We start from the raw sequence: 56,906 nt of genomic DNA on the forward strand, positions 1-56,906 counted from the left end.
TTGCGCGACTGGTCGACCACCGGCTGAACGAGCCGGACAACCGCTTCGCCCTCCCCGCCGCCATCCGGCGTGATGTTCAGGCGGTATGCACCGTAGCCGAAATGGATGCAGAGAAGGAGGAGGCCCGCGGCGATGCCCGTCTTCAGCCCCCGTTGCGTACCGAAAAGCGCTGGCACGGAGAAGACAAGGACGGCAAGCGTCGACACTCCGAAGAGACCAATGACGCCGGCAGACTGCATCATGACCGGCATGGGCATCGCGCCATAGCCGATGGCACTCCATGGAAAGCCGGTCGCGACGAAGCTCCTCAGCCACTCGGCAATGCCGAAGCCGAGAGCAAGCGCGGCCAGACGACCAAATCCATCCGACCAGAGTGTGCTCGCCAACGCCGTCGCCAGGCCGTAGAAAAGCCCCAGGACCGCAGGCAGGCCGAGCACGGCCAACGGCAGAGCCCAGGCAAACTCGTCAGCCTCGACAAGAAGTGCATTGCCGAGCCACCAGAGGCCGGCCACGAAGTATCCCAGTCCGAACAACCAGCCCAGCAGGAAAGCGGAGCGCAAGCGCGCAAGCCAGCCGCCATCAGGATGAGATGCGAGACCATCCATCAACCAGACGAGAAGAGTAAAGGAAACGAAGAAGGCGCCGAAAAACCCGAATGGCGGCAAGGCCAAGGCCCCGATCGCCCCGGCAGCGATTGCCAGCATTATCCGGCGCACGCCCCAAAGAAGCATGACCTTTCCCGCCAGCCGCTCCATCAGCACCCTTTCCCCATTCGCCCGAATCAGGACTGCAGTGTTTCAAAAATCACAGCTTCTGTCCTGATACAGGCGATGCAGGGATTACGGTTTTCAGGGCCTTTGCTCGTTCGCGCCGACAGAATCCGGCACGGGAGGTGCTATTTGTTCCAGGACGGCAGCATCCCCGTCCCCCTTGAGATGACGGCGACGCGCCAGCGCCCGCTTGCGCACGACACGAACACGCTTGATGCGGCGGGGATCGGCATCGAGGATATGAAACTCGAAGCCCGGCACCGCCTGAACGACCTCACCGCGCACCGGAATCCGTCCCAGGGCGGAGAAGATCAGTCCGCCAAGAGTATCGACATCTTCCATGCGGTCGCGAATATCGAAATCCGGGCCGATGGCTTCGGCGATTTCCTCAAGCTCGATCCGGGCATCGGCGACGAAGATGTCTTCGCCGGTGCTGGAGAGCATGACCTCTTCATCGTCGTGCTCGTCTTCGACATCACCGATGACCATCTCGACGATGTCTTCGTGGGAAACGACACCGTCCGTCCCACCGTATTCATCGATCACCAAAGCCATCTGTGTCCGCGCCGCCTGCATGCTCTGCATCAGATCGGAAGCCAGCATGGAGGGCGGGACGAAAAGGATCTTGCGGATAAGGCCTGCCTCGGCAACCGTCTTGCTCAGATCGACACGACCGAGATCGAAGGCGGCCTTCGGTGCACGCGCCGTCTTCTCCGTCTTCTCCGCCTTTTCGTTGACCAGCGGCATGGGTTGGGAGGGGGCTGCGCGGGGGCTGGACCGCCCCTTGTTCTGCGCCTGCTTCGCAAGATACGACAGCAGGTCTCGGATATGGACGAAACCGCGCGGATCATCGAGCGTGTCGCAATAAACCGGCATCCGCGACCGACCGGTCTCCTCGAAATGGATCATCAGGTCGCCGAGGGTCATGGTCATATCCACCGCCTCGATATCGACACGCGGCACCATGATGTCCTCGACGCGAACCTCGCGGAACCGCAGGATATTGTGGAGCATCGCGCGTTCTTCGGGCGAAAACGCGCTGCTGACGTTAGCGTCCGTCATCAATGCGTCGGCCAGATCTTCGCGAAGGCGTTCGCCTTGCGAAGGCCTCAGAAGCCGTACCGCGCGGGCCCAGAACGAGCCGTGGCTTCGTGAGTGATTGTCCTGTCGTTGCGGACTACTGCCTTCTTCCGAAGAGTTGTCCGAACCGTCCTTGCCCTCATGGGCAGAAAGTGTCGAAATTTCGTTCATTGTTCCAAGCTAGGTAATCGGGTCTTGTCCCGCATAGGGATCAGATAGGCCAAGAGTGGCCAAAATGCGAGTCTCCAGCATTTCCATCCGTTCGGCCTCATCATTTTCAATATGATCATAGCCGAACAGGTGCAGAAAACCATGGACGAGGAGATGCGTCAAATGCTCCTCGGTAGTTTTGTCGAGATCCGCCGCCTCACGCTCCACTGTTTCGCGCGCGATGACAATGTCTCCCAGCATGGGCCCCGGCATTTTTCCGGGTTTTACAGGGAAAGCCGGGAACGAGAGCACGTTGGTGGGCTTGTCCATGCCTCGCCACTCGGCATTGATCTCGCGGATCGCTTCATCGTCGGTGAAGACGATTGATAGTTCAACCGGCTGGTTCGGGAACGGCTGGCGCTCCGCCTCAGCCAGATGTCCGGCCGCGACCGACAAAACCTTCTCGGCGTGCGTCTGCAGGACGTTCTCTTCGGGCCAGCCTTCGTTTTCGACGCTGATCTGTATATCGAGTTGGGCCATGCGTATCCGACCAAGCTCTAGCGGTCGGTTTCCTCGCTTTCCTCATGAACGGCGTATTGCGCGTCATAGGCGCGAACGATCCGTCCGACCAGGGGATGGCGAACCACATCGACATCCTTGAAGCGGACGACGGAGATGCCCTCGACGCCCTTCAGGATGTGGAGAGACTCCACCAGACCGGACTTCACGCCGCGCGGCAAGTCTATCTGGCTCGGATCACCCGTGATGATCATGCGCGCATTTTCACCCAGGCGCGTCAGGAACATCTTCATCTGCATGGATGTCGTATTCTGGGCTTCGTCCAGAATAACAACCGCATTCGACAGCGTGCGGCCACGCATAAACGCCAGCGGAGCGATTTCGATAACACCGGCGGTCAGCGCCCGCTCGACCTTGTCGCCGGGGATCATATCATAAAGGGCGTCGTAGAGCGGACGCAGATAGGGATCGACCTTTTCCTTCATGTCGCCGGGCAGGAAGCCGAGGCGCTCGCCTGCCTCCACGGCAGGACGGGACAGAATGATGCGGTCGATCACGCCCCGCTCCAGCAGCTGGGCCGCATGAGCCACGGCGAGATAGGTCTTGCCGGTGCCGGCCGGACCCACGCCGAATACGAGTTCAGCCCGCTCCAGCGCCCGCATATAGGCATCCTGGGTCGGGGTTCGTGCGACGATCGTCTTCTTTCTCGTCGAAATCTGCGCCATTGACAGCTTGGCCTTGCGTTCCATCGTGGGCAACAGCAGCTGGTCGTCAGCTGCCACCGCCATACGGATAGCGCCTTCCACGTCGGAGGTATCCACGCTGCCGCCTTTCTGAAGCCGTTCGTAGAGATAGTCCAGAGCCCGGCGCGCCTGGTTGGTCGCAGTCAGGTCTCCCGAAATCGTCACGGAATTACCGCGGGCCCGCGCATCTATGCTGAGCCGCTCTTCAAGCAGCTTCAGGTTCTGATCAAACTGACCGAAAAGCTCACTAGCGAACCTGTTGTTCTCAAACGTCAGGACGAAGTGGTTGGCATCGGTCGCAGCGGATCGGGGTTGACGCGCGGGTGAAGAAACCAGTTCGTGTCCGTTCAAGTAGGCAAGCTCCTCGCCAGGAAATCAGGTACCAACTAGATCCTGTGCCGGTTCGGCAAACAAGCTGTTTGGCCCTGTTCCAATGATTCGTACCGGGATAATGTCGCCTATCTGCGAAGTTTTTGCATCAACATTTACAGATTGAAGCCAAGGAGATCTTCCAATCACCTGTCCTTCGTTCCTGCCGGGCTTTTCCAGCAGCAGATCGATGACTTTCCCAACGCAGGATTTGGCGAATTCGGCCTGCTGTTTCAAGAGCAATGCCTGTAATCTTTCCAGCCGCTGCGCTTTTACGTCTTCTGGAACCTGATCGGCCATGTCCGCGCCGGGCGTACCCGGACGGATGGAATATTTGAACGAGAAGGCCTGCGCATAGTTGACCTGCTCGACAATCCGCAGCGTATCCTCGAAGTCACGGTCGGTCTCGCCTGGAAATCCGACAATGAAATCACCCGACAACGCGATGTCCGGCCGGACCTGCCTTATTCTGTCGATCAGAAGCAGGTAATCGGCTGCGGTGTGGCGGCGGTTCATCGACTTCAGGATACGGTCTGAGCCCGACTGCACCGGAAGATGCAAATATGGCATCAGGGAGCGCAGATCCCGGTGAGCCTCGATGAGCCGGTCGTCCATGTCCCGTGGATGGCTGGTCGTATAGCGAAGCCGCGCAAGCCCCGGGATCTCCGCCAATTGGTAAAGCAGGTCGCCGAGGCTCCACTCCCGTCCGTCGGGACCTTCCGCACGCCAGGCATTGACGTTCTGTCCGAGAAGCGTGATCTCCCTAACCCCACCCTCGACGAGCTGCCGTGCCTCGTTCAGGATCTGGTGAACGGGGCGGGACACTTCCGAGCCACGCGTATAGGGCACCACGCAGAAGGTGCAGAACTTGTCGCAACCTTCCTGAACAGTCAGAAAAGACGTCACGCCGCGAGAGCGAATGCGTGCCTTGTCGGTCACAGGAAGATATTCGAACTTGTCTTCGACCGCATAATCCGTGTCGATGACGCGCTGTCCGTCGCGGGCACGCCGCAGGGCGTCAGGAAGGCGGTGGTAGGTTTGCGGCCCGATCACGACGTCGACAACCGGGGCACGGCGGAGGATTTCCTCACCCTCGGCCTGCGCCACGCAACCGGTCACGCCAACCATCAGTTCCCGCCCCACGGCATGGCGGGCCTGCTTCATATCCCGCAGGCGCCCGAGTGCGGAATAGACCTTCTCGGCAGCCTTCTCGCGAATGTGGCAGGTGTTCAGGAGGATCAGGTCCGCCTCTTCCATCTCTTCGGTCGGCACATAGCCTTCGTTCGCCAGGGCGTCGCCCATGCGGACGGAATCGTAGACGTTCATCTGGCAGCCATAGGTCTTGATGAAGACCTTGCGCGTGTTGGCTGCAGCCTGGCCCTCAGCCGGCGAAGTGGGGGTCGATGTATCCGTGCTCATGGGCGCTTCTTTACGCCAAGAATGCCTCGAATAGAAGGCTCGTCCTAACGGTAGTCGCGGCCACGCAGCCGTGCCAGCAACATGCGACGGATGCGGGCGGCCACTTCCGCGCTGAGGAGCTTGCGGTTGTCCCCGGCCCGGAACTCGATGGTCTCGCCGAACGAGACTTCCACATCGATCGCCGCTGCCTTCACCACACCCATCAGATGTGGAACGAGTTCTATGTCGCCGGGCCATGCGGCGATCGGCCGGTGGTACCGCCCCATCGCCATTCCATGGACCCGCGTGTAGGCGATCGCCACCGGCTGGACATGCACCACATTCCCGGGGACATGCGGAACTGCGGCTGCCGCCGCACCGAAGAGAGACGACTTGATCTCCAGTAACCGGTTTCCGTCCGAGGTCGTACCTTCCGGAAACAGGACGACGACCTCCCCAGCCTTCATCCGTTCGGCAATCTCGTTGACCTTGTCGCCCGTCTTCCGCTTCTGCTCCCGCTCTACGAAAATGGTCTTCTGAAGCTTCGCGAGAACCCCGAACACGGGCCACTTGGCGACTTCCGACTTGGCGATAAACGCGACATCGGCCACCGCGCCCAGCACGAGGATGTCTTTCCAGGACGCATGATTGGCAGCCAGCATCAACGGACGGCGCCGGTCAAGCGTCCCATGGACGTGGATACGAATGCCGAACAAGCGACAGGCCGCGCGGTGCCAGAGCCTTGGAATATAACGACGGATCTTCCACTCGAAGGCGAGCGCGACGAGCTGGAGCGGCAAAAGGACCAGCGTGACCGCACATAAAGCGACGACAATGAAGCCAATCCGCAACCAGGTGATCAAACGTCATCCTTGTCCAGCGGAACGCCATACAGTTCCAGCCGGTGACCAACGAGCCGGAAACCATGCTCGCGGGCAATCCGCTCCTGGAGAGCCTCGATCTCGGCGGAATGGAATTCGATCACGGTTCCCGACTTCACATCGATCATATGATCATGATGCTCCTCGGGGACGGTTTCATAGCGAGAGCGCCCGTCCCGGAAGTCATGCTTCTCGATGATCCCCTCATCCTCGAACAACTTGACCGTCCGATAGACGGTTGAGAGCGAGATCCGGGGATCGATCTTGGCGGAACGGCGATAGAGTTCCTCCACGTCGGGATGGTCGTCCGATTCCTGAAGAATACGGGCAATGACGCGACGTTGATCCGTCATGCGCATGCCCTTTTCGGCGCACAGTTCCTCCAGCGTCTTGGAAAGATCTGTCATGACGTTGCCGCCTTCATTTCATTCACAGTCTTTTTGGACCTACCGAAGATCGCGCTTCATGACAAGCGCCGTCGAACGCTCTCCATCGGGCCCCGCATAATACGCGGGCCGTTCGGCGACCGTTGTAAAACCCAGCTTCCGATACAGGCGGATGGCGGCCTGGTTGGCAGCCTCAACCTCGAGAAAGATCACCTCGCCGCCGCGCTGGCTGGTTTCCCGCAGTGCGGCTTGCATCAGCCGCCACCCAAGTCCCAGATTGCCGAACTTGTTTCCGACCGCCACAGTCAGTATCTCGGCCTCACCGGCCACTTCCCTCGCCAGCACGAATCCCGCCGCGGGGCGGGAGAAGAAGGCATTGGTCTGCCGCGCAACGAAGCCAAAGACATTCGGCTGCAGCAGCAGGCTCAGGAATTCGCCATCACTCCACTGGCGCGGAAAGCGTTGACCGTGGAGCTCGGAAATCTCCCGGCAATCGTCCGCTTCCATCGGGACGATCTCGAAATAGGGCTTCCATTGCAAATATTCGTCGAACATCGAAGCAATCAGGATCGAGCGAGGGCATAACCGGTCTGCGGCTTCGCATCCGGTCCACGAAGATAGAGCGGCTTGGGTCGGGACGCTTCCTCCGTCTTCAAAGCGCCCAGCCGTGCGACCGTGGCTATATCGAATCGGTCAGCGACCGCGGCATTTTCTTCGCCCATGACAAGCGCCCGCCCCGAGCCCGCTACATCGGCAGAAAGGGAACTCGCCAAGCTTGCTGTATCTTCCGGCGACATGGCAACCGGTTCGCTCAGATGGCGACCGTCGGCGGCAAAGGTCTGGACGTAGAGTTCATTGCGCTTGGCATCCATCGCCACCAGCAGGGGCCGGCCAGACGGCTCGCCGAGATGCATCGCGGCAAGCGTTTCGAGCGTGGTTATCCCGACTGAACTGATGTCGAGCGCGAGAGCCAAGCCGCGCGCCGCAGCTACTCCGACGCGAATGCCGGTAAAGGAACCGGGGCCTATCACGACGGCAATGCGATCGACGTCCTTCAGCTCAAGCGCCGCCTGAGCCAGAACTTCGTCGATCACCGCCATCAGCCTTTCGGCGTGGCCCTTGCCGATCATATCGGTCACAGCCGCAAGCATACGGCCGGTTTCGCTGTCATAGAGCGCGGCGGAACAATCCACCCCGGCCGTATCTATTGCCAAGACGATCATCGGAGGTCGTACTACAGGGCTTCGACGGCCTGGACTTCCGGCACGAAGTGACGAAGCAGGTTCTGCACGCCGTGCTTCAGCGTTGCCGTCGACGACGGGCAACCGGAACAAGCGCCCTTCATGTTCAGGTAGACGGTCCCGTCTTTGAAGCCCCTGAAGGTAATGTCGCCGCCATCCTGGGCCACGGCCGGACGCACGCGCGTTTCGAGAAGCTCCTTGATGGTTGCGACAATCGTCTCGTCGCCATCATCATAAAATTCATCTTCTTCGTCGGACACTTCCGCCGTGCTGGTGCCACCGCCCATGACGGGCTGACCCGACATGAAATGTTCCATGATCGACCCGAGGATTGCCGGCTTCAGGTGCTGCCATTCGGCGCTGTCCTTGGTGACTGTAATGAAGTCGTAGCCGAAATAGACGCCGGTGACGCCGGGAATGGTGAACAAGCGGGAAGCAAGCGGCGACGCGTCCGCCTCGCCGGCCTGACGGAAATCCGCCGTGCCCTTTTCCATGACAATCTTGCCCGGCAGGAACTTCAGGGTCGCCGGATTCGGCGTTGCCTCTGTCTGGATGAACATGTCGCTTCTCCTGAGTGCCGACCGGCACCTAGTTTAGAATTCTTCCAAAGAAGATAGTCCTAATCATCTTTGGGTTCAAGTGCGCCTTTCGCCTGCGTCCGTCAAGGCAGCTCAGCAGAGCGCGTCGATTTCCTCGTCCGTCAGGTTATCGGGCAGCACCGTCACGGGGATCGGGAAGACAGCGCCCCGTCCCGCCACTGCGGAAACCAGCGGCCCCGGCCCTTCTTTGGCAGAGGCAGCCGCCAGTACAAGGATCGCGATATCCCGGTCTTCTTCCACCAAAGCGTTGATCTGCTCGGTGGCACTGCCTTCCCTGATAACAATCTCGGGATCGATCCCGATGCTTTCGCGCACCTTCTGCGCCGTCTTCGCCATAATGGCTTCGGCCTCCTCGCGGGCCTCCGCCCGCATGATGGCCTCGACGCCCAGCCATTGCTGGAAGTCACCCTCGGGAATGACGAAGAGCAACACCATTCCACCATTGGAATTCTTCGCACGGCGCCCGGCGTAGTGGACGGCCCGCTCGCATTCCGGCGTGTTGTCGATCACCGCCATGAACTTGCGTCGGTGTCCTTCAAGTCGTGAAAGGCGTTTGGAAACCATGGCAGCCCTCTCCATCCCGAAACCCGGCCTGTCAGGCCGGGCCGGGGAAATCTATACGAAAGACGGAAAATGAAAACCTGAACGTTGTGCGACCAACCCGCGCAATCAGCGAAGGAAGCCGATGATGTCGGAGACTTCCGCCATCACCTTCTCGGCACGACCACGCGCTCTTTCGCCGCCATCGCGCAGGATGGCATCGATGTGGCTCGTGTCGTCCATCAGACGGCGCATTTCGCCGGTGATCGGCGACAGCACCGTGACGGCAAGCTCCGCCAGTGCCGGCTTGAACACCGAGAACTGCTGGCCGCCGAACTCGGCAAGCACGTCGGCCTTGCTGCGGTCGGAGAGCGCCGCATAGATTCCGACGAGGTTGGCGGCTTCCGGGCGGCCTTCCAGACCCTGGACCTCGCTCGGCAACGCGTCCGGATCAGTCTTCGCTTTGCGGATCTTCTTCAGGATCGTGTCGGCATCGTCCATCAGGTTGATGCGAGACAGATCCGAAGGATCGGACTTAGACATCTTCTTGGTGCCGTCCTTCAGAGACATGACGCGCGGCGCGGGGCCTTCGATAAGCGGCTCGACCAGCGGGAAATAGCCGTGGATCGGCTCTTCGCCGACAACCATATCGACACCACTACCGGCTGCGCGGATCTTGTCCTGAAAATCTATGTTGAACTTCTGGGCGATATCACGCGCCAGTTCCAGGTGCTGTTTCTGGTCGTCACCAACCGGAACATGGGTAGCGCGATAAACCAGAATATCGGCGGCCATCAGGCTCGGATAGGCAAGCAGGCCAAGCGATGCATTCTCGCGGTCCTTGCCGGCCTTGTCCTTGAACTGCGTCATCCGGTTCATCCAGCCGATGCGAGCCACGCAATTGAATACCCAGGCCAGCTCCGCATGCTGCGGGACAGCCGACTGGTTGAAGACGATATGCTTGACCGGGTCGATACCGGAAGCAATGAACGCGGCAGCAATCGAACGGATCTGGTTGCGCAGATCATCATGAACGAGTTGCGCCGTGATGGAGTGCAGGTCGACGACGCAATAAATGCAGTCGTTGTTTTCCTGCAGCGCGACGAATTTGCGGATAGCGCCGAGATAATTGCCGAGATGCAGGTTGCCGGTCGGCTGAACGCCCGAAAAGACGAGCGGCTGGAAGGTATTCATCGTGTGTCCTCAGTAGGCTGGTGGAGGGCCCCAGGCCCGAGCGGGCCATGTTGCTAACGTTTCGGCTTATGCACGCCGGCCTGTTGGTTATCAAGAGGTCCCCTTCACGCGCTCGCCAAGTGTGGCATCGCGGCGTCTTTCCGCCACAATTGGTCCCCGCAGACGCTTTTGCAGTGCCGTTTGCCGCGCTTTTCTCGCCAAATGCGAAGCCTATTTCTTAGGCAGTCAAAATGGGAGGATTTCGCATGGTGCAATGCTCATCAGCTTCCCAATGCCCTGATTTACAAGGCAGTTTGGAACGTTGTTCTCAGAGGAGGCACGAATTTTCGGACGCTTCCGCAGCGCAACATACCGGCTTACCGCATTGCGAGCAAAAGTCGTCCATATTTGCGCCATTTTCTGGAACGATTTTCTGTCTCATCAAGACCAGCCCGAAATGATCAAGGGCCCTCCGGGGGACACCATGTGCATTGTATTTCGCGTCGCGCTTGCCTCTCTTCTCGCGCTCAGCATGAGCGGGATTGCGGTAGCCGACAGTAGCCAGAAGCGTCGCGGCAACATTTTCAAGCACGACTATTCCGCGGCCTACACGGTTCAGCGCGTCAGCGTGAGAACGAGCTGTTTCCCTACCAAGCTGAAGGCGATCCTCGCGCACATCGCTGTCCAGACGGGCAAGAAGCCGATGGTGACCTCCGGCCACCGCCCACGCTCGGGACGTTCCCAGCACAGCCACTGCTACGCAGCCGACATACGGGTGCCCGGCATATCGGAAAAACGCATACTCGCCGCCGCAAGAAGCGCCCCCGGGATCGGCGGCGTCGGGCGGTACTGCAACGGCATCGTCCATGTTGATATCGGCCCCAAGCGGATGTGGGCCCACTGTGGCAAGCGGTCGAAGCGGTCCTAGCTGCCTAGCTGCCTCGCGGCCCGCGCTTCAGGTTGCGCCTGATCATCCCGGTGTCCGCACCGCCGACCAGGAATGCGACAGGAAAATAAACCGCCATTGCCAGCGCCACCAGACAAGCCAGGGCCAGCACTTGCTCAATCAAGGAAGCCTCGGGCGAAAGCCAGGGTGCAGCGTGCGGCAGGAGATAGACAAGCGACGCTGCCATGGCTCCTGCGGAAACGAACAGCATCAGCGTCCTCCTGAACAGCGCCCATTCCCACATCAGGTCACCGCGCCATAGCAGTGTCGAGAACAGAAGCACCGCATTGATCCACCCCGCTGCAGCTTCGGCGGTGGCGATACCCCGCTCGGCCAGCAACGGAAAGAGCGTGATCGCAAGCCCGGAGTTCACGACGACCGAGATAATCGTGAAGCGCATCGGCGTCTTGGTATCTTCGCGTGCGTAGAAACCGGGCTGCAAAGCCTTGATCATTACGAAGCCGGGCAGGCCTATCCCGTAGATAGCCAGAATGGATGCCACCACGGCCGTATTTTCAGCGGAGAAGGCACCCCTCTCGTAAAGCACGCGCACGATGGGATCCGACAGGACCCAAAGGCCGGCCGCTGCGGGCAGGGTGAGGAACAGGACAAACTCCAGCGAGCGGTTCTGGATATTGGCCGCCTCCTTCATCTGCCCACCCTTCAGGGCTCGCGACAGCTCGGGTAGCAAAACCACCCCGACCGCCACGCCAACGACCCCGAGCGGCAACTGATAGACCCGATCCGCGTACTGAAGGGCGGCGATCGCACCCTCCTTCCCCGAAGCGATGGCCATTCCGATGATCTGATTGATCTGCGTGATGCCACCGGTGATCGCTGCCGGAACCGCCAGCACGAGCAGCCGTTTCACGTTGGGGGTCATTCTCGGACGGCGAAAGCCTATGTTGATGCCCGCATTGCGGACACCGATGTAGACGACGGCAAGTTGAAGAACGCCCGCTACGAGAACACTCCAGGACAGGTACCAGGCCATCGTCAGCGGATTAGCACCGCTCCACCAGCCGTAGGCGAGCGCCGCGATCATCACGACGTTGAGAAACACCGGGGCAATAGCCGCCGCAAAGAAACGATGAAGCGAATTCAGCATCCCGCCCATCATCGCCGTCAGCGACATGCACATCAGGTACGGGAACATCACCGTCGCCAGCCGGACCGTTATCGACGACTTTTCAGGATCATCCGCAAAGCCGGGGGCGATGATCCAGTCGACCAGCCAGGGCATGGCCAATTGCATGGCGATCGTGATGAGCAGCAGCGCCGAGAAAAGAACCCCAAAGACCTCCTCGGAAAACCGTTTGGCGCCCTCGACGCCATTGGTTTCTATCTCCTTGGAGAACAAGGGGACGAAGGCGGCATTGAACGCGCCTTCCGCAAACAGCCGCCGAAACAGGTTCGGAAACCGGAACGCCGCATAGAATACGTCGGCCATCGGACCTGTCCCGAGAGCCGCCGCCATCATCGTCTCGCGGGCAAAACCGAAGATCCGGCTGCCGAGCGTTGCACCGCCGACGGTCGCAAATTTCCTGACGAGGCTCATGCGTCTGCCTTCGGCCGCCGCGGCGACGGATGAAGCCGGCGCCTGGGTGCCGGAGCCGGCGCAATGATCCCCGAGGGCATGCCGCTTCGCAGCTCATCCTCCTGCTCGGACATCACGGCCTTCAGCCGCGCCGAAATATTGCCCTGGCGGTTCTCGTTGGTGATCTTCGCTCCGAGGAGGTCGGTGACGTAGAAGGTATCGATGACCTTTTCCCCGAAGGTGGTGATGCGCGCGGAATGAATATCGAGTGACAAGTCGGCGAGCACCGCGGTGATTTCCGCGAGCAGGCCGGGCCGGTCCAGGCACTCGACCTCCACGACAGTAAACTTGTTGGACAGACCGTTGGAGATGATCACCGACGGCGGGATGTTGAACGTCTTGTTGCGCTTCTTCGACCTGGCTCGCGTCGCGATGACTTCCGGCAGCCGCTTCTTGCCGGAAAGCACGTCCTCGATCATCCGGCCGATGGTCGCCGCCCGCCGAAGCTCGTCCTCATCGACCGCAAACTCCCTATTGACGAGGATGGTATCCAGGGCGCGTCCGTCGGACGTCGTGAAGATCTGGGCATCGGCGATATTGGCACCTGCAGCAGCACACGCACCGGCGATAACCGACAGCAGGCGGGGATGGTCCGGCGCAAGCACCGTGATCTCCGTAATCGCATGGAATGAGTGCGTCCGCACTATCGTCGCCAGGGCGCGGCCTGCCTGGTCCGTCTCGCGGATGAATTGCGCGTGGCGCACCTGATCCTCAAGGGCAACAGACAGGAGATAGGGCTGGTAGTGGAGAGCCGAATAGACCCGCCTATCCTTCTGATCCCAGTCGGAGAGGGCATCGAACAGTTCCTGTTCCGCTTGCATCGCCCGCTCTTTCCGCGTCGATTCCGAGAAGCCTCCGGACAGAAGCAGCTCGGTCTCATAGTAGAGCGTGCGAAGAAGCTGACCCTTCCAGCCGTTCCAAACCCCTGGACCAACGGCGCGAATATCGCAGATCGTCAGAACCAGCAGAAGCTTCAGCCGGTCCAGCGACTGCACTTTCTCGGCGAAGTCAGTGATTGTCTTGCGATCGTGCAGGTCGCGGGTCTGCGCCGTCATGGACATCAGCAGGTGCTCTTCGATGAGCCACACCACCAGTTCCGTCTGCTTTGCATTCAGGCCCAGGCGAGGGCACAGCGTTCGAGCGATGCGCGCGCCGGCAATCGAGTGATCTTCCTGCCGCCCCTTGGCGATGTCGTGGAGAAGCACGGCGACATAGAGAACGATGCGGTCCTCGATGCTCGGCATCAGCATATTCGATAGCGGGTGGATGTCGGCAGCTTTTCCCCTGTCGATTTCGGACAGGGCATCCACCGAGCGAAGCAGGTGCTCGTCGACCGTATAGTGGTGATACATGTTGAACTGCATCATCGAAACGATCCGGCCGAAATCCGGGATGAACCGCCCGAGGACACCAGCCTCGTTCATGCGACGAAGGATCAGCGCGGGATCGCGCCGGGACGTGAGGATCGACAGGAACAGCCGGTTGGCTTCCTCGTCCTCGCGAACACTGTCATTGATCAACGCCAGCGATCGGGTCACCCGTTTCAGCGCATCCGGATGAAACTCGAGATCGTTGATGTCGGCGACGTGGAAAAACCTGATGATGCTGACCGGATCCCGCTTGAAGACGTCCGGATCCGCCAGCGTGATGCGGCCGTGGTCCTGAACGAACTCCACGGTGCCGGGGATCTTGTGAACCCGGTTCGTGAACCGGGAAATGACCCGCTTCAAGCCTGGAACGTCCTTGGCCTGTTCGTCCTCGAGCGCCGCGCAGAAGATTCGTGTCAGGTCACCGACATCCTTGGCCACCAGGAAGTAGTGCTTCATGAAGCGCTCCACCGCAGAGAGGCCAGGCCGGGTGTGGTAGTCCAGGCTTTCCGCAATCTCCCGCTGGATATCGAACGACAAGCGCTCCTCGGCCTTGCCGGTCAGAAAATGCATGTGGCAGCGAACGGCCCAGAGAAAGTCGTCCGACTTCTGAAAGACTTTCCATTCGTGGCGGGAGAAGACGCCACGCTTCACGAGTTCCTCCGCGTCGCGGACGCGGTAATAGTACTTGGCGATCCAGAACAGCGTGTGGAGATCACGCAGGCCGCCTTTTCCCTCCTTCACGTTCGGCTCGACCAGATAGCGCGTATCGCCGGCCTTCTGGTGACGAACATCTCGCTCCGCCAGCTTCGCAGCAACGAATTCTCGGCCTGTCCCCGCAACGATCTCGGTATCGAAACGCTTCTCGAGCTCCGCCAACAGGACCTCGTCACCGCAGATGTATCGGCTTTCCAGGATCGCGGTGCGGATCGTCATGTCCGTCTTCGCAAGCTGGATGCATTCCTCCACCGTGCGGGTTGCGTGGCCGACCTTGAAGCCCATGTCCCAGAAGATGTAGAGCAGGAACTCGATCGCCTTGTGCATCGCCTCCGAGTTCTTCGCAGGCAGCAGGAAGAGGAGATCTATGTCCGATCCGGGAGCAAGGGTATCGCGGCCATATCCCCCGACTGCGGCCACGGCGATGCTGGCCGCCTCTGCATGGAGCTTCTCGACAACCGTTTCATGGAGGACACAGATCAACCGATCCTGTAACCAGGAGAGGCGCTGCGCACAGGCTAGGCCGCCTCCATCCTCTTCGAGAAGTTCCCTGATCTTCAGGCGGCCATCGGTGCTTGCGGCTCGCAAGATGGCGAGAAGCGCGGTGCGCTTTTCCAGCGTCGTCCGGCTGCCGTCCTCCCCCACGAGCCGGCATTCCGCCCGCAGCTTGTCCACATCGAGAATATCGGAGAAATCGAGTTCTTGGTTGGCCATGTCGTCCTGCAGATGCCTCAGGGTCTCCGCACGCTATAGCCGCTCCGGCGCGCACTGAACAATGATAATCGTGCGCCGCCGGTTCACACTTCGCTTGCCTCTGGGTGAGCTTGCGGGCCTATCGTCATCTCACGCACCGCCGACCTGCTTCTTCAAGGCATACAGTGCATCGAGCGCTTCCCGCGGAGTGAGATCGTCCGGATTGATCCCCTTCAATGCCTCCTCGACCTTCGAAGTTCCCGACCGCTTCAGATCCTCTCGACGAACTGCCACCTGGAACAGGGGCAGATCATCGATCAGTTGGCTCGCAGGGTTCTTGCGATCCGAATCCTCGAGCTTCGTCAGCACATCCCGGGCTCTCGCGACAACCGAGGCGGGAAGGCCCGCCAGTCGAGCCACCTGAATGCCGTAGGAGCGGTCTGCCGCACCCGGACCAACCTCATGCAGGAAGATCACCTCGCCATCCCATTCCTTCACGCGCATGGTGGCGTTGGACAGCCGGTTCAGTTTTTCGGACAACACCGTCAGTTCATGAAAGTGCGTGGCAAACAGGCCGCGGCAACGGTTCGCCTCGTGAAGGTGCTCGACAGCCGCCCAGGCGATCGACAGACCATCGAAAGTCGCCGTCCCACGGCCGATCTCGTCGAGGATGACGAGCGATCGGTCCGTCGCCTGGTTAAGGATGGCAGCCGTCTCGACCATTTCGACCATGAAGGTGGAGCGACCTCGAGCGAGGTCGTCGGACGCGCCGACGCGCGAGAACAGGCGATCGACGACCCCGATATGCGCGGAAGTCGCCGGCACGAAGGAGCCCATCTGAGCCAGGATCGCAATCAACGCGTTCTGGCGAAGGAAGGTCGACTTACCGCCCATGTTGGGACCGGTGAGCAGCCAGAGCGCGCCAAACTCGCCATCGCCGTGCGGTGAAAGATTGCATTCATTGGCAATGAACGGACCTTCCGATTTCCGTCGCAGCGCTTGCTCGACGACTGGGTGGCGCCCGCCTTCGATTGCGAACATACAGGAGGCATCGACCGTCGGCCGGTGGTATCCCCATTCCTCGGCAAGCAATGCAAGACCGGCCGCAACGTCGATCGCTGCAACGGCGCGTGCTCCCTTCTTGATCGCCTCGGCTTGCGCGGTAACAGCCGTCACCATGCGATCGAAAGCGGCAAGCTCGATGGTCAAGGCGCGATCGGCCGCATTGGCGATCCGGCTTTCCAGGTCCGCAAGTTCCGTGGTCGTGAAACGCATCGCATTGGCCATCGTCTGGCGATGGATGAAGCGGGCCTTGGCTTCTGCCGTTTCCGTCATCGGGCCGGCATTGCCCGCCGTCACCTCGATGAAATATCCGAGGACGTTGTTATGCTTGATCTTCAGCGACTTGATGCCGGTCTCTTCGGCATATTGCAGCTGCAGGCCGGCGATGACCCGTCGTGACTGGTCGCGAAGGCCCCTCACTTCATCGAGGTCTGCGTCGGCCCCTTCGCGCAGGAAGCCGCCATCCCGCTTGAGAAGCGGCTGCTCGTCCGCCAGCAGCGATCCCAGCAGCGTCTCCAGTTCGGCCGGCAGCGCCTTGAGGTCCGCCAGTGCCTCGCCGAGTTCCTCCGGAAGCATCGCCTTTCCGAGGAAGGATGCGACCGCTCGCGACGCCTCCAGTCCACGCAGGATGGAGCCGAGATCGCGGGGGCCGCCACGATCCAGCGCCAAGCGTGACAGCGCGCGCGGCATGTCGGGGACATGCTTCAGGGCACTGCGCAGCTCCGAACAGAGCGACGGCTCCTCCCGCAGGAAGGAAATGGAATCGAGCCGCAGGTTGATGCGGACAGGGTCGGTGAGCGGCGACATCAGCCGCTCTGCAAGCAGACGAGCGCCGCCACCGGTCACGGTCCGATCGACCGCCTTCAGCAGCGACCCATCCCGATCGCCCGAGAGGGTTCGTGCCAGTTCAAGGTTGGCGCGCGTGGCCGGGTCGATAAAAAGTGTGGAGGCTGCGCTCTCGCGCTCGGGGGTGCCGAGTGCAGGACGCTCGGCGATCTGGGTCTTCTCGACGTAGGCGACGGCGGCCGCGGCAGCTGCAAGTTCTGCGCGAGAGAAGTTTCCGAATCCATCGAGCGTGCCAACGCCGAAATAGCGGGTGATGCGGCCTTCGGCACTGGCGCTGTCGAACAGAACCCCGGGCTGGGGCACCGCAACTTTGCCAAGGACGTCAAAGACCGGCTTGAACTCGGGGTCATGAAACATCGTGTCAGGCAGGACCAGTTCCCGCGGATCGATCCGCAGGATGTCCGCCAGTAGCCTCGACTGATCCGTCTCGGCAAGACGGAAGACACCCGTGGAGATGTCGATCCACGCCAGCGCCAGCTGCGGCTCGGATGCGCCCTTGATGCGGGCAAGCGCCATCAGATAATTGGACTCCGACGGGGACAGCAGCTTGTCTTCGGTCAGCGTGCCGGGCGTAACCAGCCGGACCACATCCCGTTTGACGACCGATTTCGAGCCGCGCTTCCTAGCCTCCGCCGGATCCTCGATCTGCTCGCAGACCGCGACCCGGAAACCCAGCGTGATCAGTTTCTGCAGGTAATCATCCGCGGCGTGGATAGGCACCCCGCACATGGGAATGTCCTGCCCCATGTGCTGGCCGCGTTTGGTCAGCGTGATGCCGAGCGCGCGCGATGCCTCCACCGCATCCTCGAAGAACAGCTCGTAGAAATCGCCCATGCGATAGAACAGCAGCGAACCGGGGTTGTTCGCCTTGATCTCGATGTACTGCTCCATCATCGGCGTTGCGGTGGCACGGCTTTCGTCCGAGGCAAGCTCGTCGACAGTCAGTGCTTCGATGGAGAATCTTTCGAATTGTGTCACGGAACCGATTTTTTGTTGCGCAAGAGAAGTGGCGACACTATCGATGTTGACCCCTGAAAGACAACATCTCCCGCAGCCTTGAGGAGGGCTGCCCACAAAAAGCTTGAGGAGCTATGCCAGTGAACGACAAGGCCGCCCGCCAACGTGCTTCCGTGACCGAACAGGAAGCACTTGCATTCCATGCCGAGGGGCGCCCCGGGAAACTGGAGATCAACCCGACCAAACCAATGGCAACGCAGCGCGATCTGTCGCTTGCCTATTCTCCGGGCGTTGCCGTTCCGGTAAAGGCGATCGCCGCCGATCCGTCCAAGGCCTACGACTATACGGCACGCGGCAACATGGTCGCCGTGATCTCCAACGGCACCGCGATCCTCGGTCTCGGAAATCTCGGCGCGCTCGCATCCAAGCCGGTCATGGAAGGCAAGGCGGTGCTCTTCAAGCGCTTTGCGGATGTCGATTCCATCGATCTCGAAGTCGACACGGAAAACGTCGACGAGTTCGTCAACTGTGTGCGCTTCCTCGGACCATCGTTTGGCGGCATCAACCTTGAAGACATCAAGGCGCCGGAGTGTTTCATCATCGAAAGCCGCTTGCGCGAGCTGATGGACATCCCCGTCTTCCACGACGACCAGCATGGAACGGCTATCATTGCCGCTGCCGGCCTTATCAATGCTCTCGAGCTCACCGGCCGTGACCTGAAGACCACGAAGCTCGTCTGCAACGGCGCAGGCGCCGCAGCAATTGCCTGCATCGAACTGATCAAGGCGATGGGTTTCAACCCCGACAATATCCTCCTCTGCGATACCAAGGGCGTCATCTATCAGGGACGCACCGAAGGCATGAACCAGTGGAAGTCCGCGCATGCGGCAAAGACCGACCGGCGAACGCTGGAGGAGGCCATGAAGGGCGCCGACGTCGTTTTCGGCCTGTCCCAGAAAGGCGCTTTCTCCGAAGAGATGATCCGGTCCATGGCGGACAAGCCGGTCATCTTCGCCATGGCCAATCCCGATCCTGAAATCACGCCGGAAGAGGTCGCCCGCATCCGCGACGATGCGATCATGGCAACCGGCCGCTCGGACTATCCGAACCAGGTCAATAACGTCCTCGGCTTCCCCTACATCTTCCGCGGTGCACTGGATGTGCGCGCCACGCAGATCAACGACGCCATGAAGATCGCAGCGGTCCGGGCACTCGCCAATCTGGCGCGAGAGGATGTCCCGGACGACGTCGCAGCCGCCTATCAGGGCAACCGGCCGCGTTTCGGCTCGCAATACATCATCCCCGTCCCGTTCGACCCGCGGCTGATCTCTGCCATACCGGTCGCGGTGGCGGAGGCCGCGATGGAAAGCGGCGTGGCGCAGAAGAACATTGCCGACCTTGCCGCCTACGGCCGCGAACTTTCCGCTCGCCGCGATCCCATTGCCGCGACGACCCAGGGCATCTACGAACGGGTACGCCGCTTCCCGAAGCGGGTCGTGTTCGCCGAGGCCGAGGAAGAGCAGGTCATGCGCGCCGCGATCTCCTTCTGCCATCAGGGGCTTGGCACCGCGATCCTTCTCGGGCGCGATGACGTCATCCGGACAACGGCGGAAAAGGCGGGAATCGATCTTGATCGACCAGGGATCGAAATCGTGAACGCACGCATCTCCAATCGGGTCGACGCCTATATCGACCATCTGTATGCCCGCCTTCAGCGTCAGGGTTTCCTTTTGCGCGACGTCCAGCGCCTCATTCACAACGATCGCAATCACTTCGCTGCCACCATGGTTGCGGTTGGTGACGCGGACGCAATGGTAACGGGCACGACACGTAACTATGCGACGGCGCTGCAGGACGTGCGCCGCTGTATCGACACCAAGCCTGGGCACAAGGTGATCGGGGTGTCGCTCGCGCTGTCGCGCGGCCGCACCGTCTTCGTTGCCGACACTGCTGTCCACGACATGCCGACGGCGGAAGAGCTGGCAGACATTGCCGTCGAAGCAGCCCGGGTGGCGCGCCGCATGGGATATGAGCCGCGTGTCGCAATGCTTGCCTACTCCACATTCGGCCAGCCGACCGGCGAGCGCTCCGAGCGGGTGCGCGAGGCTGTAAAAATCCTCGACCGGCGCGTGGTGGATTTCGAGTACGACGGCGAGATGGCTGCCGATGTCGCGCTCAACCCGCAGCGTATGGAACAGTTTCCATTCTGCCGGCTGTCCGGAACAGCCAACGTCCTCGTCATGCCGGCAATCCATTCTGCATCGATCTCGACGCGCATGCTGCAGGAACTCGGAGCTGCCACGGTCATCGGTCCGTTGCTGGTCGGCCTGGACAAATCCGTCCAGATCACCTCGATGGGCGCGAAGGATTCGGACATCGTCAACATGGCGGCAATCGCGGCCTATAACGCCGGGATGTGACATCGGAAGAGCCGAGACGGGCTATCCGTCTCGGCTCTTCAAAATCATCGGATGAAGGGCTGGCTCAGTTCGAGAAGCGTCCGGCATCGGCGCCGTAGTAATTGATGTAGCGATCGGAAATAGACGCGATGGGCAACACGACCAGTACATCGGTGGTGTTGAAGGCCTGATCGACCACTGCACCGTTGCCGATCATCGCGCCGAGGCGCAGATACCCTTTGACCAGCGGCGGCATCGTCACCAGCGCCTTGCGGGCATCGACACCTTCCAGCGGCATCAGATCCATCTCGCGGTAAAGCTCGGGAAGCGCCTCAACGGCCCACTCGCCTTTTGCCTGCACGTTGTGATGCAGGAAGGAGAGCGCCAGCGCATGTTCTTCCGGATAGATCCCGGGGAATGAAGCGCAACCGAACATCGCACTCATGCCATGCTTCAGTGAGTAGGCCCAGCAGCCCTGCCACAAGAGTTCCACCGTCCGCTTCGTTCTATAGGCGGGCAGAACGCAGGAGCGGCCCAGTTCCATGAACTGCTTGTCGGGATGCCTCGCAAGCAAAGGTGCGACATCGAACTCGGAGGCCGAGTAAAACCCGCCATGGGCGATGGCCACCTCCTGCCGCAAAAGGCGGTAGGTGCCCACGATCTGTTCCTCGATGTCGCCTTCGATCGCCCGGTCGATGACAAGCAGATGGTCACAGATCGCATCATAGGAATCGATGTCCCGGCGCATCTGCATGGCATCGGCCGGAAGCTGCGCCTTCATTTCCTCGACAAAGACCCGATAGCGCACAGCCTGAGCGGCATCGATCTCGCGCGAATTACGCGCGAGCCGGGTCTCCAGTGACCCTATGCGGCCGAACAGGCCGTCCGCTGATTCCGCCAAGATCGGCTGCGTCGAGTTTGCGTTCACGTCATGCTTCAGGAGTTCGAGCACCATGGTGATTTGTCCCGTGGGTTCAATTCACCGCTACTAATCATTCTCTCGCAACAAGAGAATGACATTACCTGTCACAATAGCGGCGGCGGGAGCCGGACGTCAACGCGATCGGGCAGATGTACTGCATCTTGAACCACTTGCACGAGATGTCCCGGCATTACGGGCTTTGCCAAAGTGTGCGCGATCTGCAACGCGGAAACGTCGATTTCCCCTGTCGCGGCGGCACCCGTCAGGAGAATCACCGGAACGACGGGAAGGCCTTGAACGCTCTCGAAGCTTCGCAGAGCAGCAAGGGCCTGCGGTACCGCCATGCCGGGCATGTGCAGATCCGTGACGACGACGTCCGGTCTTCCCGTTGCAACTGACACGGCATTCAGCAATTCCACCGCGTTCTCCACGACCCTTACCCGGTGACCCGCCTTACGGAGTGCCACACTGACCAGCAGGGCACTGACCGGATCGTCTTCGGCGATCAGGACATCGAGCACCTTTTCAGGACGGCCTGCCTCCGGATGCGCAGCAATCCTGTCGCGCGTGCCAAAACCTCTCATCCGGCCCGACAGGACATCGATAAGCGATTTCTCGCGCAACGGGCGGATGAGCCAGGCGTCGTAGAGATCCTGAGGCTGGGACGCCCGTTCCTCGGGATTGACGAGCAGGATGCGGTGCAGCGCCGGATCGCCCAGCTGGGAGATCGAGGATGCAGCCATGCGGTGGTCGACGATCACGTCGGTGTAAGGCAGGCAGCCCTGTGAGGCATTCGAAAGCAGCGAGGCAGCCTCAGCCACACTATAGGCGGGGCAGCAGCGCCCGCCCAGCGTTTCAATCATCGCAATCGTTGCCGTGGCTGCGGGTCCCTGCGGCGCCAGCAGCAAGACGCGGCTGCTCGTGAGCAGCCTCTGGCGTTCGTTGGTACCGGCGGCCGCATCCTCCGCAAAGCGTAACGGAAAGCGTATTTCAAAAGTGCTGCCCCTGCCCGCTTCGCTGCTGACTGACAGTGACCCACCGAATTCCACGAGAATGCGGGACGCAATCGACAGACCGAGACCGGTGCCTCCGCTGCGCTCCGCGGCCCCGCCAACCTGCTCGAACTCTCCGAATATTCGCGTCCGCTCTTCGTCCGTCATTCCCGGGCCGGTGTCGGCCACGGAGATGACCACTTCTGCGGCCGCGACATGGGCGCGAACCAGAACGCCGCCTTGCTGGGTGAACTTGACCGCATTGCCGACCACGTTGAACAGCACCTGGCGCAGCCTTGCGGGGTCAAGATCGAGAAGCTCCGGCAGATCAGCCACAACCGTCGCGGCGATCTCTATCCCTTTTTCATGCGCCCGGGGCGCCAGCATTTCCACCACGCTCTCGATCAACTGGCGCAGGTTTGCCGCCCTGTTGTTGAGGCGGAATTTCCCTGCCTGCATGGTCGAATAGTCGAGGAGATCCTCCACCAGCTGAGCGAGCGCATGGCCCGACTGTCGAATGCCGCTCAGGTAATTCTGCTGCTCGGCAGTCAGCTTGGTCTGGCCAAGGAGATAGGTCATCCCCAGGATGCCGTTCAGCGGTGTGCGAAGCTCGTGCACCACGGTCGCGATCTGGCGCGACTTCGCAGCACTTGCTGCCTCGAGTTCGCTCAATCGCCTGCCGGACAGACGATCGACGATCCTGCTGTAGAACCGGCGCAAGGCGGGTCTTTGTGGCTCTCCAGCCTCTACAGCCAGCCGCGCATGAGCAAGCGCGCCATTGCCGCTCCCACGCGGTGCAAACGCCTTGGATATCCGTTCATGCATGCGGGTATAAATGCGCATGGGAGTGTGCCTAACACAGCTTTGTTCCCAGTCTGCGCGCCCAAACCCTAAAATTCTATCTATTCGCCCTCTTGAGCTTTCGTGGTCCGCGACCCGAACAACTCATCGAGGATGACGCAGGCCGCACCAATCGAGATGAAACTATCGGCGAGGTTGAAGACCGCGAACGACCATGTCGATGTATGGAAGAGGATGTAATCGACCACATGACCGTACAGGAAACCATCGATCAAATTGCCGATCGCTCCCGCCACAATCAGGGTGAACCCGAGATGCGCGAAAGCCCTGTCCTTCGGTGAACGATACCACAGCCACAGCACGAACGTGACGATGACGATCCGCATGCCGATGATGAACTCGCGCTCCAGGCCCGAGAGGAAGGAGAAGGCGACGCCCAGATTGTAGGTGCGGTAGAGCGCCAGCATCGGCATCACCGGCACGGCTTCCTGCAGCGGAAGATGTGCTTCCACCAGGAATTTTATGCCTTGGTCGAGCACCACCGCGAGAACGATGAGCGTAAGCGCCATTGCCGGGCGGGAGAAGATGGACGCCGTTGCTGTCATTCTGGGCCATCCAGCTTGAGAAGGTGTCGTCGCGCTTCAAACAGCATGACCGCTGTCGCCACAGCCAGATTGAGACTGTCGGCCCTGCCTTGCTGCGGAATGCGGACCAGCCTGTCCGCATATTTGGCGAGAATATCCGGCAGTCCAGATTGCTCGTTGCCCATCAGCACGACCACCGGCTTTTTTGAATAGTCTACGGTGCGATAATCGACGGCGCCGGCAAGATGGGTTGCAACCACTTCGACGCCCGTCTTCTTGTGCCAGTTCCTGAAGTCTTCGGCAGAAACCCTGACCAGCGGAACAGCGAAAACCGATCCCATCGTCGCGCGGACGGTCTCCAGCGAGAAAGGATCCGTGCATTCGCCCACGAGGATAACACCTGAGGCGCCGGACGCGTCGGCAGTCCTGATGATCGTTCCGAGATTTCCGGGATCCCGGACCCGGTCGAGCGCCACATAGGTCTTGCCGACAGCCGGTGAAAGCGCATCAAGCCCAGTCCACCGCTGATCGAATATCCCGACCACCATTTGCGGGTTGTCCCGCCGCGTGATGGAGGAAAGCACCTTTTCGCTCACCTCCAGCACGAGCCCGCCCTTGGCGACAGTCTTGACCGCCACCTGCTCCACCAGCGGCTTACCCTTGGCCGCCTTTGCATAGACGAGCGTACGGATAGTCCATCCGAGCTCCAGCGCGTCGATGACCAGTTTCAGGCCCTCGGCCATGAAGGTGCCGCTCTGCTCGCGGTCCTTCTTGTTGGTGAGTGCCTTGATGTCCTTCACGATCGGATTGGAGAGGCTGGTGACCTCCTTGACCTGACCGACCCGGCGCTGCCCAGCATTGCGGTGGTCGTCGATCATTTCGGCACCCAGCGGCTGAAAAGGGATGTTGAGAGCGCGCGGCCCGGCGTCTTTCCGTCCAGTCCGGCCTCCCGTATGACGAGTTCGCCGGATTCTACCGCTCCACCTGCGCCACGCATTGTCTCGCGCATCAGTTCATGGATGGAGTAGAAGCTCGCGCGGATGGAATACGCGGTCAGGACGAGCCCTATCGCCTTCGGCGAAAGCAGTTCGCGGCAGATATCCAGCATAAGCGGCAGATGATCGAAAAGTTGCCACACCTCTCCGTTCGGACCTCGGCCGAATTTCGGCGGGTCGGTGAGGATGATGTCGTATCGGCTGCCGCGGCGCTCTTCACGCTGAATAAACTTCATGGCGTCTTCGCAGATCCACCGGATCGGCGCTTTTTCCAGCCGGCTCAGCGCCTGGTTTTCCCGTGCCCAGCCGATCGCCTTCTTCGAGGCATCGACATGGGTGACTTCCGCACCCGCTGCGGCCGCAACGAGCGAAGCGACACCCGTATAACCGAACAGGTTCAGAACCTTGACCGGCCGACCGGCCGCCTCGACCTGTCGCTTCATCCACTCCCAGTGGACGATCTGTTCCGGAAAGACCCCAACATGCCGAAACGACGTGAACCGGCCGAGAAAGTCGACGCCGAGAAGCGACAATGGCCAGGTTTCGCCAAGCGCATCCTTGGGAAAACGCCAACGGCCCATGCCGTCCTCTTCGGTGTCGCCGGTAAAGACGGCATCCACTTTTTCCCATGTCGATGGCGCCAGGGATGGCTGCCACAGCGCCTGGGCCTCCGGTCGCACGATGCGATACGGGCCATATTGCTCCAGCTTCAGCGCATTTCCGCTGTCGATCAGGTGAAAATCGCCAGCCCCGGAGGATTCCAGTATTACCGGCACCCGCTCCGCCGGACGCTCTCCGGAACGGGTCACGAGAGCCCGCTGCGGAACTGCTTCCTCCGGCGGGGCCTTCCTGGTCACTGGCGACGGACGGCGTTCAGGCGCGCCTGAACCGGGCTGCCTGTTCGCAGGCCCGGAACCGCCGCTCTTGCCGGGCCTCCTGTCGGGGCGTCTTTCCCTGTTTTTCAATCTGCTGACCCGCTTGCTTAGAACTTTCCGTGCAAATAGCACTGGCCCGCCACTTGGCAAAGCGCTTTCCCCTGCCCTAACTTCATCTGAGGATCTGGGAGGAGGCCGGCATGGACATTGAAGGCGAGGAACGGATCGTCGCGCCACGCGACATTGTGTGGGCTGCGTTGAACGATCCGGAAATTCTGAAGCAATGCGTTCCCGGCTGCCAGAGCCTGGAGCAGACATCTCCGACGGAACTCGTCACCACCGTCCGGATCAAGATCGGCCCGGTAGCTGCAAACTTCAACGGCGAAATCACGCTCTCCAACATCAACGCACCGGAGAGCTATACCATTTCCGGTGAGGGCAAGGGCGGGATCGCGGGCTTCGGCAAGGGATCGGCGGATGTGTCACTCGTCGAAGATGGGGTGGAAACCATTCTGAAATACACCGCAAAGGCGCAAGTGGGCGGCAAAATCGCGCAGTTGGGTTCGCGACTGATCGATTCAGCTTCACGAAAACTGGCACAGCAGTTTTTCGCCGACTTTAATGTCGCAGTGGCGGCCAAGGTTGCAGGCTGACGGGCCGGCGGTCACCGCGTCAGCGACGATAAACGTGTCGTTTTCCTGTCCTTTGACAGCACATGGCCGGGAGCCTCGGCCATGCAAAAACCGCAGAAATGCGCGGGATTCGGCCTATTTATTAACAACAGATTGACTTTCCAACCCCATGCGTTTAGAAGCCCGCCGCAATCGCAACGGACGTAGCAAAAACCTTATTCCCTGAAATCCAGTCACGTTTTCAAAAACACCCTTGTGCCATGCGAAGCGCTTGGATGAGGGGGAAGCTTGGCGTAGACTGGAACACGCAAGTCACGACAAGAAGGAACTAATCCATGAGTGTGCGTGTGTCTGGTAAACAGATGGAAATCGGTGACTCGTTCCGCCAGCGGATCGAGGACCACATCGGCGAGGCGGTCACGAAATACTTCGACGGGGGGTATTCGGGCCAGGTGATCGTGGAGAAATCCGGGTCACGCTTTGCAGCGGACTGCAAGGTTCACCTCGACACCGGTATCGTTCTGCATGCGGCTGGCCAGGCGAATGATCCGCAGCTTAGCTTCGACGCCGCCGCCCAGCGGATCGAGAAGCGTCTGCGCCGTTACAAGAGGAAGTTGAAGGACCACCACGCCGGGTCGCAGGGCAACGGCCACGCCGAAATCGCTTATACCGTCATGGATGCGATTCCGGAGGAGGATGACGGGCTGCCAGATGATTTCGCTCCGACAATCGTCGCCGAAAGCTCGAAGCAGTTGAGAACAATGTCGGTCGCTACCGCCGTGATGGCGTTGGACATGACCGATGAGCCCATCCTTCTTTTCCGGAACCCCGGCAAGGAAGACCTGAACATCGTCTATCGCCGCACTGACGGCAATATTGGTTGGATCGACTCCGCCAATATCAAAGGCTAACAAATCTGGGAGAGCGTCGGCAACGGCGCTCCCTCCACCCAAGCGGTGGTACAAAGGATGAAAAGAATGGCTTTGGCAGATTTGCTGCAGCAAGATGCAATTATTCCCGCCCTCAGAGTAAATTCCAAGAAGCAGTTGCTACAGGAATTGGCCGCAAAGGCTTCCAAGCTCACCGGCGTTGCCGAGCGGGAAATCTTTGACGTCATACTGCAGCGTGAGAAACTTGGCTCCACGGGCGTTGGTCATGGGATTGCCATCCCGCATGGCAAGCTCAGCAGCATATCCACTATCAAAGGTGTGTTCGCACGGCTGGAAACGCCTATCGATTTCGAAGCGCTTGATGACGAACCCGTGGATCTGGTTTTTCTGCTTCTCGCACCGGAAGGTGCGGGTGCCGACCACCTCAAGGCTCTTTCCCGTATCGCCCGTATTCTGCGCGATCAGGAACTGGTCAACAAACTTCGGCAGACGGATTCCGCGTCGGCCATCTATGCGTTCCTGAACGAGGAGCAGGCGTCCAACGCCGCCTGATCGTTCAATCTCCAATCAATAAAAAGGCCGCCCCGCGTTAACGCCGGGCGGCCTTTTTATGTTGTTGATCAGCGATCAGTTGCCAGCCTTGGCACCTTCGACTGCGGCTGCCTCCACCTTCGGGCCTCCCTTGGATACCCCGACCATGGCCGGCCGCAGGACGCGGTCACCAATGGTGAAGCCCGCCTGAACCACCTGTAGGACAGTGTTGTTCGGCACTTCCTGGTTCGGAATTTCGAACATCGCCTGATGGAAATTCGGATCGAACTTTTCACCTTCGGCGTCGATCTTCTTGATCCCATGCCGCTCGAGGGCGGACAACATCGCCCGCTCCGTCAGGTCCACTCCTTCGAGAAGTGTCGTGAGCGTCTGGTCCGCAGCGGCGCGCTCGTCCAACGGCACGGCGTCAAGAGCACGACGAAGATTATCCGATACCGCCAGCATATCGCGCGCGAAAGACGCGACAGAATAGGACTTGGCATCCTTTACATCGCGCTCCGTCCGACGACGGAGATTTTCCATTTCCGCAGCCATGCGGAGGAAGCGGTCACGCAGATCGGCGTTTTCCGCCCTCAGAGCCTCTACGGGATCGATCTCGACCTCCTGCGTTTCAGCCGCGTCATTCGCTGCTGCGTCCTGCAGCGCGGACGCCAGTGCTTCTGCAGTGTTGTCGGGGGCGGATTCATTCTTGCCCGCGTCAGGTCCGTTTTTCTTTGTTTCGTCGCTCATGACCTTCTCCGGTGTAGTGTTCACAAAGTTGTGCCCGATATCGAGGTTTGAACCTCAAAAATCAAGGCTCGTGGGGTGTCTGCGAGTTAAAGCTGCTGGCGTGTCAGCCGGGCGAGGACCTGCGCGGTGTAATCCACCATCGGTACAACGCGGGAATAATTGAGGCGGGTCGGCCCGATCACTCCGACTGCGCCGACGATCCGCTCTTCCTGATCGCGGTAGGGCGCGACGATGAGCGACGAACCGGACAGCGAGAACAGCTTGTTCTCCGAGCCGATGAATATCCGCACGCCTGGTCCGCTTTCGGCGAGCTCCAGTATCTCGATCAGGCTATCCTTCTTCTCGAGATCGTCGAAGAGCATACGCAGGCGATCGAGATCCTCGGCACCCGCTATCGCTTCCAGAAGGTTCGCCCGGCCGCGGACGATGAGCTGGTTCGGCTTGCCGTCCTCCCGGCTGCCCGACCAGACGGCCAGGCCGCGCTCCACGAGATCCTGAGACAGGACCGTCAGCTCGTTCTGTACTTGCGCCTTGAGCTTTTCGAGCTGGCCCCGAAGTTCGACAAGCGTCTGCCCGGTCAGATGAGCGTTCAGAAAATTCGCGGCCTCGGTCAACTGCGATGAGCTCACCCCGGCGGGAAGGTCGATGATGCGGTTCTCGACCTGGTTCTTTTCCCCGACGAGGACGGCGAGCGCCTTGGTGGGCTCAAGCCGGATGAACTCCACGTGCTTCAGCACGGGATCGCTCTTTGTCGTTATGACGATCCCAGCCCCGCGCGATGCCCCGGAGAGCAGGCGACTGGCCTCGTTCATCAGGCTCTCCAGCGGACGGTCCCTGCCCTCGGGGCGGATTTGCCGCTCGATACTGGTCCGCTCCTCCTCCGAAAGATCGCCAACCTGCATGAAAGCATCGACGAAAAAGCGGAGGCCGGACTGGGTGGGCAAACGGCCGGCGCTGATATGGGGCGCGTAGATGAGGCCAAGTTCTTCCAGGTCGCTCATCACGTTGCGCACGGAAGCCGGCGAGAGCGACATCGGCAAAAGACGCGACAGGTTCCTCGATCCCACCGGCTCGCCGGTCTCCAGGTAACCCTCGACGATGTTTCTGAAAATCTCGCGCGAACGGTCGTCCAGCGGTATGCCGTTGTCCCCTCGTGCCATAAAACCCATTGCTCGCTTTGAAACCTCTGTTCGGCTGTAGCGAAAATATAGTCATTCGCAGCCGTCTTCGCCACATCGAAATCCCTGAACCGTGCTGCTTATGGATTACCCCTTTTCCTTTGCAAATGGCGGGGGAGCCCCTTAGAAGGCGGTACCAACTCTCGGGAGCAAGATATGCGGCCTTCAGGCAGAAAAACCGACCAGATGCGCAAGGTTTCCTTCGAGCGCAACTTTTCCAAGCATGCGGAAGGCTCTTGCCTGGTCCGTTTCGGCGACACCCATGTCCTGTGCACCGCCAGCCTTGAGGAAAAGCCCCCGGCATGGCTCCGCAACAGCGGCAAAGGCTGGGTAACGGCGGAATACGGCATGCTGCCGCGCGCCACCGGCGACCGGATGCGGCGTGAGGCAGCCTCCGGCAAGCAGGGCGGACGCACCCAGGAGATCCAGCGACTAATCGGGCGCTCGCTGCGTGCAGTCGTCGACCTGACCGCTCTCGGCGAGAAGCAGATCACGATCGACTGTGACGTCATCCAGGCAGACGGCGGGACCCGCACGGCCGCCATCACCGGTGGCTGGATTGCTCTTCACGACTGCCTGAAGTGGATGGAAGCCCGTTCCATGGCCAAGGTGGACAAGGTCCTGAAGGATCATGTCGCCGCCATCTCCTGCGGGATCTTCGCCGGCCAGGCGGTGATTGACCTCGACTACATCGAGGACTCCGCTGCAGAAACGGACGCCAATTTCGTCTTGACCGGTTCAGGTGGCATCGTCGAGGTTCAGGGTACGGCCGAAGGCGCGCCGTTCAGCCAGGAGGAATTCCTGTCGCTGCTGAAGCTTGCACAAGATGGCACGCAGGAACTGGTCGCCCTGCAGAAACAGGTCATCGCCTAAAGGAGAACCCGTTGATCGACGGCGTGCTGGAGACCGCGCTCTATGCAGAGGATCTCGATGCGGCAGAGGTTTTCTACGGCGGCATCCTGCGCCTCGAACGGATCGCACGTGCCGGATCCCGGCACGTGTTTTTCCGCTGCGGACCGGGCGTCCTTTTGATCTTCAACCCCAAGGAAACCATCCAGCCGCCGCCGCCCGGCGGATTGCAGGTCCCGCCGCACGGCTCAACGGGCCAGGGTCATGCATGCTTCCGCGTCGCTCGCGAAAATCTTGACGCCATGGCAGACAGCTTGACTGCCGCAAGCGTCGAGATCGAGAGCGACGTCATTTGGCCCAACGGCGCGCGGTCCATCTATTTCCGCGATCCAGCGGGCAACAGTCTCGAATGCGCAGAACCGGGCCTCTGGTCCATCGCCTGAGGTAGTTTCCATGAGAAAGCTCGATACCAAGACCATCGTCGTCGCCAGCCACAACGCCGGCAAAATCCGCGAGATTGCGGAACTGATCGGGCCGTTCGGCTTTGCGGCCAAATCAGCCGCGGAACTGAATTTCGACGAACCCGACGAAACCGGCACGACTTTCGAGGAAAACGCCGCGATCAAGGCGCTCGCCTCCGCGAAAGCCTCCGGATTGCCGGCACTGTCCGACGACAGCGGCCTCGTCGTCGATGCGCTGGATGGTGCGCCGGGCGTCTACACCGCCGATTGGGCGGAGTGCGGTGATGGCACGCGGGATTTCGTCATGGCAATGGAGAAGGTCGAAAAGGCCCTGGCCGATAGCGGCGCCGTCAGCTCCGAGCAAAGGACTGCCCGCTTTGTCAGCGTTCTCTGCCTTGCCTGGCCGGATGGTCACACCGAGTTCTTCCGCGGCGAGGTCGAGGGCATTGTCGTATCGCCGCCGCGTGGCGACAAGGGGTTCGGCTATGATCCGGTCTTCCAACCGGCCGGCCATGACCTTACTTTCGGCGAAATGAGCTCGGACGAGAAACACGGCTGGAAGCGTGGAGAGCCGGAGGCCCTGTCGCACCGGGCCCGCGCGTTCAAACGCTTCGTCGAAACCTGCCTGGAGACCTGAACCCGTTGAATTCCGACGCGTCCCTTCTGCCTGATACCGGTGAGCCCGGCTTTGGCATCTATGTGCATTGGCCGTTCTGTGCGGCCAAATGCCCTTATTGCGACTTCAACAGCCACGTCCGTCACCAGCCGGTCGATCAGCCCCGCTTTACCGCCGCCTTCCTCAAGGAAATGGAGACGATGCGGCGGATGAGCGGTCCGAAGACCGTCACCAGCGTTTTCCTCGGAGGCGGCACGCCATCCCTGATGGACCCGGCCACTGTACAGGCGATCCTCGACGGCATTGCCCGCTATTGGCACGTGCCGGATTGTATCGAGATCACCATGGAAGCCAATCCGTCGAGCGTCGAGGCCGAGCGCTTCCGTGGCTACCGCGCCGCAGGCGTAAACCGGGTTTCACTTGGCGTGCAAGCACTGAACGACACCGACCTTCGCTTTCTCGGCCGCCTGCATGATGTGGCCGATGCCCTGAAGGCCATTCGGCTGGCGCGGGAAATCTTCCCGCGCATGAGCTTCGACCTCATCTACGCGCGCCCGAAACAGACGGTTCAGGCATGGGAGGCGGAATTGAAGGAGGCGATCTCCTACGCCGTCGATCATCTTTCGCTCTATCAGTTGACCATCGAGGAGGGCACGCCCTTCTTCGGCCTGCACAAGGCCGGCAAACTGATCGTGCCCGACGGGGACCAGTCCGCAGACCTCTATGAAGCGACCCAGGAGATTACCGCGCGTCACGGAATGCCGGCCTATGAGGTTTCCAACCATGCGCGGCCCGGTGCCGAAAGCCGGCACAACCTCACCTACTGGCGCTATGGCGATTACGCCGGGATCGGCCCCGGCGCGCATGGCCGGCTGACGCGCGGCCCCTTCAAGATCGCGACTGCAACCGAGCGCCGGCCCGAGACATGGCTGGAACTCGTGGAACGGCAGGGCCACGGCATGGTGGAGCAGGAAGATCTCGGACGCGACGAACAGGCCGATGAACTTCTGCTGATGGGATTGCGGCTGACGGAAGGTGTGGATCTCGCCCGCTGGCAGCAGCTCTCAGGCCGCGACCCCGATCCGGCGCGGGAGCAGACTTTACTGGAACACGGGTTCATAGAACGCCTCGGCAACTCGCGCCTGCGCTGCACGCCGAAAGGCATGCTGGTGCTCGATGCCGTCGTTGCCGACCTCGCCTGTTGAGGCGCGCCTCAGGCCACCACCCTATACCACGGCCCCACTATGCTTTGACCGCCAACAGGTGCAGCCAGACGGTAGGTTGTTTGTCATAGGCGCCGCCTTGGCTGATCTCGAGTTCGAGAAAGGCCCACTTCCACCTCTGGCAGGCCCTGCGCAGCCATGCCTCGGATGGATAATTGTAATAACGCCCGAGAGCATCAAGCCCCTCCGCCTCACCTGCCTTGAAGCTGGCGTAAAAGACACCGCCCGGAGAAAGCGCGCGATGGATGCGATGGAAAACGCCGTCAAGCTCGGCGCGTGGAACGTGCAGCAGACAGGCATTCGCCCAAATACCGTCTAGAGCGCAGACTGCCTCGATCTGGTCGAAGCGCAGGACGGGGACAGGAATGCCGAGACGGCGCGAAGCTTCCGCCGCCATTTCCGGCGTCCCGTCCGTTGGCGTCACCCGAAAACCACGGCGGATCATCTCTGCGCTGTCACGGCCGTTGCCGCAGCCGAGCTCAAGAATTTCTGCGCCGGACGACAGTTTCCTCAGGAAGCGATCAAGCCAGTGCCGGCTGGGTTCTTCCGTATGGCGCGCGTAGTTCTGGGCATTTTCCGCATAAAAGCGTCCGGTTGCATCCGAATGTTTCATGCAAAGTCCTACCTTTGCGAGGCAAGGAGCTTCGTGCCGAAGCCGAGAAAGACCACGCCGACGCCGAGATCGATCTTTTTCCTGGCCTTGAGATAGGCCGCCGCCACCTTGCGGTGAGTGATCAGTCCGACCAGACAGGTGTAGTAGACCGTCGAGACGGCGATCATGACGGCAATGGCGGCGAGGCCATAGAGGACGGGCGTCCCGGCCGGCATGGTGGCCGCAAAAAGCGAGGCGACGAACAGCGCCGATTTCGGATTGGCGAGATTGGTGGCCAGGCCCATGCGGTAGGCTGCCTTCAGCGGGATCTCCATCCTCGGAGCAGCGAGGTCGGCAACCTGGCCGGCCTTGCGGACATCGCGCAGGATCTTGAAGCCGAGCCAGACGAGGTAAAGCCCGCCGACGATCTTCAGCGCCACATAGGCGAAGGGCACCGCTTGGAACAGGACATTGATACCGAGCCAGCCGGCAAGACCCCAGCAGAATGTGCCGGTAATCGTGCCTGCCGCCGCCGCAATCGCCACGGCCCGCGGCGCCGTCAATGCATATCGCATGACGAGCAGCGTGTTAGGCCCAGGCGTAATGCAAGCCACCGCCCAGATGGTTGCCACCGACAGAAGAAACATGCCCACACCCCCGACAGATCAACTTGCCAGAGATGCCCTGCAACGGCGACCCCGGTCAAGGGGTCCATACGGCGTAAGGATGCGGCGAGACAAGCTCGCCGCATCCTTGATTTTCGGTTTATGCGCCTGCGGCCCGAAAGCCAGGCACACCTATCAGGCGTTGTTTTCGTTGATCAAACGCTTGAGAAGCTCGATCTCGTGGCTAAGCTTCGTGTCGCCGGAGACGAGGTCCTCGATCTTGCGGACCGCATGGAGGACGGTCGTATGGTCACGACCGCCAAAGCGGCGACCGATTTCCGGGAAGGACCGCGGCGTCAGCGTCTTCGCCAGATACATGGCGATCTGGCGCGGCTTGACCACGACGCGAGTGCGGCGGTTCGACACCAGTTCCTGGCGCGACACGTTGTAGTGACGTGCCACGATCCGCTGGATGTCCTCGATCCGGACACGCTTTGCTTCCCCGGTACCGACCAGATGAGCGAGAAGCTCATCGACCCGCTCGATCGACAGGGAAGGTTCAAACGAACGACGGAAAAGAAGCTGGTTGAAGGCGCCTTCCAGTTCGCGACCGCTATTGGCCACGTTCGTCGCCACGTGGGAGAGAATTTCCGCAGGGATTTCCAGGGACGGATCGTCCTGCTGGGCATTTTCCAGACGGCGCGTCAGCATTTCCAGACGCATTTCGTAGTCCGGGCTTTCCATCTCGATGGCGACACCGCCCTGGAGACGCGAACGAACCCGCGGATCAAGGGATTCCAGCTCCCAGGGAGCACGGTCCGCCGCGACCACCACCTGCTTGGCGCTGTCGAGCAGCGTGTTGAGCAGATGGCAGAACTCGTTCTGGATCGTCTTGCCCTGCAGGAACTGCATGTCGTCGATGATCAGGAGGTCGATGCTGCGGAGGGAGTCTTTCAGTGTGAGCGCGTCATTGTCGCGGATCGCGGTCGCGAAGCGCCACATGAAGTATTCAGCCGTAAGATAGACCACCCGGGGGGCGCGAGCGCTGGAAACGGCTGCATTGGCAATCGCCTGCAACAGATGCGTCTTTCCAAGGCCGACGCCGGAATGAATGAACAGCGGATTGAAGCGAACGGCACCGGCACCGGCTTCGGCAATCGTCTTGGCAGCAGCAAGCGCCACGCGATTGGACGGACCGTCCACATAAGTATCGAAGGTATAGCGGGTATCGAGCGGCGAGCCGAACAGCGGGCCAGCCGTATTGGGGCGCGCGGCTGAGTGAGACGATGAAAAGGACGCGATCTTTCCGATTTCGCGAGCCGTCGTCTGGCGAGGAGCCGAAGCCTGCGATACCGGGGCCGCATCCGCAGAGAGCGTCCCCACTTCTACCGAGGCCGGGCGAACGTTGCGGCTGGCAGTACGAACGAGGATTTCGATCTTCAGGATGTCCGGGTCTTCAGCCTGGAAGATGCTGGTGATGAGGTCCAGGTAACGGTTGTTGATCCACGACTTCAGAAAAGTTGTCGGCACGCTGAGCCGAACGACGCTCTTGGAGAAGGAATGAAGCTTCAGCCGGCCGAACCAGCTCGCAAAAACATCCTGGCCGACCTGTGCCTTCAGACGTTTGCTGAATCGCTCGAACAGGGCCTGATGCTGCGTATCCAAATTTTTCCCTGCCGCTTGTGTGGATGCTGAATCGAATGCCTGCAGTGCATGGTCCCCGTCGCCTGATGCACGTGCCGTCACGGTATTCGTTTGCATTGATGTTGCCGCCTTTAAATTTCCTGACCTGCCGACGTCTTTCGCCGTCGCCAGAACAACCTCGTTTCGATGGCGCCTGACGTCCCCTCATGAGAGGCCAGTTCGTCATCCCGCTCGTATTCGCCAAAATCCTCCGATGCCAGCCAAAGACATGGACATTTCGGCGCCTTGCCGCCTGGTGAGGGGGTCTTGACCCTCGGTGCAGACTTCCCGTCCTCGCATGGTCGGTCCGCGCAATCTCTCCTTCGGCCTTACCGACTGCCGCCGGTACGCAATGAACAATATGGTGCCGTCCGGAAACCTGCTGGATTCCGGCGTACAACCGACAGTTACATGAAAAGCGGATTTTAAGACCCGCCACAAAAGCAAAAAAGCAATACCCCGCGAATGAGATCCGCGGTTGGCAGTCGCCTTACTGAAGTTATCCCCGTGCCCTTGCTGACGGCATTTAGGCAGGATCGGGGATCGAGATCAATGCCGTTTTTTACCCAAAACCTGGCGCCGACCGTTGACTCTTTCCACGGTCGCAGCATCGATCAGGAGGCGCTTTCCAGAATCGCTGTTGAATCAATGGGATTCAAAAATGACAGAGGAACGGAGCGTCGATTCACAGGAAAAATAAAAATAATCTTGACTCGTTTTCGGGGTCTCAAAAGCGTCATGTGGACGCCGCCCTCGCCGAGAACCTCGTATAAGTCATTGTAAATATTAAAGGAAACGTGTCATCGGGGTGACACTATGGCCGGGCGCCTCAATTTCGGCTTTCAATGCCAAGGCCATGAATCAGTAAAGCCCGGCGAACCGCCAGGCTTTGTCACAATAATGTGAAGCGCTTATATTAAGCGGAAAGTGCCTTCACGCGGGCGGCCAGGCGGGAAACTTTCCGGGAGGCCGTGTTGCCGTGAAGAACGCCCTTGGTGGCGGCGCGCTGGATTTCCGGCTGAGCTGCCTTCAGAGCTTCGGCTGCTACGGCGACGTCACCGGTAGCAATCGCTTCTTCGACCTTGCGGATGAAGCCGCGGACGCGCGAACGACGAGCCTTGTTGACTGCGGTACGGCTAGCGATCTTGCGGGTCGCCTTTTTCGCCGAAGTTGTATTGGCCATGTATGCCTCTCTACGAATTCGAACCAAACTCCACCATTGCAGCGCCGGCCACCTGCGACCATATCTTCAGCAATTCGGGAGCATTAGAGGAAGCCGTGATAAGGCTTTCTCATCTGTGGCGCGGCATATAACTTGAAAGGCCGCCCCCGTCAACGCGCAATTTGTCTGTCCCGCCTGCCAGAGGGGATCAACGGTGGACGAAGTTCGGCTTCCGCTTTTCAGCGAAGGCCGCCATGCCCTCCTTCTGGTCCTCGGTGGCGAAGAGAGCCTGGAAAAGCCGCCGCTCGAACCGGAGGCCTTCGGCAAGCGTCATCTCGTCCGAGCGGCTCACGGCTTCCTTTGCCATCATCACTGCCGGACGTGAGAAGGACGCGATTTTTGCGGCTGCTTCCAGCGCCTCGTCGAGCAGGCGCTCCGGCGCCACGATGCGGGCCACCAGCCCTGCCCTTTCCGCCTCGGCGGCATCCATCATCCGCCCGGTCAAAACCAGGTCCATGGCCTTCGCCTTGCCGACGGCGCGCGTCAGACGCTGTGACCCACCCATTCCCGGGATGACGCCGAGGGTAATCTCCGGTTGGCCGAACCTGGCCGTGTCCGATGCGATGATGAAGTCGCACATCATTGCCAGCTCGCAGCCTCCGCCGAGCGCATAGCCTGAAACCGCCGCGATCAGCGGCTTGCGGGTGTTCGCGACCGCTTCCCATCCGCCGAGAAAGTCGCCGACGAACGCATCGACAAAGTTCACCGACTGCATCTCCTTGATGTCGGCACCCGCCGCAAACGCCTTTTCGGATCCGGTCAGCACGATCGCACCTATGGCCGGATCGGTGTCGAATGCCTTCAGCGCCTCTGCGAGTTCCCGCATGACGCCCGAATTCAGCGCATTCAGTGCCTTTGGGCGGTTCAGTGTGATGAGCCCGACGCTGCCCCGTGCCTCCGTCAGCAATGTCTCGAAATCCTGCATGGTGTTCTCCCTAGTTCTGGCAGCCGGCGCAGTAGAACGACGAGCGTCCGGACTGCACGACGCGCGCGACCGTACCGTTGCAGCCGGGCGTCCCGCAAGCCTGGCCTTCGCGATCATAGACCGAGAAGGAATGCTGGAAGTAGCCGAGCGAGCCGTCGGTCTGGATGTGATCGCGCAGCGACGAGCCGCCGGCTGCGATGGCGTCGGCAATGACGGCACGGATCGCCTCCGTCAGCAGAACCAGTTCCTTCTTCGGGCGACCGGTCAGGGTCACCAGCGTACCGGCCTTGCGAAGTGGTGACAGATGCGCCCGCCATAGCGCCTCGCAGACATAGATATTGCCGAGGCCTGCGATCACGTTCTGGTCGAGCAAGGCGCCCTTGAGTGGCTGGTTCTTCCCGAGAAAGCGCCCGGCCAGATAGCCGGCATCCAGTGCGTTGCCGGTAGGCTCCGGCCCGAGGCCAACAAAGGCCGGATAGCTGTCAAGCTGGCTCCGCTTCCAGAGGTGCATGAAACCGAACCTGCGGGGATCATTGTAGATCACGCGCAGCCGCCGGTTCGCAGGACCGAGGTGAAAGATGACATGATCATGCTTCTCGTCCTTTGATCGGGGATGGTGAAAGTCGCCTGGAGTTTCGGACCCATCCCCTTCCTCCACCCTGAAGGAGCCAGACATGCCGAGATGCGAAATGATCGTCAGGTCGTCCTCGAGATCCATCAGGAGATACTTCGCACGCCGGCCAAGCGAAAGGATGCGCTTGGCCCCGACGGCCTCGGGGAGTTCCGGAGGCAGGGGGAACCGCAGGTCCGGCCGGCGAAGTTCCAGCCTCGCTATCGTTGCACCCTCCATGGTCGGCGCAAGTCCGCGCCTGACCGTTTCCACCTCTGGCAATTCGGGCATGGTTTTCTAACTTCCTGTTCCAACGCCTGCCAACCTGATCTATAGACCGGGCCAAACGTCGCACTGCTCAATAGACTTGCGGCACAGATAGCGAGGCGCGAGTGATTTCGCTATGGTCGCCGCCCGGATGACGACGAGCAAAGGAGTTTTGCCGATGAGTGACGCGCGCACCTCCGCCGAAGGCGGGATGGAAACATCCTATGGCTTCCGCCGGGTTTCCGAAGGCGAAAAGCAACCTCTCGTCAACGACGTGTTCCACAAGGTCGCCAAGCGTTACGACATCATGAACGACGTGATGTCGGCGGGAATGCACCGCGTCTGGAAGGATGCGATGATTTCGGCCCTCAACCCGCGCAAGGAAGAGGCCTACAAGGTGCTCGACGTTGCAGGCGGCACCGGCGACATCGCCTTCCGCATCGTCGAGGCATCGGGTCGAAAGGCGCATGCCACCGTGCTCGACATCAACGGGTCGATGCTTGCCGTCGGCACGGAGCGTGCCGCCAAGAAGGGACTGTCCGACAATCTCACCTTCGTCGAGGCGAATGCCGAGGAGCTGCCGTTCGAACCCAACAGCTTCGACGCCTATACGATCGCCTTCGGCATTCGCAACGTGCCGCGGATCGATGTGGCACTGACGGAGGCCTACCGCGTACTGAAGCGCGGCGGTCGCCTGCTGGTGCTGGAATTTTCCGAGGTCGAAATGCCGCTGCTCGATCGATTCTACGAAGAGTGGTCGTTCAAGGCGATCCCGCAGTTCGGCAAAATGATCACCGGCGAAAGCGAACCGTACCAGTATCTGGTCGAGTCGATCCGCAAGTTTCCGAACCAGGAGAACTTTGCCACGATGATCCGCACGGCCGGCTTCTCTCGCGTCACCTATACGAATTACACAGGCGGCATTGCCGCGCTCCATTCCGGCTGGAAGCTCTGAACTGATGGTCGTAGCATGTGGTGCAAGACGTAAGGGCGGTTCATGAGTACGATCGGTGCCTATTTCCGCCTCGTCCGCGTCGGGTGGGTTCTCGTTCGCGAAGGCGTTGTCTCGGCCCTGCCGACCCAGGACATGCCGCCTTCCATCAGTCTTTTCAAAACGCTCACCGAGCCTTTTGCACGCTTCCGTGCGAAAAAGGAGGCGCGCAGCATTCGGCTCTCCCGGGCCGTGGACCGCCTGGGGCCGTCCTATGTGAAGATCGGCCAGTTCCTGGCCACCCGTCCCGACGTCGTGGGTGTGGACTGGGCAGTCGATCTTTCGATGCTTCAGGACCAGATGGCCTACTTCCCGACGGAGACAGCCAAAACCGCAATCGAGCTGTCCCTCGGCCGGCCGATTGCCGATCTTTATTCCGAGTTCGGTCAGCCAATTGCCGCAGCCTCGATTGCGCAGGTCCATCCGGCGGTGGTCGCGGACAAGAAAGTCGCTGTGAAGGTGGTGCGCCCCGGTGTACGCCAGCGCTTCGCGCACGACATCGAGAGCATGTATCTGCTTGCGCGGATGCAGGAACGCTTCATGCCGTCGAGCCGCAGGCTACGCCCAGTCGAAGTGACCCGGACGCTCGAGCAGACCACGAAAGTGGAAATGGATCTGCGGCTGGAAGCAGCCGCCCTTACGGAAATCGCCGAGAACACCAAGCACGACCCCGGTTTTCGCTTCCCGACCGTGGACTGGGAGCGGACCGGCCGTGACGTCATCACCATGGAGTGGATCGACGGCCTCAAGATGTCGGACCTGGAAGGGCTTCGTTCGGCGGGCCATGACCTCGACCGTCTTGCCGAGACCCTGATCCAGTCCTTCCTGCGACATACCCTGCGTGACGGCTTCTTCCACGCCGACATGCATCCGGGAAACCTGTTCGTCGACAAGACGGGTACCATCGTCGCCGTGGACATGGGGATCGTCGGCCGCCTCGGTCGAAAGGAACGCCGCTTCCTCGCGGAAATTCTCTTCGGCTTCATCACGCGGGACTACATGCGCGTTGCGGAAGTGCATTTCGAGGCGGGATACGTACCCGCACATCACGACGTTTCGAGCTTTGCGCAGGCCATTCGAGCCATTGGTGAGCCGATCCATGGCCAGCCGGCCGAAACCATCTCGATGGCCCGGCTTCTGGCGCTGCTTTTCGAGGTGACGGACCTCTTCGAAATGCAGACGCGGCCGGAGCTCATCCTGCTCCAGAAGACCATGGTCGTGGTCGAAGGCGTCGCCCGTATCCTCAATCCACGTTTCAACATGTGGAAGGCGGCCGAACCCGTGGTCGGCGACTGGATTCGCGACAACCTTGGGCCGAAGCGGATGCTCTCCGACCTGCAGGATGGGGTGAAGGCCGTGGTCAAGCTGGCGGAAGCACTGCCTCAGATTGCGGCCGAAACGGAAAAGCTTCACCACGAAGTCGTGCGGATGAGTGAGCGCGGCCTGCGCTTCGATCCGGAGACGGCGGAAGCCATCGGGCGGTCGGAAGCCCGCCACAGCCGATCGGGCCGCATTGCCCTCTGGATCATTGCGCTCTGCCTCGTCTATCTTGCCTTCGCAATCGGATAGCGCTGGCACAGATCTGTCCTGAAAGTGAGAGGCCGAGACCGCATGACCAGAAACCTTCCCGTGGATGCAGCACGCATCGGAGCCGACATCGAGGCACTTGCCGCGATTACCGAGCCGGATCGCCCGTGGACCCGGAGGGCCTTCTCCCCGCTGTTTCTCGAAGGACGCGCCTATGTGGAACGGCGGATGCGGGATGCCGGGCTGGAAACGCGGGTGGACGCTGCCGGCAATCTGATCGGGCGCAGGGCGGGGCGGGTATCCGGCAAGGGCACGCTGATGATCGGCTCCCACTCCGATACGGTGCCAGATGGTGGCCGTTTCGACGGTATCGCCGGCCTCATTTCCGCACTGGAAGTCGCCCGGACGTTGACCGACAAGGGCATTGAACTCGACCACGACCTGGAGATCATCGACTTCCTCGCCGAGGAGGTCAGCATTTTCGGTGTTTCCTGCATCGGCAGCCGCGGCATGACCGGGCAGCGACCGGCCGAATGGTTGGCACGGGAAGCCGATGGCCGCTCGCTGGCCGAAGGCATCGCCGAGGTCGGCGGCAATACCGAGCTCTCCGAGCACCGCCCCGATATAAAGGGCTTTCTCGAACTCCACATCGAGCAGGGAACGGTGCTGGAGACCGAGGGCCGGAATGTCGGCATTGTGACCGCCATTTCCGGCATCACGCGCATCGAGATCATCGTGGAGGGCCGCGCCGACCATGCGGGCACCACGCGGATGGATGCTCGTGCCGATGCCCTGGTCGCTGCCTCCGAACTCGTGCTCGATATCCGTCAGGCGGCACTGTCGCTGTCGCAATCGCCACGTCATTTCACGGCGACCGTCGGCGAATTCCGCATCGAACCGAATGCGGCAAACGTCATTCCTTCGAAGGTCAGGCTGCTCATCGATGCGCGGGCCGAGATGCGCGAGGACATGGATGCTTTCTGCTTCTTCGTCAACGAAACAGCAGACCGGGCCGCAGAGAAGTGGGGCGTGACCATCGCTCCGCCGGTGCGTATTTCCGATGTTCCCTCCACGCCCTGCGACGAGGGCATCCTTTCGATCCTCGAGCATGCCGCTGACGCGTCCGGCATCAGCCATCGCCGCATGGCGTCGGGTGCCGGGCACGACACGATGTGGCTTGCCAACGTCGCGCCCGCAGCGATGATTTTCATCCCCTGCAAGGACGGCCGCAGCCATTCGGCGGAGGAATGGGCAGAAACGGACGATATCGCGCTTGGCGCCAGCGTGCTTTTCGAGGCCGTGCAGACGATGGACAAGGACCGGGCCTAGCAGCGCGACCGCGCAAAAGAGCGCCATATGGCCGAGTTTAGCGACGCAGCACACATTGCAAGTCGATTGCCGAAGGCTTAGCTTCCGCCACATTTCCCACGGCGGACCACTTCATGGAACTTACCGGCAAGCGCATTCTCCTCATCATCTCCGGCGGTATAGCGGCTTACAAAAGCCTGGACCTCATCCGCCGGCTACGGGAACGAGGCGCATCCGTCCGGCCGATCATGACGGCCGCAGCGCAGGAATTCGTGACGCCGCTGGCGGTGGGGGCCTTGTCGGCATCGCATGTCTACACGGACCTTTTCTCCCGGGAAGACGAACAGGACGTAGGCCATATCCGGTTGGCGCGAGAATGCGATCTGGTGCTGATTGCGCCAGCAAGTGCCGATCTTCTTGCAAAGATGGCTCACGGTCTTGCCAACGATCTTGCCAGCGCGGTTCTGCTCGCAACCGACCGACCTGTTCTCGTCGCACCCGCTATGAACCCGAAGATGTGGTCCGCCGCCGCGACAAAGCGCAATGCCGAGATCCTGCGTGGCGACGGCGTCGGGTTCATTGGCCCGATGAGCGGCGAGATGGCGGAAAGCGGCGAGGCCGGCCTCGGACGGATGGCCGAACCGCTGGATATAGCAGCCGAGGTCGTCCATCTCTTGGGCGGTTCCGAACGACCGCTGGCGGGCAGGACCGCAATCGTAACCTCTGGTCCGACCCACGAACCGATCGATCCCGTCCGCTATATCGCCAACCGCTCATCAGGGCGTCAGGGGCATGCCATCGCAGCCGCTCTCGCCAAGCTCGGCGCCGAAGTCACGCTGATCTCCGGTCCCGTCACCATCGCCGACCCGGCCGGAGTGCAGACTATCCATGTGGAACGGGCCGACGAGATGCACGACGCCGTCGTCTCACGCCTGCCGGCCGATATCGCCATCATGGTCGCCGCCGTCGCGGACTGGCGTGTCGTCACGTCGGCCGACCAGAAGATCAAGAAGCAGCCCGGGGAAGCCCCTCCTCCGCTCATGCTGGCAGAGAATCCAGATATCCTGAAGACGGTCGGGCACCATGCACAGCGGCCGAAGATCGTGGTGGGCTTTGCCGCCGAAACTCAGGATATCGAGCGGAATGGGCAGGCAAAGCTGGTGCGGAAGGGCGCAGACCTGATCGTCGCCAACGACGTCTCTCCGGAAACCGGCGTGATGGGCGGGACGCGCAACCGGGTGAAGATTATCGCCCATGACAGCATTTCGGATTGGCCGGACCTTTCCAAGGACGAAGTGGCCGAGCGACTGGCGGCACTGGTCGCCGAAAAATTAGAAGGCGAACATCGGTGACACTTTTCACGCAATCCAGCTTCGACCAGTTCGTTGCCTCGCTCGCAGGCACCTCGCTGGTGGATCAATGGGATTCACGCGTCGCAAAAGTCGGCGACAAGGTCTTCACGCTTCTGCACGCAGATAGCGACGGCGCACGCATCGTGGTCAAATGCCCCGAGGAGACCTTCGAGATCCTGACGGCGTTGGAGGGAATTTCACAGGCACCTTACTTTGCCAAAAGAAGGTGGGTCGCAATCAGCGAGAAATCACCACTCTCCGCCGACGAACTGCACCTCTACATCAAGCGCTCCTACAATGAAGTTGCGGCAGCGCTGACCAAGAAGCTGCGTGTGGAATTGGGCATTACACCGGTCAGCTGACGCTAGACGGCGACTGCCATCGAAAGCGCCGCACCCGCGTCCACCGACGGTCTGAAATTTGCGGTCACCATGCCGTGGTCGCCGATGGTCACCATGCTGCCGTTGGGGATTTCCATCCACCGGTCGACATCGTCAGTGAGAGGCTCCGACACGAGGCAATAACTGAGGGCATTGCCGAGCGGCGCGGCATAGAGCGTCGGCGGGCGGTTGTCCGTGGCATATCGGATCGCATGGAGCGCATGCCCGTCGGAGGCCGCGGCAGTGAAGCGAACCAGAGCCTCACCGCCCGCTTCCAGGGAGAAGGTTTCCGCGATAGCGATGGCGCTTGCGATCGCTGCGGACGGATCAGCATCCAGGCCGAACTCAATAGCAAGCAGGAAAAGCAGTTCGGAATCCGTGCTGCCGGTGCGGGCGTGAAACAGATCGTCCGACAGAAGACCTTCCATCCGCCGGCGAATGCGCTCGAACCCGGAGATCTGCCCATTGTGCATGAAAGACCAGCGCCCGTGCACGAAAGGGTGACAGTTGTCGCGACGAGTTGCCCCATGGGTCGCTGCCCGAACATGCGCGAGAAAGAGAGGCGACCGTATTTGGCGAGCTATGCTTCGCAGATTGCAATCAGACCAGGCCGGAAGGATATCGCGGTAACGGCCGGGTTCCGGATGATCGCCGTACCAGGCGATGCCGAAACCGTCGCCATTGGTGGCAGTCTTGGCGCGCGTGGCGCAGTGGGACTGTTCGATCAGGGAGTGGGCCGGCGAGGAGACGAGTTCCTCGAGGTAAATCGGATCACCGCGATAGGCTGCCCAACGGCACATATTCCTTCAAGCTCCGGCTCGTGCTGTATTTTCTTCTACCCGCGAGAGTCGCCGCACATGGTTAATGGGCCGTAAATCCCGTCACCCATCGCGCAGATTCGGCCCCTAAACTTCGGCCATTCTGTCCCTCTGACCCTCTCCCGGCCTTGCCACATCAAGACGCCGGTCTACATACTGGCCCATGCATAATCCTGATCCGTCGCAAGCGGGGGGTGGCCACGATCCGCTTCAACAGCTGGAATGGCTCGTGACAGCCCTCTCGAACGAGCCCCATACCTGGGCGCTTTTTCTCGACATCGATGGCACGCTCATCGACCTGGCGCCCACACCCGACACCATTGTCATCCCCTCTTCCCTGCCCGCCAACCTGAAGACAATATCCGAGCGTCTCGGTGGCGCTCTGGCCTTGGTAACAGGACGCGCACTGCCCTATGCCGACGAGCTTTTCCGCCCCTACCGGTTCCCCATTGCCGGCCTTCACGGCTCTGAACGACGGGCCGCCAACGGCAGTGTCGAGCGCGTTGCCGCGACTGCGGCCTTCGATGAGGTCAAGGCATCGTTGGCCGCGGCTGCCGGCGAGTGGCCGGGTGTGCTGATCGAAGACAAGGGTGCTGCCGTCGCCGCCCATTACCGCCAGGCGCCGGAATGGTGTGACGAAGTCGAAAAGGCGATGGGGTACTATCTGCTTCAGGCCGGCGAGGATTTCACGCTGCAGCGCGGAAAGATGGTATTCGAGATCCGACCAGCGCACGCCGACAAGGGCGGAGCCCTGCAGGCCTACCTTGGCGAAGCTCCGTTCCAGGGACGCCGCCCGATCGCCATCGGCGACGATCTGACCGACGAGGCCATGTTCAAGGTCGCCAACGCACTCGGTGGCCACTCGGTTCGGATCGGCGACACCACTCTCCCTGACGGAACCGCCTCCCAGGCGACCATGTTCTTGTCGTCGGCTGCAAAGCTTCGCGACATCCTGGCTCGGCTCGCCCGCTAGAGAGATAAGCCGTATCATCTGAATCTGGAAGGAATTTGCCTTGAGCCGTCTTGTGGTCGTATCGAACCGTGTCACCGTTCCGGACAAGAGCGGCACGGCGCCTGCCGGAGGCCTTGCGGTAGCGCTGCAAGCGGCTCTGGAGGAACGCGGCGGCATCTGGATGGGATGGTCCGGAAACTCCAGCGGCAATCGTGAGCCCGCGAAGCTGGACATTCGCGAGCATGGCAACATCACCTATGCCCTGACCGACCTGACCGATACGGATGTCGAGGAGTATTACCACGGTTTCGCCAATCGGGTGCTATGGCCGATCTGCCACTACAGGCTGGATCTCGCAGAGTACGGCCGCAAGGAAATGGCCGGCTATTTCCGCGTCAACCGCTTCTTCGCACACAAGCTTGCGCCGTTGCTCAAGGAAGACGACATCATCTGGGTGCACGACTACCACCTGATCCCGCTCGCCGCGGAACTTCGCCAGATGGGGCTCAAGAACAAGATCGGCTTTTTCCTGCACATTCCCTGGCCGCCGGCCGACGTGCTGTTTGCCATGCCGGTCCACGAGCAGATCATGCGCGGGCTCTCGCAATACGATCTGATCGGCTTCCAGACTGACCACGACCTGGACAATTTCGGCGGCGGGCTGGTACGCGAGGGAATCGGCGAGAGGCTGGAAGGCGGCAAGAAGTTCTCGACCTACGGCCGAACCTTCAAGGGTGGCGCCTATTCGATTTCCATCGAGACCAAGACCTTTGCGGAATTTGCCGTCAAGGCATCCAGGAACGTCATGGTGCGCAAGGCGCGCCAGAGCATCGAGGGTCGAGACCTCATCATCGGCGTCGATCGGCTCGACTATTCGAAGGGCATTACCCAGCGGATCGACGCATTCGAGCAGTTCATCAAATTAAACCCCGCCTACCAGAACAAGGTGACCTACCTGCAGATCACGCCGAAATCCCGTTCGGAAGTGCCTGAATACGAGCAGATGCAGCGCACTGTCGCCGAACAGGCGGGCCACGTTAACGGTGCGCTCGGGCAGGTGGACTGGGTACCCATACGCTACGTCAATCGTTCCGTGGCACGGCCGCTGCTGGCAGGCCTTTACCGGCTGGCGAAGATCGGCTTGGTGACGCCGCTGCGCGACGGCATGAACCTCGTTGCCAAGGAATATGTCGCGGCACAGGATCCGGAGGATCCGGGGGTGTTGGTCCTGTCACGCTTCGCCGGTGCCGCCCGCGAACTCTCGGGCGCGCTGCTCGTCAACCCTTACGATATCGAGGGGACGGCCCACGCGATTGCCCGCGGGCTGACCATGTCGCTCGACGAGCGCAAGCAGCGCTGGGAGAAGATGATGGGGCATCTCCTCGAATACGACATCAACCGTTGGTGCGACGACTTTCTCAGGGACCTTACGGCTGACTGAGGTTTATCACGCCGCCTTGGCGACGTGATACTCCTTGATCGCTGCCATCTTGATAGCCGGATAACGTTCCGACTCGTAGCGAAGCGAAAAGGCATCCTGCGCCATGAACACAGGATCGCCATCCAGATCCCGGCAGATGTCGCCGCGACGCTGGGTCATGAACTTGTCGAGTTCACCCGGCTGCTCTGAAGAAATCCAGCGGCAGACCGAGAACCGCGACATTTCAAACGAGACCGGCAGGGTATATTCGCCCGCCAGGCGCTCCTTCAGAACGTCAAGCTGCAGTGCGCCGACGACCCCAACGATGGCGGGGGAGCCATCTTCCGGCGAGAACAGCTGCACGACGCCCTCTTCCGCCATCTGCTGCAAGGCTTCCTTGAGCTTCTTCGCCTTCATGGCGTCCTCAAGCCGCACGCGGCGCAGGATTTCCGGCGAGAAGTTGGGAACGCCCTGGAAGACGAGGTTTTCGCCTTCCGTCAACGTATCGCCGATGCGCAGCGTGCCGTGGTTCGGAATGCCAACGACGTCCCCGGCATAGGCCGTGTCGGCCAACTGGCGCTGCGAGGCGAAGAAGAACTGCGGTGCCGTCAGGCCCATCTGCTTGCCGGTTCGGGCCAGACGCGCCTTCATGCCACGCTCGAGCTTGCCGGAGCAGATGCGCGCGAAGGCGATGCGGTCGCGGTGGTTGGGGTCCATGTTGGCCTGGATCTTGAACACGAAGGCCGTCATCTTGTCTTCGGCCGCATGAACCTTGCGGATATCGGCCACCTGGTCGCGCGGCGGAGGCGCGAAATCACCCAGCGCGTTGATCAGATCGCGCACGCCGAAATTCTTCAGCGCCGAACCGAAGAAGACCGGGGTCATGTGGCCTTCGAGGAAGGCCTGCTTGTCGAACGGCCGGCAGGCCTCCCGGGCGAGTTCCAGCTCTTCGATGAACACCGCACGTTCGTTTTCCGGCAGTTGCTCGGCGACATTGGCAGGGCTGTTGACCGGCAAGCCTTCGACCTGCTTGTCGGAGCCGCGGAAAGTGTTTTCCGCCAGGTTGTAGGAACCGCTGAAGGTCTTGGAGCGACCGACGGGCCACGTTATCGGCGCCGTATCAAGCGCGAGCTTCTCCTCGACCTCGTCGAGAATCTCGAAGGGATCGCGGCTTTCGCGGTCCATCTTGTTGATGAAGGTGATGATCGGGATGTCGCGCATGCGGCAGACTTCGAACAGCTTCAGCGTCCGCGGCTCGATCCCCTTGGCCGCATCAATGACCATGACCGCGGCATCCACCGCCGTCAGCGTACGATAGGTGTCGTCGGCAAAGTCTTCGTGGCCGGGCGTATCGAGGATGTTGAAGACATTGCCTTCATATTCAAAGGTCATCACGGAGGTGACCACCGAAATGCCGCGCTCGCGCTCGATCTTCATCCAGTCCGAACGGGTCTGGATGCGATCCTTCTTGGCCTTCACTTCGCCGGCGAGCTGGATTGCACCGCCGAACAGGAGCAGCTTTTCGGTGAGCGTGGTCTTACCCGCGTCCGGGTGCGCGATGATCGCGAAGGTGCGGCGGCGGGATACCGCCTCAGCGAGACTTTCGGCCATGGTCCAATAATCCTTTGAGTTGTCGCGTATCTAACGACTCCGTGGATAACTTTCAATTCGTGTTTGACCCCGGCGATCACCGGTCGGCAAATGGGCTTATGAATATGCACGCTCCTTCCACGCCCAAGCTTACTCTCGTTCGGCTACCGCACGCGGCAGAGCTTCCCCTGCCCACCTACGAGACGGCAGGCGCCGCCGGCATGGACCTGAGCGCCGCAGTGGACGAAGGCGATGTGATCACGCTTGCGCCCGGCAAACGCACGCTTGTACCCACCGGCTTCGTGTTCGAGATCCCGGACGGTTTCGAAGCGCAAATTCGGCCGCGTTCCGGCCTCGCCTTCAAACACGGGATCACCTGCCTGAATACGCCGGGCACGATCGACAGCGATTACCGGGGCGAGGTGAAGGTGTTGCTGGTGAACCTTGGTGAAGGGGATTTTGCCATTACCCGCGGCATGCGGATCGCCCAGATGGTCATCGCACCCGTGACACAGGTTCGGGTCGAGGAAGCCGGCAGTGCCAGCGCCACTGAACGGGGAGCAGGCGGCTTCGGTTCTACCGGGATCTGACGATCCCCTGCTCCGGAGCGTGCAACGCACTCGCGTCAAGATTGCCAAGGCTATTGCAACATCTCTGCTCCGGCGCTAGCGATCATGGGAATTCGAGGGCTCACCATGACACTGACCACGCTTCTCGCCTATAGCGGCGCATTGTTCGTCGCCGCCGCCATCCCGGGTCCCGGGATGACGGCAATCGTTGCGCGGGCATTGGGCTCCGGCTTCCGGCCAACCTTCGTCATGGGGCTGGGGCTCATCCTCGGCGACCTCTGCTATCTGACTGCGGTCATTCTTGGACTGGCGCTGGTCGCACAGACCTTCACCACTCCCTTTCTCATCATCAAGTATCTTGGCGCCGTCTACCTGGCCTACATCGCCTGGAAGCTCTGGACGACCGGCCTGATCGCACAGGACATCAAGGCAAAGCGTTCCACCAATGTCGGCCTTTCCTTCCTGTCGGGACTGCTGGTGACCCTCGGCAACCCCAAAACCATGCTTTTCTATGTCGCCCTGGTGCCGACCTTGATTCCCCTCGAGCAGATCGATCTCGGGGACTATGCAATCCTTGTCGGCACCACCTTCGTCATCCTGATTGCTGTGCTTATTCCCTACATCCTGCTGGCGACGCAGGCGCGCGCGCTTCTGAAAAGGCCCGACTCGCTCAGGACCCTCAATCGTTCAGCCGCCGGCATTCTTGCGGGCACGGCCGCCTACATCGCCGTCAGGGGCTGATGAAAATTCCCCTGCAAGGGCCGGTAGTAACGCAAATTTTCCAACACCAACCTCCGGGATAGGTAACGGCATCTGGTCGATGCGCCGATTTCGACCTATTGTCCCATCTAACATTCCAGGGAGATTTTCATGTCGGAAGCCAAGAAGCCAGGCCGCGGCCGTATCTACGCGTCGATTACCGAAACCATCGGCGACACGCCGATCGTGCGTCTCGACAAGCTGGCGAAAGAGAAGGGCGTGAAGGCCAATCTGCTCGCGAAGCTGGAGTTCTTCAATCCTATCGCCTCCGTCAAGGACCGCATCGGAGTGGCGATGATCGAGAGCCTCGAGGCGCAGGGCAAGATCACTCCCGGAAAGACGACGCTGGTGGAGCCGACTTCCGGCAATACCGGCATTGCGCTTGCCTTCGCGGCTGCTGCCAAGGGCTACAAGCTCATCCTCACCATGCCCGAGACGATGTCGATCGAACGCCGCAAGATGCTGGCGCTGCTCGGCGCCGAACTGGTTTTGACCGAAGGTCCGAAGGGCATGAAGGGCGCGATCGCCAAGGCCGAGGAGCTTGCCTCCACATTGCCCGACGCCATTATCCCGCAGCAATTCGAGAACCCGGCCAACCCGGAAATCCATCGCAAGACGACAGCCGAGGAAATCTGGAACGATACTGACGGCAAGGTCGACATCTTCGTCTCCGGGATCGGCACAGGTGGCACGATTACCGGCGCCGGCCAGGTGCTGAAGGGCCGCAAGCCGGACCTCCAGGTCATCGCCGTCGAGCCGACCGACAGCCCTGTCCTGTCCGGCGGCAATCCGGGGCCGCACAAGATCCAGGGCATCGGCGCAGGCTTTGCTCCGAAGATCCTCGACACCAGCATCTATGACGAAGTGGTCACGGTGAGCAACGACGAGGCTTTCGAACTCGCGCGCCTCGTCGCACGTCTGGAAGGCGTGCCGGTCGGTATTTCCTCCGGCGCAGCGCTTGCCGCCGCCATCAAGGTCGGCAGCCGCGAGGAAAATGCCGGCAAGAACATCGTCGTCATCATCCCCTCGTTTGCAGAGCGTTACCTGTCGACGGCGCTCTTTGAAGGTCTCGGCGGCTGAAATCCAGGCAGACCCCGCATCAGACACTCGACATCGAAGGGCGCTGCGGCGCCCTTCCTGCTTTCCGGATGACGTTCCCGGTCAGGCGGCCGCCGACAGTCGCTCACCGGCGATGCGATAGGAGATCGCCTCCGCGAGATGCAGGCGGCCAACTGTCTCGCTGCCATCGAGATCTGCCAGCGTTCGCGCCACCTTGAGGATCCGGTGATATCCGCGGGCCGAGAATCTCAGCTTTTCAGCGGCATCTCTCAACAATTGCAGTCCACCGGGATCCGGTTCGGCAATCTTCTCGATGAGAGATGTCGAGCAGCGTGCATTGGTCAACATGTCCGGTCTGCCCGCCCATGCAAAGCGTTCCCGTTGCCGCTCGCGGGCTACAGCCACCCGTTTGGCGACCTCGGCGCTCGCTTCCGATGGCCGCGGACGGATGAGGTCTGCGGCCGAAACGGCCGGAACGTCGATCCGGATGTCGATGCGGTCCATCAACGGTCCGGATATGCGCCCCTGGTAGTCGGACATGCATTTCGAGCCACGGGCGCACGTATGGCCCGGCTCGCCCGCCATGCCGCAGCGGCAAGGGTTCATCGCCGCTGCGAGCTGGAAAGCGGCAGGATAGCAAACGCGATGGTTGGCCCTTGCGATCACACATTCACCGGTTTCAAGAGGCTGCCGCAGCGCATCCAGCACTTGCGGCGAGAATTCCGGAAATTCGTCGAGGAACAGCACGCCATGATGGGCAAGCGACGCCTCCCCGGGCTTCGCCCGCAATCCGCCACCAACCAGTGCCGCCATGGTCGCCGAATGATGCGGCGTCCGATAGGGCCGACGATCCGAGAGCTTGCCGCCGGACAGCTGCCCGGCGATCGAGTGGATCATCGAAACTTCGAGCAGTTCGGCAGCCGAGAGCGGCGGCAGGATGGACGGCAGGCGTGCCGCCAGCATGGACTTTCCCGAACCTGGCGGCCCGACCATGAGCAAATTGTGTCCGCCGGCTGCCGCCACCTCCAGCGCCCGCTTGGCGCTCTCCTGGCCCTTGATATCGGCCAGATCCGGCAGGTTCGCCGGCAACGCCCGGATGGCCGGCTGTGGTCGCGACAACACCTGGGTTCCCCGGAAATGATTGGCAAGCGCAATCAGGCTGCGCGGGGCAAGGATATCGATGTCAGGCCCGGCCCAGGCGGCTTCCGGGCCGCTGTCTGCCGGGCAGATGAGCCCCTTGCTCATCGCGTTGGCGCCGATCGCCGCGGGCAAGGCGCCGGCCACCGCCGCAAGCGTTCCATCGAGATTCAATTCGCCGATCGCCACATAGTCGGAAAGCGCGTCGGCCGGAATTGCGCCCAGCGCCGCCATCAGCCCGAGCGCGATCGGAAGATCGAAATGGGACCCTTCCTTGGGAAGGTCCGCAGGAGCGAGATTGACGGTGACTTTTTTGGGCGGGAGCGACAGGCCCGATGCATGCAGAGCCGCCTGAACCCGCTCACGACTTTCGGCCACCGCTTTGTCCGGCAGGCCGACAATGTGCATGTTCACCTTGCCGGGACCGACCATGACCTGCACTTCGACAGGAACGCCTTCTATGCCTTGAAATGCAACCGTAGAGACACGCGCCACCATGATACCGCCCCCAGCTTCATGTCCGAGGCGCAAGCGATGTAAGCTTTCTGCGCCAGCGATTGCAATCTGGCATGGAAAACGGAATAAAACAAGAACATCCATCGAACGATTTCGCGCACCCGCTGCATCAGGGTTGCAGCGGGTTGTGAAAGCAGAACAAACAGGAGCTAAGGCCGGAACGATCCGGCTGTCAGGTCACAAAATAAGTCGGACATTGGCCGATTAGATGCGTTTCGCCTCGATGGCATCCCACATGAGAGCGGCAACGTCTGCACCGCCGAATTTCTTTACTTCACGAATACCTGTCGGCGAGGTGACGTTGATCTCGGTCATATAGTCACCGATCACATCGATGCCGACAAAGATAAAGCCGCGTTCCCTGAGCGCCGGCCCGATGCGCGCACAGATTTCGCGCTCCCGTTTCGTCAGCTCGGTAGCCTCGGCACGGCCGCCGACATGCATGTTGGAGCGGCTGTCCGTTTCCGCCGGAACGCGGTTGATGGCGCCAACCGGCTCCCCATCGACGAGCAGGATTCGCTTGTCTCCCTTGCGCACCGCCGGAAGGTAGGCCTGTGCGATATAAGGCTCACCGCGATAGACCTGATCGAACATTTCGAGCAGCGACGTGAAATTGCGGTCGTCGCGGGCGGAATGGAAAACACCGGCGCCACCGTTGCCGTAAAGCGGCTTGAGAATGATGTCGCCCATTTCCTGGCGGAAGCGCGCGATCTCCTCTGCATCACGGCTGATGAGCGTCGCCGGCATCAAGTCCGCGAACTCCGTCACGAAGATCTTTTCAGGCGAATTGCGCACCCAGGCCGGATCGTTGACCACCAGAGTCTTCGGGTGGATGCGCTCCAGGAGATGCGTGGAGGTGATGTAGCCCATGTGGAAGGGCGGATCCTGCCGCAGGTGGATGACATCCATGGTGGAAAGATCGATGCGCTCACGCTCGCCGAGCGTGAAGTGTTCGCCCTTCACATCGCGCACCTGCATCGGCTCGACAGCGGCAAAAATCTTGCCGTCGCGCATGGTCAGGCGATCGGGCGTATAGTGGAAGAGCTCGTATCCGCGGGCCTGCGCCTCAAGCGCCATGGCGAACGTCGAGTCCCCGGTGATGCTGATGCCGGAGACATGGTCCATCTGAAATGCAACCGTACGGATTCTTGCCATTGTCTGCCCCTTCGAAAATGCCCGCCTGATGTAGGACGGCGGCTGGCCAAAGGCAACGGTCTCCCATCGACCGATCTAGGCTACCGCCCCCATGACCTGCCGGCTGCGGACGGGCTCCGAGCCGGGCATGGTCAACCGTTTACCGGTCTCCCTCGAGAAGAAATGCAGGCGCCGGGGTTCCACCGTCAGCTTCATTTCCTCCTGCAAGGCCTCCTCGAGAGGCAGCGCCACCGTCAACGGCTGGTCGCCGACCATGCCGTGTACGAGGCGCTGCGATCCGAGTTCCTCGACATATTCGACCCGCAACAGGAAGCTCTCCTGCGCGGATGTCGCAAGCCGCAAGTCTTCAGCGCGCACGCCCACCGTGACCGGACCCGAAGTCGGCGCGTAACCGGCAAGGTTCAGGATCGACGGGCCGACGGCGAGGCGGTCGCCGTGCAGTTCACCCTCCATCAGGTTCATCGCCGGCGAACCGATGAAGCTCGCGACGAAGGTGGAGGCCGGCTCGTGATAGACCTCCAAAGGTGCGCCGATCTGCTCAATACGACCGCCATCGAGGACGACCAGCCGATCGGCAAGCGTCATCGCCTCCAACTGGTCGTGCGTCACATAGATGGACGTCGTGCCGAGGCGGCGCTGCAACCGCTTGATCTCGCCGCGCATCGAGACGCGCAGCTTGGCATCGAGGTTGGACAGCGGCTCGTCGAACAGGAAGGCAGCCGGCTTGCGAACGATGGCGCGGCCCATGGCCACGCGCTGGCGCTGGCCGCCGGAAAGCGCCCGCGGCTTGCGGTCCAGGTATTGCGCGATCTCCAGCATGCGGGCTGCTTCCGCAACGCGTGCGTCGATCTCAGGCCGTGGCGTGCCCCGGTTCTTCAGGCCGTATTCCAGGTTCTGTCGCACGGTCATATGCGGGTAGAGCGCATAGTTCTGGAACACCATGGCAATGTCGCGGTCGGCCGGCTCCTTGTCGTTCACGACGCCGCCGTCAATCGAGACAGTCCCCTCGCTGATCGTCTCAAGTCCTGCAACCATGCGCAGCAGGGTCGATTTTCCGCAGCCCGACGGGCCGACGAGAACGATGAACTCGCCGTCGGCGATGCTCAGGTTGATGTCGCTGACGGCGCGTACGCCGCCGGAATAGATCTTCCCGACATTTTCGACATGGATGGAAGCCATTGTTATTTCTCCGTTTCAACCAGGCCCTTGACGAACAGGCGCTGCATGAAAATGACGACGAGGACGGGGGGAAGCATGGCCATCATCACCGCGGCCATGGCGTAGTGCCACAGCGGCTCGGCATCGGCGCTGGCGGCCAGGCGCTTGATGCCCATGACGATCGTGTAGAAATTGCTGTCCGTGGTGATCAGCAATGGCCAGAGGTACTGAACCCATCCATAGATGAAAAGGATGACGAAGAGCGCGGCGATATTGGTGCGGCTGAGCGGCAGCAGGATGTCCCGGAAGAACTTCAGGGGACCGGCGCCGTCCACGCGTGCGGCTTCCATTATCTCCTCCGGCACGGTCAGAAAGAACTGCCGGAACAGGAAGGTCGCAGTTGCCGAGGCAATGAGCGGCAGCGTCAGGCCGGCGTAGGAATTGAGCATGCCAAGATCGGCAACCACCTTGAAGGTCGGAAGTATCCGCACCTCGACCGGCAGCATCAGCGTGATGAAGATCATCCAGAACGCCAGGACACGGAACGGGAACCTGAAATAGACGATCGCATAGGCCGAGGTGATCGAGATTGCGATCTTGCCGACTGCAATGATCAGGGCCATCCAGAGCGAGTTGAACATCATGACCCAGAGCGGCGGAGCGCCCGCAGACGTCAGGCCCTCGTTCCACATCATCGAGTAGTTCTCGACCATATGGGTGCCCGGCAGAAGTGGCATCACGCCACTGACAAAGGCGCCGGTTCCGTGGGTGGAGGCGATGAAGGCGACATAGACCGGGAACGCGACGATCGCGACACCGGTGATCAGCACCAGATGAGTCAGAAAATCGAGAAGGGGGCGGTTTTCAACCATGTCCGGGCGTCCTCAATACTGCACGCGGCGTTCGACGTAGCGGAACTGCACGACCGTCAACACGATGACGATCAGCATCAGGATGACCGACTGCGCCGACGAGGAACCGAGGTTCAGGCCGACGAACCCGTCCGCGTAAACCTTGTAGACCAGCGTGTTCGTTGCCTGCGCCGGGCCGCCCGACGTCGTGGCATCGATAATGCCGAACGTATCGAACATGGCGTAGTTGATGTTGATGATGAGCAGGAAGAAGGTGGTCGGCGACAGCAGCGGGAAGACGATCGTCCAGAATCGCTTGAACGGGCCGGCGCCATCGATGGCTGCCGCTTCCGTCAGGGAGTTGGGAACAGACTGCAAACCCGCCAGGAAGAACAGGAAATTGTAGGAGATCTGCTTCCACGATGCCGCGAGGATGATCAGCAGCATCGCCTGGTTGCCATCGATCCGGTGGTTCCAGCTGATGCCGAAGCCACGCAGGATATAAGGGATGAAGCCGATGCTGGGGTTGAACATGAACCACCAGAGAATGCCGACCACGACCGGCGCGACCGCATAGGGCCAAACCAGAAGCGTAGTGTAGATCCGTCCGGGACGCATGACGCGGTTGACGCAGACTGCCAGCAGCAGCGACAGCCCCATCGACAGCACGGTGACCGACACCGCAAAGACAGCCGTGTTTCCGAGCGAGTTGAGATAGGCCGCATCCT

Annotated in this window: 54 protein-coding genes (2 of these 54 cut by a window edge); 19 read left to right on the plus strand and 35 right to left on the minus strand. The window is 61.0% G+C overall.

The features are described 5' to 3' along the window. From lnt to trpS, 12 genes are all read right to left on the minus strand, one after another. On the minus strand, window positions 1-755 hold the start of the coding sequence (gene lnt, locus LH464_RS03060) for an apolipoprotein N-acyltransferase (protein ID WP_226784901.1). The gene continues 838 nt to the left of window position 1, outside the view; the window shows 755 of its 1,593 coding nt (coding positions 1-755); it begins with the start codon at window positions 753-755; the stop codon falls past the left edge of the window. Window positions 756-848: 93 nt separating this feature from the next. Beyond that, on the minus strand, window positions 849-2,021 hold the full coding sequence (locus tag LH464_RS03065; RefSeq protein WP_226784902.1) for a transporter associated domain-containing protein: 1,173 nt from the start codon (window positions 2,019-2,021) through the stop codon (window positions 849-851). Window positions 2,022-2,030: 9 nt separating this feature from the next. Further along, window positions 2,031-2,540: an rRNA maturation RNase YbeY gene (gene ybeY / locus LH464_RS03070; RefSeq protein ID WP_226784903.1), complete on the minus strand. Its 510-nt coding sequence runs from the start codon at window positions 2,538-2,540 to the stop codon at window positions 2,031-2,033. 17 nt (window positions 2,541-2,557) lie between these two features. Further along, window positions 2,558-3,613 carry a PhoH family protein gene (locus tag LH464_RS03075; RefSeq protein WP_226784904.1) on the minus strand — a complete coding sequence of 352 codons (1,056 nt, stop codon included), beginning with the start codon at window positions 3,611-3,613 and terminating at the stop codon, window positions 2,558-2,560. 24 nt (window positions 3,614-3,637) lie between these two features. Beyond that, a complete protein-coding gene (miaB, locus tag LH464_RS03080) occupies window positions 3,638-5,050 on the minus strand; it encodes a tRNA (N6-isopentenyl adenosine(37)-C2)-methylthiotransferase MiaB (protein ID WP_226784905.1) in 1,413 nt (470 codons plus the stop codon). A gap of 44 nt (window positions 5,051-5,094) precedes the next feature. After that, window positions 5,095-5,889 carry a lysophospholipid acyltransferase family protein gene (locus LH464_RS03085; protein ID WP_226785079.1) on the minus strand — a complete coding sequence of 265 codons (795 nt, stop codon included), beginning with the start codon at window positions 5,887-5,889 and terminating at the stop codon, window positions 5,095-5,097. Then, window positions 5,889-6,317, minus strand: a complete 429-nt coding sequence (locus LH464_RS03090) for a Fur family transcriptional regulator (RefSeq protein WP_226784906.1) — start codon at window positions 6,315-6,317, stop codon at window positions 5,889-5,891. Before LH464_RS03090 ends, LH464_RS03085 begins: the two co-directional genes overlap by 1 nt. Before the next feature lie 39 nt (window positions 6,318-6,356). Then, window positions 6,357-6,851 (minus strand): GNAT family N-acetyltransferase, encoded by a 495-nt coding sequence (locus LH464_RS03095; RefSeq protein ID WP_226784907.1) that lies wholly within the window; start codon window positions 6,849-6,851, stop codon window positions 6,357-6,359. A gap of 8 nt (window positions 6,852-6,859) precedes the next feature. Beyond that, the gene (gene tsaB / locus LH464_RS03100) at window positions 6,860-7,519 is read right to left on the minus strand and encodes a tRNA (adenosine(37)-N6)-threonylcarbamoyltransferase complex dimerization subunit type 1 TsaB (protein WP_226784908.1); all 660 of its coding nucleotides are present in this window, start codon (window positions 7,517-7,519) and stop codon (window positions 6,860-6,862) included. An 11-nt stretch (window positions 7,520-7,530) separates the two neighbouring features. Beyond that, a complete protein-coding gene (locus LH464_RS03105) occupies window positions 7,531-8,097 on the minus strand; it encodes a NifU family protein (protein ID WP_226784909.1) in 567 nt (188 codons plus the stop codon). 111 nt (window positions 8,098-8,208) lie between these two features. Beyond that, window positions 8,209-8,700 carry a universal stress protein gene (locus LH464_RS03110; RefSeq protein WP_226784910.1) on the minus strand — a complete coding sequence of 164 codons (492 nt, stop codon included), beginning with the start codon at window positions 8,698-8,700 and terminating at the stop codon, window positions 8,209-8,211. A gap of 105 nt (window positions 8,701-8,805) precedes the next feature. Beyond that, window positions 8,806-9,870, minus strand: coding sequence for a tryptophan--tRNA ligase (trpS, locus tag LH464_RS03115; protein ID WP_226784911.1), 1,065 nt, complete (start codon window positions 9,868-9,870; stop codon window positions 8,806-8,808). A gap of 463 nt (window positions 9,871-10,333) precedes the next feature. Between trpS and LH464_RS03120 the strand changes: the two genes are divergently transcribed. After that, window positions 10,334-10,777, plus strand: coding sequence for a YcbK family protein (locus LH464_RS03120; protein WP_390624909.1), 444 nt, complete (start codon window positions 10,334-10,336; stop codon window positions 10,775-10,777). 4 nt (window positions 10,778-10,781) lie between these two features. On the opposite strand, the gene murJ is transcribed toward LH464_RS03120, so the two are convergent. From murJ to mutS, 3 genes are all read right to left on the minus strand, one after another. Beyond that, on the minus strand, window positions 10,782-12,353 hold the full coding sequence (murJ, locus tag LH464_RS03125; RefSeq protein ID WP_226784912.1) for a murein biosynthesis integral membrane protein MurJ: 1,572 nt from the start codon (window positions 12,351-12,353) through the stop codon (window positions 10,782-10,784). Then, on the minus strand, window positions 12,350-15,190 hold the full coding sequence (locus LH464_RS03130) for a [protein-PII] uridylyltransferase (protein WP_226784913.1): 2,841 nt from the start codon (window positions 15,188-15,190) through the stop codon (window positions 12,350-12,352). Before LH464_RS03130 ends, murJ begins: the two co-directional genes overlap by 4 nt. Before the next feature lie 129 nt (window positions 15,191-15,319). After that, entirely contained in the window at window positions 15,320-17,971 is a 2,652-nt protein-coding gene (gene mutS, locus LH464_RS03135) for a DNA mismatch repair protein MutS (RefSeq protein ID WP_226785081.1), read from the minus strand. 197 nt (window positions 17,972-18,168) lie between these two features. On the opposite strand from mutS, the gene LH464_RS03140 reads away from it, so the two are divergent. After that, window positions 18,169-20,454 (plus strand): NADP-dependent malic enzyme, encoded by a 2,286-nt coding sequence (locus LH464_RS03140; RefSeq protein WP_390624910.1) that lies wholly within the window; start codon window positions 18,169-18,171, stop codon window positions 20,452-20,454. Window positions 20,455-20,518: 64 nt separating this feature from the next. Here LH464_RS03140 and LH464_RS03145 read toward each other — a convergent pair whose 3' ends face one another. The 5 genes from LH464_RS03145 to LH464_RS03165 all read right to left on the minus strand — a co-directional run bounded on the left by LH464_RS03145 (window position 20,519) and on the right by LH464_RS03165 (window position 25,692). Beyond that, the gene (locus LH464_RS03145) at window positions 20,519-21,388 is read right to left on the minus strand and encodes a GNAT family N-acetyltransferase (RefSeq protein ID WP_226784915.1); all 870 of its coding nucleotides are present in this window, start codon (window positions 21,386-21,388) and stop codon (window positions 20,519-20,521) included. Window positions 21,389-21,459: 71 nt separating this feature from the next. Next, complete coding sequence (locus LH464_RS03150) at window positions 21,460-23,190, minus strand: hybrid sensor histidine kinase/response regulator (RefSeq protein ID WP_226784916.1); 1,731 nt, start codon at window positions 23,188-23,190, stop codon at window positions 21,460-21,462. 59 nt (window positions 23,191-23,249) lie between these two features. Next, window positions 23,250-23,753: a signal peptidase II gene (gene lspA / locus LH464_RS03155; protein WP_226784917.1), complete on the minus strand. Its 504-nt coding sequence runs from the start codon at window positions 23,751-23,753 to the stop codon at window positions 23,250-23,252. Next, on the minus strand, window positions 23,750-24,610 hold the full coding sequence (locus tag LH464_RS03160; RefSeq protein ID WP_226784918.1) for a TrmH family RNA methyltransferase: 861 nt from the start codon (window positions 24,608-24,610) through the stop codon (window positions 23,750-23,752). The genes lspA and LH464_RS03160 overlap by 4 nt, the downstream gene beginning before the upstream one ends. Beyond that, entirely contained in the window at window positions 24,607-25,692 is a 1,086-nt protein-coding gene (locus tag LH464_RS03165; protein WP_226784919.1) for a class I SAM-dependent methyltransferase, read from the minus strand. The genes LH464_RS03160 and LH464_RS03165 overlap by 4 nt, the downstream gene beginning before the upstream one ends. A gap of 110 nt (window positions 25,693-25,802) precedes the next feature. On the opposite strand from LH464_RS03165, the gene LH464_RS03170 reads away from it, so the two are divergent. From LH464_RS03170 to ptsN, 3 genes are all read left to right on the plus strand, one after another. Beyond that, window positions 25,803-26,255 (plus strand): SRPBCC family protein, encoded by a 453-nt coding sequence (locus LH464_RS03170; protein WP_226784920.1) that lies wholly within the window; start codon window positions 25,803-25,805, stop codon window positions 26,253-26,255. Between the two features lie 314 nt (window positions 26,256-26,569). After that, the gene (hpf, locus tag LH464_RS03175; protein WP_226784921.1) at window positions 26,570-27,145 is read left to right on the plus strand and encodes a ribosome hibernation-promoting factor, HPF/YfiA family; all 576 of its coding nucleotides are present in this window, start codon (window positions 26,570-26,572) and stop codon (window positions 27,143-27,145) included. Between the two features lie 66 nt (window positions 27,146-27,211). Next, entirely contained in the window at window positions 27,212-27,676 is a 465-nt protein-coding gene (gene ptsN / locus LH464_RS03180) for a PTS IIA-like nitrogen regulatory protein PtsN (protein WP_226784922.1), read from the plus strand. Window positions 27,677-27,751: 75 nt separating this feature from the next. Here ptsN and grpE read toward each other — a convergent pair whose 3' ends face one another. Together grpE and hrcA are read right to left on the minus strand one after the other, a co-directional pair. After that, entirely contained in the window at window positions 27,752-28,405 is a 654-nt protein-coding gene (grpE, locus tag LH464_RS03185; protein ID WP_226784923.1) for a nucleotide exchange factor GrpE, read from the minus strand. 86 nt (window positions 28,406-28,491) lie between these two features. Beyond that, window positions 28,492-29,574 (minus strand): heat-inducible transcriptional repressor HrcA, encoded by a 1,083-nt coding sequence (gene hrcA, locus LH464_RS03190; RefSeq protein WP_390624911.1) that lies wholly within the window; start codon window positions 29,572-29,574, stop codon window positions 28,492-28,494. Window positions 29,575-29,739: 165 nt separating this feature from the next. On the opposite strand from hrcA, the gene rph reads away from it, so the two are divergent. From rph to hemW, 4 genes are read left to right on the plus strand one after another with little or no spacing between them, the layout of a single operon-like run. Further along, a complete protein-coding gene (gene rph / locus LH464_RS03195) occupies window positions 29,740-30,456 on the plus strand; it encodes a ribonuclease PH (RefSeq protein ID WP_226784925.1) in 717 nt (238 codons plus the stop codon). A gap of 11 nt (window positions 30,457-30,467) precedes the next feature. After that, window positions 30,468-30,875: a VOC family protein gene (locus tag LH464_RS03200; RefSeq protein WP_226784926.1), complete on the plus strand. Its 408-nt coding sequence runs from the start codon at window positions 30,468-30,470 to the stop codon at window positions 30,873-30,875. Window positions 30,876-30,885: 10 nt separating this feature from the next. Beyond that, window positions 30,886-31,530 carry an RdgB/HAM1 family non-canonical purine NTP pyrophosphatase gene (gene rdgB, locus LH464_RS03205; RefSeq protein ID WP_226784927.1) on the plus strand — a complete coding sequence of 215 codons (645 nt, stop codon included), beginning with the start codon at window positions 30,886-30,888 and terminating at the stop codon, window positions 31,528-31,530. Further along, window positions 31,527-32,714, plus strand: coding sequence for a radical SAM family heme chaperone HemW (gene hemW, locus LH464_RS03210; protein WP_390624917.1), 1,188 nt, complete (start codon window positions 31,527-31,529; stop codon window positions 32,712-32,714). Before rdgB ends, hemW begins: the two co-directional genes overlap by 4 nt. 37 nt (window positions 32,715-32,751) lie before the next feature. Here the strand turns inward: hemW and LH464_RS03215 are convergent, their stop codons facing one another. The 6 genes from LH464_RS03215 to mutM all read right to left on the minus strand — a co-directional run bounded on the left by LH464_RS03215 (window position 32,752) and on the right by mutM (window position 38,660). After that, a complete protein-coding gene (locus LH464_RS03215; protein ID WP_226784929.1) occupies window positions 32,752-33,345 on the minus strand; it encodes a class I SAM-dependent DNA methyltransferase in 594 nt (197 codons plus the stop codon). 8 nt (window positions 33,346-33,353) lie between these two features. Next, window positions 33,354-33,971: a LysE family translocator gene (locus LH464_RS03220; protein ID WP_226784930.1), complete on the minus strand. Its 618-nt coding sequence runs from the start codon at window positions 33,969-33,971 to the stop codon at window positions 33,354-33,356. 153 nt (window positions 33,972-34,124) lie between these two features. Then, entirely contained in the window at window positions 34,125-35,690 is a 1,566-nt protein-coding gene (gene dnaA, locus LH464_RS03225) for a chromosomal replication initiator protein DnaA (protein WP_226784931.1), read from the minus strand. An 838-nt stretch (window positions 35,691-36,528) separates the two neighbouring features. Continuing rightward, the gene (rpsT, locus tag LH464_RS03230) at window positions 36,529-36,795 is read right to left on the minus strand and encodes a 30S ribosomal protein S20 (RefSeq protein ID WP_226784932.1); all 267 of its coding nucleotides are present in this window, start codon (window positions 36,793-36,795) and stop codon (window positions 36,529-36,531) included. 187 nt (window positions 36,796-36,982) lie between these two features. Beyond that, complete coding sequence (locus tag LH464_RS03235; protein WP_226784933.1) at window positions 36,983-37,759, minus strand: enoyl-CoA hydratase; 777 nt, start codon at window positions 37,757-37,759, stop codon at window positions 36,983-36,985. Window positions 37,760-37,769: 10 nt separating this feature from the next. Then, on the minus strand, window positions 37,770-38,660 hold the full coding sequence (gene mutM / locus LH464_RS03240) for a bifunctional DNA-formamidopyrimidine glycosylase/DNA-(apurinic or apyrimidinic site) lyase (protein ID WP_226784934.1): 891 nt from the start codon (window positions 38,658-38,660) through the stop codon (window positions 37,770-37,772). Between the two features lie 154 nt (window positions 38,661-38,814). Here mutM and ubiE point away from each other — a divergent pair, with 154 nt between their 5' ends. From ubiE to LH464_RS03265, 5 genes are all read left to right on the plus strand, one after another. Next, window positions 38,815-39,591: a bifunctional demethylmenaquinone methyltransferase/2-methoxy-6-polyprenyl-1,4-benzoquinol methylase UbiE gene (gene ubiE, locus LH464_RS03245; RefSeq protein WP_226784935.1), complete on the plus strand. Its 777-nt coding sequence runs from the start codon at window positions 38,815-38,817 to the stop codon at window positions 39,589-39,591. 42 nt (window positions 39,592-39,633) lie between these two features. Further along, complete coding sequence (gene ubiB, locus LH464_RS03250; protein ID WP_226784936.1) at window positions 39,634-41,196, plus strand: 2-polyprenylphenol 6-hydroxylase; 1,563 nt, start codon at window positions 39,634-39,636, stop codon at window positions 41,194-41,196. Window positions 41,197-41,238: 42 nt separating this feature from the next. Next, a complete protein-coding gene (locus tag LH464_RS03255) occupies window positions 41,239-42,483 on the plus strand; it encodes a Zn-dependent hydrolase (protein ID WP_226784937.1) in 1,245 nt (414 codons plus the stop codon). A 113-nt stretch (window positions 42,484-42,596) separates the two neighbouring features. Further along, window positions 42,597-43,814, plus strand: coding sequence for a bifunctional phosphopantothenoylcysteine decarboxylase/phosphopantothenate--cysteine ligase CoaBC (gene coaBC, locus LH464_RS03260; RefSeq protein ID WP_226784938.1), 1,218 nt, complete (start codon window positions 42,597-42,599; stop codon window positions 43,812-43,814). Continuing rightward, on the plus strand, window positions 43,811-44,176 hold the full coding sequence (locus LH464_RS03265; protein ID WP_226784939.1) for an MmcQ/YjbR family DNA-binding protein: 366 nt from the start codon (window positions 43,811-43,813) through the stop codon (window positions 44,174-44,176). Before coaBC ends, LH464_RS03265 begins: the two co-directional genes overlap by 4 nt. A gap of 2 nt (window positions 44,177-44,178) precedes the next feature. On the opposite strand, the gene LH464_RS03270 is transcribed toward LH464_RS03265, so the two are convergent. Then, window positions 44,179-44,994 carry a class II glutamine amidotransferase gene (locus LH464_RS03270; RefSeq protein WP_226784940.1) on the minus strand — a complete coding sequence of 272 codons (816 nt, stop codon included), beginning with the start codon at window positions 44,992-44,994 and terminating at the stop codon, window positions 44,179-44,181. A gap of 181 nt (window positions 44,995-45,175) precedes the next feature. On the opposite strand from LH464_RS03270, the gene otsB reads away from it, so the two are divergent. Further along, the gene (gene otsB / locus LH464_RS03275; RefSeq protein WP_255648256.1) at window positions 45,176-45,985 is read left to right on the plus strand and encodes a trehalose-phosphatase; all 810 of its coding nucleotides are present in this window, start codon (window positions 45,176-45,178) and stop codon (window positions 45,983-45,985) included. 40 nt (window positions 45,986-46,025) lie between these two features. Then, entirely contained in the window at window positions 46,026-47,405 is a 1,380-nt protein-coding gene (gene otsA, locus LH464_RS03280; protein ID WP_226784942.1) for an alpha,alpha-trehalose-phosphate synthase (UDP-forming), read from the plus strand. Window positions 47,406-47,411: 6 nt separating this feature from the next. Here otsA and LH464_RS03285 read toward each other — a convergent pair whose 3' ends face one another. Further along, entirely contained in the window at window positions 47,412-48,995 is a 1,584-nt protein-coding gene (locus LH464_RS03285) for a peptide chain release factor 3 (protein ID WP_226784943.1), read from the minus strand. Between the two features lie 98 nt (window positions 48,996-49,093). Here LH464_RS03285 and dut point away from each other — a divergent pair, with 98 nt between their 5' ends. From dut to cysK, 3 genes are all read left to right on the plus strand, one after another. After that, entirely contained in the window at window positions 49,094-49,564 is a 471-nt protein-coding gene (gene dut / locus LH464_RS03290) for a dUTP diphosphatase (RefSeq protein WP_226784944.1), read from the plus strand. Between the two features lie 105 nt (window positions 49,565-49,669). Further along, window positions 49,670-50,284: a LysE family translocator gene (locus tag LH464_RS03295; RefSeq protein ID WP_226784945.1), complete on the plus strand. Its 615-nt coding sequence runs from the start codon at window positions 49,670-49,672 to the stop codon at window positions 50,282-50,284. A gap of 129 nt (window positions 50,285-50,413) precedes the next feature. Further along, window positions 50,414-51,382 carry a cysteine synthase A gene (cysK, locus tag LH464_RS03300; RefSeq protein WP_226784946.1) on the plus strand — a complete coding sequence of 323 codons (969 nt, stop codon included), beginning with the start codon at window positions 50,414-50,416 and terminating at the stop codon, window positions 51,380-51,382. Between the two features lie 81 nt (window positions 51,383-51,463). Here cysK and LH464_RS03305 read toward each other — a convergent pair whose 3' ends face one another. The 5 genes from LH464_RS03305 to ugpA form a co-directional block, all read right to left on the minus strand. Then, a complete protein-coding gene (locus tag LH464_RS03305) occupies window positions 51,464-52,996 on the minus strand; it encodes a YifB family Mg chelatase-like AAA ATPase (RefSeq protein WP_226784947.1) in 1,533 nt (510 codons plus the stop codon). A gap of 222 nt (window positions 52,997-53,218) precedes the next feature. Further along, window positions 53,219-54,169, minus strand: a complete 951-nt coding sequence (gene gshB, locus LH464_RS03310) for a glutathione synthase (RefSeq protein WP_226784948.1) — start codon at window positions 54,167-54,169, stop codon at window positions 53,219-53,221. Window positions 54,170-54,244: 75 nt separating this feature from the next. Then, window positions 54,245-55,348, minus strand: a complete 1,104-nt coding sequence (ugpC, locus tag LH464_RS03315) for a sn-glycerol-3-phosphate ABC transporter ATP-binding protein UgpC (protein WP_226784949.1) — start codon at window positions 55,346-55,348, stop codon at window positions 54,245-54,247. A 2-nt stretch (window positions 55,349-55,350) separates the two neighbouring features. Then, window positions 55,351-56,199 carry a sn-glycerol-3-phosphate ABC transporter permease UgpE gene (gene ugpE / locus LH464_RS03320; RefSeq protein WP_226784950.1) on the minus strand — a complete coding sequence of 283 codons (849 nt, stop codon included), beginning with the start codon at window positions 56,197-56,199 and terminating at the stop codon, window positions 55,351-55,353. Between the two features lie 12 nt (window positions 56,200-56,211). Next, window positions 56,212-56,906 carry the 3' portion of a sn-glycerol-3-phosphate ABC transporter permease UgpA gene (gene ugpA, locus LH464_RS03325; protein ID WP_226784951.1) on the minus strand. It continues 190 nt past the right edge of the window, so only the last 695 of its 885 coding nucleotides appear in the window; its start codon lies beyond the right edge, outside the window; its stop codon occupies window positions 56,212-56,214.

Source organism: Pseudorhizobium xiangyangii, from assembly GCF_020531965.1.
Taxonomy (GTDB): Bacteria; Pseudomonadota; Alphaproteobacteria; order Rhizobiales; family Rhizobiaceae; genus Neorhizobium; species Neorhizobium xiangyangii.

Bases quoted from the DNA above. Each gene is read 5' to 3' on its own strand.
- grpE (WP_226784923.1), bottom strand. From the start codon at position 28,405: ATGAGCGACGAAACAAAGAAAAACGGACCTGACGCGGGCAAGAATGAA.
- rpsT (WP_226784932.1), bottom strand. From the start codon at position 36,795: ATGGCCAATACAACTTCGGCGAAAAAGGCGACCCGCAAGATCGCTAGC.
- LH464_RS03285 (WP_226784943.1), bottom strand. From the start codon at position 48,995: ATGGCCGAAAGTCTCGCTGAGGCGGTATCCCGCCGCCGCACCTTCGCG.
- dnaA (WP_226784931.1), bottom strand. From the start codon at position 35,690: ATGCAAACGAATACCGTGACGGCACGTGCATCAGGCGACGGGGACCAT.
- rdgB (WP_226784927.1), top strand. From the start codon at position 30,886: ATGAGAAAGCTCGATACCAAGACCATCGTCGTCGCCAGCCACAACGCC.
- LH464_RS03150 (WP_226784916.1), bottom strand. From the start codon at position 23,190: ATGCGCATTTATACCCGCATGCATGAACGGATATCCAAGGCGTTTGCA.
- ubiE (WP_226784935.1), top strand. From the start codon at position 38,815: ATGAGTGACGCGCGCACCTCCGCCGAAGGCGGGATGGAAACATCCTAT.
- tsaB (WP_226784908.1), bottom strand. From the start codon at position 7,519: ATGATCGTCTTGGCAATAGATACGGCCGGGGTGGATTGTTCCGCCGCG.
- LH464_RS03130 (WP_226784913.1), bottom strand. From the start codon at position 15,190: ATGGCCAACCAAGAACTCGATTTCTCCGATATTCTCGATGTGGACAAG.
- LH464_RS03270 (WP_226784940.1), bottom strand. From the start codon at position 44,994: ATGTGCCGTTGGGCAGCCTATCGCGGTGATCCGATTTACCTCGAGGAA.
- mutM (WP_226784934.1), bottom strand. From the start codon at position 38,660: ATGCCCGAATTGCCAGAGGTGGAAACGGTCAGGCGCGGACTTGCGCCG.
- LH464_RS03120 (WP_390624909.1), top strand. From the start codon at position 10,334: ATGTGCATTGTATTTCGCGTCGCGCTTGCCTCTCTTCTCGCGCTCAGC.
- LH464_RS03255 (WP_226784937.1), top strand. From the start codon at position 41,239: ATGACCAGAAACCTTCCCGTGGATGCAGCACGCATCGGAGCCGACATC.
- cysK (WP_226784946.1), top strand. From the start codon at position 50,414: ATGTCGGAAGCCAAGAAGCCAGGCCGCGGCCGTATCTACGCGTCGATT.
- lspA (WP_226784917.1), bottom strand. From the start codon at position 23,753: ATGACAGCAACGGCGTCCATCTTCTCCCGCCCGGCAATGGCGCTTACG.
- rph (WP_226784925.1), top strand. From the start codon at position 29,740: ATGCGGCCTTCAGGCAGAAAAACCGACCAGATGCGCAAGGTTTCCTTC.
- LH464_RS03140 (WP_390624910.1), top strand. From the start codon at position 18,169: ATGCCAGTGAACGACAAGGCCGCCCGCCAACGTGCTTCCGTGACCGAA.
- miaB (WP_226784905.1), bottom strand. From the start codon at position 5,050: ATGAGCACGGATACATCGACCCCCACTTCGCCGGCTGAGGGCCAGGCT.
- hpf (WP_226784921.1), top strand. From the start codon at position 26,570: ATGAGTGTGCGTGTGTCTGGTAAACAGATGGAAATCGGTGACTCGTTC.
- LH464_RS03170 (WP_226784920.1), top strand. From the start codon at position 25,803: ATGGACATTGAAGGCGAGGAACGGATCGTCGCGCCACGCGACATTGTG.
- ubiB (WP_226784936.1), top strand. From the start codon at position 39,634: ATGAGTACGATCGGTGCCTATTTCCGCCTCGTCCGCGTCGGGTGGGTT.
- LH464_RS03110 (WP_226784910.1), bottom strand. From the start codon at position 8,700: ATGGTTTCCAAACGCCTTTCACGACTTGAAGGACACCGACGCAAGTTC.
- LH464_RS03220 (WP_226784930.1), bottom strand. From the start codon at position 33,971: ATGTTTCTTCTGTCGGTGGCAACCATCTGGGCGGTGGCTTGCATTACG.
- ugpE (WP_226784950.1), bottom strand. From the start codon at position 56,199: ATGGTTGAAAACCGCCCCCTTCTCGATTTTCTGACTCATCTGGTGCTG.
- otsB (WP_255648256.1), top strand. From the start codon at position 45,176: ATGCATAATCCTGATCCGTCGCAAGCGGGGGGTGGCCACGATCCGCTT.
- ybeY (WP_226784903.1), bottom strand. From the start codon at position 2,540: ATGGCCCAACTCGATATACAGATCAGCGTCGAAAACGAAGGCTGGCCC.
- ptsN (WP_226784922.1), top strand. From the start codon at position 27,212: ATGGCTTTGGCAGATTTGCTGCAGCAAGATGCAATTATTCCCGCCCTC.
- dut (WP_226784944.1), top strand. From the start codon at position 49,094: ATGAATATGCACGCTCCTTCCACGCCCAAGCTTACTCTCGTTCGGCTA.
- LH464_RS03145 (WP_226784915.1), bottom strand. From the start codon at position 21,388: ATGGTGCTCGAACTCCTGAAGCATGACGTGAACGCAAACTCGACGCAG.
- LH464_RS03305 (WP_226784947.1), bottom strand. From the start codon at position 52,996: ATGGTGGCGCGTGTCTCTACGGTTGCATTTCAAGGCATAGAAGGCGTT.
- gshB (WP_226784948.1), bottom strand. From the start codon at position 54,169: ATGGCAAGAATCCGTACGGTTGCATTTCAGATGGACCATGTCTCCGGC.
- LH464_RS03065 (WP_226784902.1), bottom strand. From the start codon at position 2,021: ATGAACGAAATTTCGACACTTTCTGCCCATGAGGGCAAGGACGGTTCG.
- hrcA (WP_390624911.1), bottom strand. From the start codon at position 29,574: ATGGGTTTTATGGCACGAGGGGACAACGGCATACCGCTGGACGACCGT.
- LH464_RS03235 (WP_226784933.1), bottom strand. From the start codon at position 37,759: ATGCAGGATTTCGAGACATTGCTGACGGAGGCACGGGGCAGCGTCGGG.
- LH464_RS03105 (WP_226784909.1), bottom strand. From the start codon at position 8,097: ATGTTCATCCAGACAGAGGCAACGCCGAATCCGGCGACCCTGAAGTTC.
- LH464_RS03095 (WP_226784907.1), bottom strand. From the start codon at position 6,851: ATGTTCGACGAATATTTGCAATGGAAGCCCTATTTCGAGATCGTCCCG.
- ugpC (WP_226784949.1), bottom strand. From the start codon at position 55,348: ATGGCTTCCATCCATGTCGAAAATGTCGGGAAGATCTATTCCGGCGGC.
- mutS (WP_226785081.1), bottom strand. From the start codon at position 17,971: ATGATGGAGCAGTACATCGAGATCAAGGCGAACAACCCCGGTTCGCTG.
- coaBC (WP_226784938.1), top strand. From the start codon at position 42,597: ATGGAACTTACCGGCAAGCGCATTCTCCTCATCATCTCCGGCGGTATA.
- trpS (WP_226784911.1), bottom strand. From the start codon at position 9,870: ATGAATACCTTCCAGCCGCTCGTCTTTTCGGGCGTTCAGCCGACCGGC.
- LH464_RS03295 (WP_226784945.1), top strand. From the start codon at position 49,670: ATGACACTGACCACGCTTCTCGCCTATAGCGGCGCATTGTTCGTCGCC.
- LH464_RS03215 (WP_226784929.1), bottom strand. From the start codon at position 33,345: ATGAAACATTCGGATGCAACCGGACGCTTTTATGCGGAAAATGCCCAG.
- LH464_RS03090 (WP_226784906.1), bottom strand. From the start codon at position 6,317: ATGACAGATCTTTCCAAGACGCTGGAGGAACTGTGCGCCGAAAAGGGC.
- murJ (WP_226784912.1), bottom strand. From the start codon at position 12,353: ATGAGCCTCGTCAGGAAATTTGCGACCGTCGGCGGTGCAACGCTCGGC.
- LH464_RS03160 (WP_226784918.1), bottom strand. From the start codon at position 24,610: ATGATCGACGACCACCGCAATGCTGGGCAGCGCCGGGTCGGTCAGGTC.